Below are 57671 nucleotides of genomic sequence, written 5' to 3'. Positions count from 1 at the left end.
CATCGATTTAACAAAAGCCAGCAAGATGCGTTCTTGCCGCATGTAGAAGGTGGTTTATTCACTTTTATCGGCGCCACTACCGAGAATCCCTCATTTGAAGTTAATAGCGCATTGCTCTCACGTGCTGCGGTGTACGTCTTAAAGTCTTTATCCGAAGATGATTTGGCTTTGATGTTGGAGAAGGCCTGCGTGCAAGAGTTAGATGGCCTGACCTTCACAGTAGATGCGAAACAAAGCTTGATCGCCAGCGCTGATGGTGATGGTCGCAAGCTATTGAATAATCTCGATATAACAGCCCGCGCTGCGCAGGCAAAAAAATCGTTAGAAGTTGATAGTCAATTACTCGCAGAATGTTTAGGCGATGCGTTACGGCGATTCGATAAAGGTGGCGACGCGTTCTATGATCAGATTTCTGCCTTGCATAAATCGGTACGCGGCTCCAATCCTGATGCCGCTTTGTATTGGCTGGTCAGAATGTTGGATGGCGGCACAGATCCGCGCTATTTAGCACGGCGTATCATTCGTATGGCAAGTGAGGATATTGGTCTGGCGGACCCACGTGCTTTGCGTATTAGTCTTGATGCAGCCGAGGTATATGAGCGCTTAGGTTCTCCAGAAGGAGAGCTTGCGTTGGCAGAAGCCGTGGTTTACTTGGCTTGCGCGGCTAAATCTAACGCGATCTACCTAGCGTACAAACAAGCACGCGCTTTGGTTGCCAAGGACAAGTCGCGCGTCGTACCTGAGCATTTGCGTAATGCCCCAACTAAGTTGATGAAAGAATTAGGTTACGGAAAACTTTATCGCTATGCACATGATGAACCACATGCCTACGCTGCGGGCGAAACGTATATGCCAGATGGTTTAGAGGATGTAAGTTTTTACCAGCCTGTGCCTCGTGGCATGGAAATTAAAATTGCCGAAAAACTCGCCTATCTACGACAACTTGATAAAGACAGCGAATAAGGTGGGGGAACTACTGAAAGTATGGCTTTTCTCATCGCTAGATGAAGCAAAGAATGCGATGACGAAAACTGAAGCTGATGTTTGTGCATCAGCTTCAGTTTTTTTATAGGAGTTATATTTTGATTTGTTCCGATTAAATCTCGCTAGCGTGCTTTGCCATGCGCGCTAGTTAGCGTAATACCGACCAAAGCGATTCGACATAAAATCATTAAAACACGCTTGTTCTTGACGAACAAAACCGCGCTGCGGCAATTTCTTTGCGATTAACAAATCAAGCATCGCGCAAATCCCTGATGCAGTAGTTAATTGAATTGCCGATAGCAAGCGCCCATTCACTTCTTGTGCATAGATTTTCTTTGCATACGATTCTTGTTCTAGACGACCTGCACGCATCCCGACCACGCTGACGAAAACCAATACGACATCTTGTTTTGTCATCGGGATTGATGTCTCTAACACGTCTTTTAAAATTGGACGTCGCCCGATTTTGCCCAACTCCAAATCACGAATTAACATTTTTACGATATCGCGATGTCCAGGGTAACGAACCGTTTTATAGTTCAGATTCTCGACTTTGCCAGCAAGTGATTCGCATAAGGTGCCGAGTCCACCCGAGGTATTAAAGGCTTCGTAGTCAATTCCATCGAGCGAAAAATGTTCAATTTCTTCTAACGCAGAAGTCTCGCGCAACTGACCATCGACAATCGCCTCGCAAGGATTGCAGTATTCGTTGATCAGTCCATCGGTGCTCCAAGTCAGATTGTATTTCAAGGCGTTGTTTGGAAAAGTCGGTAGTGCCCCAACACGCATGCTGACGTCGCGTAGCGAATCAAATTTTTGTGCGACGTGATTGGCAACGATAGAAATGAATCCAGGTGCTAAACCACATTGCGGTACAAAGGCGCTATCCGAATTCACTGCTAATTGCTTAACGATGCGTGTGCTCTCAACGTCTTCTGTCAGATCGAAATAATGTGACTGCGCCATTTTCGCTGCCTTGGCGATCATTGGTGTTAAGAAATAAGGGCAAGCGGATAAGGTAACTTGATGTCCTTGAATTAAATTTTCTACTGCAGCTCGGTCATTGAGATCAGCGCATACGGTAGTGACGTTTGGGAAGTTTTCTTTATTGACATAGTCCAGTCGATTCGCATCTTTATCTGCCACGGTGATGACATAGTCATTGGTATGAGAAAGCAAATTTAAAATCGCGTCGCCAATTTTTCCTGCGCCCAATAAGATCAGTTTCGTTGCCATAATCGTCTCCAGATAAAATGAAAGATAAAACGCGTTTGCTTATCTTTGTTTGCAATAGAAATAGTATAGAGGCAAGAAATGTCAGATAATAGCGACTAAATTATCGTCATAATGCCAATTAATAATACAAATTGACGATAAAGATTTTCTTTATGTCGAAATGCATGGATAGCCAAAGGTAAATAATGAAACCAGTGCTTGATGAAATTGATAATAAGATCTTAGCTTTGTTGATGGACGATGCACGTTTGCCCGTCACGACGATCGCTAAATTGGTGGGAATTGCGCGTACTACGGTGATTGCAAGAATCGCTGCACTAGAGAAGCGTCAAGTGATTGCGGGATATGGTTTGAAACTTAATGCTTCTATGTATCAGCCTGCTGTGCGGGCTTATGTAGGATTGTCAATTGACGCTAAATTTGCCAATTCCTTAATTAAATTTTTGCAGCAATTGCCTGAAGTTGAAAGCCTAAGTGCTGTGAGTGGCGCAATTGACTACATGTTGACTTTGCGTTGCGCAAGTACAGAAGTGCTTGATAAATTGTTAGACCAGATCGGTAGTTTGGAGGGAGTAAGACAAACTTCGACTTCGATTATCCTAAGTAAGCGGATTGATCGCTCTTCGATCTAGATTCAGGAATTTAGCGTTGGAAAATAAAAAAGACCTGTGCTAACACAGGCCTTCTTGACGCTACATAAAGCGTGGATTCAATCCACCGCAACAATTAGTCTTGAGACTTATTCGGTGTCTTTTTATCGTCGTTATTGTTTTTCTTTGACGCGGAAGGTTCAATGAACTTTTGTGAAGTCTGTTGCAGAATTTGCAAATGCACAGATGCTTTGTCCATGCCACCGCGATCAATCTGCATTGCTTGCTCTGGCGGGCAATTTTCCTGACAAGTTGGCGGCGGATTTGACTGAGTTGGTACCACCACGAATTCTTGGCTTTGTGCGATCCCGACGAATGCGATGAGAGCAATACCGAGTGAAAATTGTTGTGTATTCATGATAGTCAAACTCCAATTCAATGGCAGTGAAGCGGGAAGTGTAAATCAATTTTTGCTTTAAGCGTCAAACAATTTGTAATAGATTTGTATCAGTTATTTATATTTTTGAAAATTTTTAATTGCTATTGTTGAGCTTGATTTTTGTCATAAGCAAGCTTTTCTGCGGCACTCAAGCGTTTTGCGGTGACAATGACTTGTTGTGCTTGCAGGTTCATCTGCTGTTGGTCATATGTTGTTTTTTCTTGTGCGCTAAGACGTTTCGCTTGAATGGTGACGGTTTGTGTCTGCGTACTGACTAATTGTTGAGCGAGGCAATTGCCTGATGCAAGAGTCGTTAGGATTAATGTACTAAAGAAGATGCGGGCTTTTTGTGAGTGAAGCATATTGGCTCCTAAAATAGGTGTGTTATTGAAGATGATGAAACTTTAAATGTCCTTACATCTGGTTGCCATCGCTATGCGATGAAATGCGAAAAATGCTAGCTCAAGTACCGAAACACCGGTATTAAGACTGAGTTTGTCTTTGCTGACCTTGAAGATTGGTGGTGATTTAGTCGTATGGCGATTTTTGAATTTTTTTACCGTAGGCTTTTCTATGACTGGCCTTGATAATCCATCTACCCCAAGCACTCAGCCATTCATTCCTCAAAAATGCAATTTGGTCGGAAAGCTGGAACAAGAATTGATACTTTGTTTTACAGTGACGGTGCTTTCAGATTGTTTAATTCAAGGATGAAAAATGAAAAATTCAAATAAACAGTACATGTACTCAGTTTTACGCCAAGCGTGGCAAGAGCTACGCACAGTCGGCAATAAAGCTGGACAAGCATTACTGCGTACACCATTGCCACGAATCTTAGTATTGTGCATAGGCTTAGCGCTACTGATCACCTTGATACCGTTAATTTTGAGTTTGTTCGTGATCTTTATGCTGGTGAAACTGTTTTTGATCGTGGTCACCTCGAGTAATCGTAGCCGTCAGCAAACAGCTTCAGAATTTAAGCCTAGACAATGGTCGTATAAAGAGGCGGAAGACGCACAATTGGTTCGCGTTGAGCACATCACTTATCGTCGTGAAGATCGCTAAGTCTGCACTTCCTAGGCATCAGTGCGATGCTCCTAACTAAACAAAAAAACGTCACTGCATTTATATGAGTGGCGTTTCGTTTGTTAACTGCTTCGGCGATCTCAATGTATGTTTTGATCTATCCCCGCAGGCGATTTACTTTATTGATTGTAGGAAGATGGTCTAGGAATCGGATAAATTTTCTTTTGTCGTCCATTAATATACCGCACTGTTTCGCCATCAAAAAACGCATTTTCTTCTAGCATAATGCGGATCGTTTTCTTCCATTCTGGAATCATGCTGCTCGCATTTAGTTCAATTGAGTAGGCTGTATTTTTTCGGAGCGCTTGATCGCCAGTGCCAACGACATTTCCTTGGTTATCCCACATACCAATGGCGGGTCCTGCGGCATGGCCGTGGTAGCCAATTGGATGCGAATAAATACTTGCAGCGATATCCTCTTTCTTCGCTTGTGCGAGCGCCCCAGCTAAAATTTGATTACCTGTCTTTCCCAGTTTGAATTGCGTCGTCAAAATATCTTGTAGACGATTCGCTTTGCTAAACGCTTGTTGGATGGAAGTCGGTATTTCTGTCTCGCCTGGTTTTAAAATGTAGGCATGTTGTTGTATATCGGTGTGCAGACGTAAATAGGTGATGCCGATATCAACGTGGATTAAATCACCTGGCAAAATCACATCCGCTTTTGGTTTGATTGCAAAGCTACGTTCAGCACCTTCGGTTTTAGGATCAACTCGTTGGATATCTACGGTGGGATGGAACCAAGTATCGTATCCTAAATCTCGAATTTTTTGACGGAACCACCAGACTACATCTTCGCTTGTTGTGATACCCGGTGTGATGACTTTTTCAGAGAAGCCTTCTTCAATAATTTTGTGGGTGGCGTTAATCAGTTGTGGATAGAATTGCATCTCACGTGCAGTGCGTGTTTCTAACCAACGAATCGCTAAGGGCTCCGCTGACACAGTACGCGACTTAAACTCAGTTGGTAGTTTTTGCATCAACTCTTGGTGCTCGGTGTAATCTAAGCCATCAGCATGGCCAAAATGCATTGAGGTATTAATGCCGATCTTTTGTGGATTTCTTTGCTTGATAATGTTAACTAAGGCGTCCCATTGGTCAGGATGTTTTTGTGTGTCCCATGCCGCTTTAATATTTTTTCCGAAGTCATAGCGCGCAACTGCAAGACGCTCCACTGTCCGCGTTTGTGGGTTATGGTAAAACACTAAAATTGTACGGCGCCTTGCGTTTAGCCATTCCGCAGGCAGCATGGTCTTGAGGACGGGATCTTCGTTATATTCGCGCGAGATTACGATCCACATATCGATGCCAGTTTCTTGCATCATACCTGGTAATAAGTTTTCAAAGCGGTCGGCTAAGTTTTCATCAATCACGCGCGCTTGTTCACGTATAGACAAAATTTGCGCTTGTGCTGGTATGCATTGCCACAAACTGAAGATACCTGCAAACGCACAGGCAATTAGTGTTTTTTTCATACGCTCTCCCAAGTATTTCGTAGTTTTAACGACGATCTTGTGACCGCTTGTTTATCGCCAAGTTCCATTTAGTCAATGTCCTTATTCATCGCTTAGGGCAATTTTTGCAGCTTCTTCGGGAGTTAATCCGTCATAGAATTGATCGGTTAAAAATTCAATTTCTTCTTCGATAAATTCTTGCGCTTGAGCTTGAGTAGCGCCGCCCTTTACAAGATAGCCTTCGACTTCTATGCACCATTGAATTACCGCCAGCGTCTCTTCATCTAATTCTTCGTTTTTCTTTGCCATGATTAAATTGTCCTTGGGTTGATGTGGTATTGCGTAAATAACTTTCAGCTTATTCAATGAGAAATTGAGAGACGCTCTGGAGCCAAAAATGGGGGAGTGACGCAGTTCAAGGTCTAGCCTATGCATTTTTTCCAATTTATGTTTGGCATTCGAATGTGAATAAACTCTCGAAAACGATTGCTGATTTTTTCGACGATTCATTATTCCCTATTTGGCCTAGGTTTGGTTTAATTAAATGCAAAACTTGCTCTGTTATGATGCAAATTGCAGTACTGAGGCAATTTTGTTATCGGGTATCCGTGATTAGACTTGTATCAAGTGTGTTTGATATATGCTTGTACACTTCAATAGGGCAGCAATCTAGAGTGTTAAACTAGACAGTAACTAATTCATGATAAAGAAAAAATAAGAATGGAAAAGAAACCGATGTTAAGTGTCGCACAAGCGCTGCAAACTTTATTGCAAGCAGTGCGTCCAATTCAAGAAATCGAGCAGGTTTCAACATTAGCAGCGAATGGTCGCGTGCTGGCGCAAGCGCAGCGTTCGTCCTTGTATGCGCCACCGATGGACAATACACAAATGGACGGCTACGCAGTGCGCGCGGCAGATTGTGAAAGTGGCTGCGCGCGTTTAAGAGTGTCGCAACGTATACCTGCGGGTGTGGTCGGCCAGACTTTGGAACCTGGAACAGCAGCGCGTATTTTTACTGGCGCTTTCATTCCTGCTGGCGCTGATGCGGTGGTGATGCAAGAACAATGTGAAGTTGAAAACTTCAACGATGGGCAAGATCAGCAGACTTTTGTGACTATTCGTCACCAAGTAAAACCAGGCGAGTGGATACGCAGGCAAGGTGAAGATATTCAGCAGGGGGCAGAAATTCTGCCAGCCGGTACGCGTTTGCGGCCGCAGGAACTTGGCTTGGCGGCATCGGTAGGCTTAGCAACATTGCCTGTGTTACGCGCTTTACGCGTAGCGGTTTTTTTTACTGGTGATGAGCTGACGATGCCGGGTGAGCCTTTAAAACCGGGTTCAATTTATAACTCCAATCGATTTTTACTCACTGGCTTATTGCAAAACTTAGGCTGTCAAATAACTGATTACGGTATCGTTCCAGACAACTTGGCGGCTACCCGTGCGACTTTGCGCGAGGCCGCACAACAACATGATTTGATTATTACTTCGGGCGGTGTGTCGGTCGGTGAGGAAGATCATATTCGACCTGCTGTCGAGGCTGAAGGCAATATCAATATGTGGCAGATTGCAGTGAAACCCGGTAAACCTCTCGCGTTTGGCGAGGTGCGTCGTGTTGCTCAGCTTGATCAAGTTGAACAAGTAAATCCAATAGAAATGAATCAAGTGGCAAACACAGCTTTTTTCCTCGGATTGCCTGGCAATCCAGTGTCTAGTTTCGTGACGTTTTTACTCTTTGTGCGTCCATTCATTTTACGTATGCAAGGGATACAAAACATTACGCCGATTAGTTACCTAATGCGTGCTGATTTTGAATGGAAAAAAGCAGATAAGCGAAATGAGTTTTTACGTGCGAAGATGAACGCTGAAGGTGGCCTAACACTTTTTTCAAATCAGAGTTCTGGTGTACTAACATCGACAGTGTGGGGCGATGGCTTAATTGATTTAGCTGCAGGGCAAACGGTGGCGCATGGCGACATGGTGAAATTTATTCCATTTAATGGATTGCTCTATTGAGACACATTCAGGTTATTGAAAAGAAAAACTGAAATTAAACATAGAATCAAATAGAGAATCAAACATCAAATTAGAACAGAAAAATAAAATGAAAATACAGTTGAAGTTTTTTGCCAGTGTGCGAGAAAAATTAGGATGCGGAAGCGAAGTATTAGAACTTGATGTCAATAGCGTCAGTGCGCATCAGGTTCGTGATTTACTAATATCACGCGGTGGGGTTTGGGCAGAGGTCTTAGCGCCGAACAAGGCCTTGAGAATGGCGTGCAATCAACAAATGCTGAATGGCGACGTCACGCTGCAAGATGGCGCAGAATTAGCATTTTTCCCGCCTGTTACTGGAGGCTGACTTTGATGAAAATTTCTGTTCAGACCAGTGACTTTGATGTCAGCAATGAGTTAGCGATCATGCGATCCAGTAATCCAGCGATTGGTGCGGTGGTCAATTTTGTTGGACTTGTTCGTGATCGTAATGATGGACAAACTGTTAGTGCGATGGAGTTAGAGCATTATCCAGGTATGACAGAAAAATCCTTGCAGGCAATCGCTGAGCAAGCACAACAACGATGGAATCTGCTTGATGTATTGATTATTCATCGTGTCGGTGTGTTGCAACCCAAAGATCAAATTGTGATGGTAGCAGCTGCTAGCGCGCATCGAGGTGAAGCTTTTGCTGCTTGTGAGTTCATGATGGATTACTTAAAAACTGAGGCGCCGTTTTGGAAGAAAGAAACAACTCCAGAAGGCGAACGATGGGTCGATGCACGCGAGTCCGATAGTGTCGCTAAGCACAAATGGAATGCGTCCTCATCTGAATTGCAAAAATAAACCGGGAGCATCAGAGCAATGAATGGATTGTCGGTTATTGCGGTTAGTGCTGGCGCTGCGATTGGCGCATGTTTGCGTTGGGTACTGAGTCTGACTCTGAATTCTGTGCAGGTAAATTTACCATTGGGTACCTTGCTTGCTAATTTAGGTGGTGCTTATGTGATTGGTATTTGTGTTGGTTTTTTTTCTGCCAATCCGCAACTATCGCCTGAATGGCGTCTGTTTGTCGTCACAGGATTTTTAGGTGGCTTAACCACCTTTTCTAGTTTTTCTGCCGAGGCGATGGAACTTCTGCAAAAAGGAGAATGGCTATGGGCTTTCGGGCATAGTGCTTTGCATTTACTTGGCTCTATACTCTGTTGCTTTGCAGGCTATGCTAGTTGGCGCTTGTTTCAATCGGTTTAAACCTGTTTTCTTTATTTGAAATTGAAAAAATTATGTCAGAAAATACCTTAATGTATCCACCGATTGAACCTTATCGTCAAGGGATGCTGGAAGTGGATGCGATACATACTTTGTATTGGGAAGAGTGTGGTAATCCAGCTGGACAGCCGGTTTTATTCTTACACGGTGGTCCTGGCGGCGGCACTTCGCCGATGCATCGACGATTTTTCGATCCCGCACATTATCGTATTGTATTGTTCGATCAACGCGGTGCTGGAAAATCGATCCCATTAGGTGAGTATCGAAACAACACAACCGCACTGTTAATTGAAGACATTGAAAAGATTCGCGCGATGTTGGGTATCGAACAGTGGTTGGTGTTTGGCGGATCATGGGGCTCGACGCTTGCGCTTGCTTATGGTGAAGAGCATCCAGCACGCTGTCTTGGCTTTGTTTTGCGCGGCATCTTCTTGTGTACTAAGGCGGAAGTGGATTGGTTCATTAATGGAATGAATCATTTCTATCCAGAAGTGCATCAGCGCTTTGCTGAAGCGGTGCCGCATTCTGAACGTGGCAATTTATTGCAAGCCTATGTGAAGCGTTTGTTTGATGAAGAACCTTCGATATACAAAGAAGCGGCACGCAATTGGAGTCGCTATGAAGGATCTTGTTTGTTTTTAGAGCCGCAGGCGCAAGCGATACAAGACTTTGAATCTGACGAAGTTAGTCTAGGAATCGGCCGCTTGGAAGCACACTATATGTTAAATGCAGCGTTTATGGATGAAGACCAATTGGTTAAAAATATTCATACAATTCGACATTTACCTGCGGTAATCGTACAGGGGCGTTACGATGTGATTTGTCCACCATTGTCAGCTTATCGTTTGCATCAAGCTTGGCCTGGATCGCAATTGCACATGATTAATGACGCTGGCCATGCGGCAATGGAGCCGGGAATTGCAAAGGAACTGGTGCGCGCCACCGAGCAATTTAAGTTGCATGGAAAATTTTTATAAAACTCCCTTACTTTTTTATAAGTTGCTGCAGTTTAAAGCTAGAACGTGGTCTTATAGATAATTGAAAGGTAATTTGCGTTTGTGTAGTTTCGGCATAGTCTTTACAATGCGCAGCTGTTGATTCCTCGCATGTTGTGAGGGATGTTAATTCAATAAAAGAAAATTATGATTCCATCAAAAAAATCCCGTAATGCTCGTCAACGTAAAAAATTGCACGTTGGTGAATTTCAAGAATTTGGTTTTGAGTACAAAGCTGATTTGACTAAAGAATTGTCTTCCGATGAAGAAGCGCAATTGATTCATACATTCTTGGAAGAAGTGATCGAGCCACGTGACTTGGCATTGAGTGGCTGGCTGACTTCAGGTTTCGTTTGCAGTTTTGGTCCAGGTTCCGCTACCGATGAAGATCGCGAGGCATTAAAAGCATGGATGACAGCACGTCCTGAATTTAAAGATGTGCAAGTTGGCGTATTAAAAGATGCTTGGTATTCGCCGATGGATACTGAATTTGCTGAATAATTAATGTCTACAGCGCATATAGCGCATGTAGCAAATTTTAAGCTGAGTTAGCCTGTCTGCTGCGTTCGTCTCAAGGCAACTCTTGCTTATTAGCTTATCGAACTGAAGCTGGTTTCTTAGTAATAAGAACCAGCTTTTTTTATGTCGTGAAGTGAGTTTTACTTAAACGTCTCTTACTTAAGCATGTATTACTTAAGCGTGTATCAGCAGCATTTCGATATGCGGGATATCGTCTTCTAGATACATGTCGGAGACCGTCACAAATCCGAAAGATTGATAAAATTTTTCTAGATATTGTTGCGCACCGATACGAATCGCATGTGCAGGATGCGCTTCTTTGCATGCAGCGATGCCACGAATTAGTAAAGATTTACCGATACCTGTTCCGCGTGCAAAATCGCTCGTGATGACGCGACCTAGTGAAGCTTCTGCATATTTGACAGCGGGTGGAACAACGCGCAGATAGGCTGCAACTTTTTGATCGTCGCTCCATGCAATTAAGTGTAATGAACTCTGATCAGCATCATCCATATCGAGATAGGGACAATTTTGTTCCACCACAAATACCGCTGAGCGCGCACGCAAAATCGCATAAAGTTGGTCGACTGTTAGATCGTGAAAGCGGCAGCATTGCCAGCGGATGTTTTGCATTGTGATTACCTAAAAATTGTTATTCTACATTTGCTTAAATAAGTGCGCATAGACGCGACTTACTTGTAGTTTTTGTTGACTACCTTTGAGTTGCACTGTCAGCTTTCCAGTTTCATCGCGCGTCGCATATTGTAAGTAGCGCGTATTGATGATGTAGCCGCGGTGAATTTGCCAGAATAATTGCGGATCAAGTTGCGGCAGTAATTCGCGTAAGCTCATCCGAATTAGACTTCCTTGTTCCGCTGTCACAACATTGATGTATTTGTCGGTCGCCTCAAAAAACAGCACGTCCTCAATTGGGATCATGCGAATTTGATTGCCAACCGCCGCACGTATCATGCTGAGTCGTTCATTCGATGCAGATGCTTGCGGATTTCCTAAAAGTGCAGGACTTAATTTGCTTAGCTGTGCGATCATTTTTTCTAACTCATTGGATGGCGCAGAGCGATCCGAGATTTTATTTTGTAGTCGCTGTACTGTCTTTGCAAAGCGAACGTCACTGATGGGCTTTAACACGTAGTCGCAGGCTTCGTGCTCGAATGCCTGCAGCGCAAATTCATCATACGCCGTGACGAAAACGATCATCGGGAAAGGCCTGTCACTCGGCCATTCTTCCGTCAATTCTTCGGCAACTTCGAGCCCAGTTTTGCCGGGCATTTTTATATCTAGAAAGACGATTTCAGGAAAATGCTTAAACGCTAAATTCACCGCTTCAACGCCGTTTTCTGCGATGCCGCAAATCTCCAGTTCAGGCCATAAGCGTTCTAGTGTTTTTTGTAAAGTTAAGGCTAGAATATTTTCGTCTTCAGCGATGAGTGCGCGTAGTTGAGTCATGATAATTAATTCGATTTTGATGAAACAAGAATGTTGTTAATGCTGTGTCTTTATTGATGGAGTGTCGTTAATGCACTTGCGTCGATAAGGGAATGCATAAATGAGCGATTACGCCTTGTGGTTGATTCGCACTGAGCGTCAACGACGCTCGCGGGCCATACAGCGCTAGCAGACGTTCACGCACATTCGCGTTACCGACATGGCTTTGATTTGGATGTTGCGATTGTGGTGCTGGTTTATTTTCATCATAATCTACAGGTAGTCCCATACCTGTATCAATCACATAAATGTGCAGGAATTCGCTGTCAGTCTCGGCAGAAACATGGATGCTGCCACCTTCCATTTTAGGCTCTACGCCGTGCTTAATCGCGTTCTCAACGATTGGCTGTAATAGCATGGGCGCGATCGCTTGTCTCCTTAGCTGCTCTGGTAAATTGGTTTGATATTGCAAGCGCTTTCCCATACGTATCGCCAGCAATTCTAAATATGCTTCGAGTAAATCAAACTCATGTTGTAGCGTTGTTTGTTCGATTCTTGACGAATTTAAACTCGCGCGTAAATAACGAATCAGCTGCTCCAACATGTGTTGTGCGCGTTGTGTATCGATGGCGATCAAACCTTGTAAGTTGGCGAGCGTGTTGAATAACATGTGGGGTTCGATTTGTGCTTGCAGTAGCTGCAATTGCGCTTGCATCGCTTGACGTTCGATTGCTGCTATGCGCGCTTTTTCTTTTTCTTGTTCTGCTTCTAGTTCTGCCAGTTTTGATTGGTTCCAAAAAAATACGCCACCGAATAAGCTGATGAAGATACTCATAATGACTAAGATGCCTTCACCATTTTTCATCACGGTTACAAAGCTCGGCATTTTCAGACCATAAAAGACCATACCGATCGATCCACCAATGAAATAACCGATCGGTGCTGCCGCCATACACATCAATAAAAAGGCGATGCGATGTGGCTTTTTGTCACGCCAAATGATCCACCGTGTTAATACGATGACGATGTTGATGCTATAGCCAATTAACATCGAGAACACCCAATTCACTGCAAAGCTTTGCTTGGTCGGTAATACCAAGGTAATGAATAGCGCGACACCGGTGTTAAAGCAGCTTAGCCAAATCAGCGAGCGTTTGTGTTCGTTGAGAAAATGACGAATAGTAGATAAAGACAAGAGATTTTTCATTTGAGAGAAACAAAGTTGAATTGTGCAGTAGCGTCTTGTTAAAAATTAGAATTCGCTCGATATCGAGAAGTGTAGATGAGCTGCCGACAATTCGAAAATTTCTGCGACGTAAGTGTTACTTTATAACGCGAACCGCATGAAATTTGCCGTAAATAACTTTGGACTACTAGTTTGGGTGAAATTTCACCAAAATTTTCTACAAAGTGTTGTTCATTTCGAATGTTAACCGACTGTGGCGCTTGCGACATGAATATAAACTCGCTTAGCATGACAGCTAGTGATTTGATTTTGGTCAAGGACTAGGGCCTGTTAACGTTTAAATCGGGAGATGCGTTCAAGCCAAAAGGTGGGATGGCAAGGCGTAGTTCGCCGCCGAGGCAGGTGCCTCGGCAAGAGCTACAACGCTGTCCATCGCGCGTTTTGGCTTGAACCCTTCGGGAATGGGAAAAACGGGCACATGGCGTTGTTGCAAGTCGCTTACAGTGCTCGCACTGCCGCGCGCCTTGACGCCTAGCCCTGTGCACGTTTTTCCACATTCGCACTCCCAATTTAAATGTTAACAGGCCCTAGCAAACCACATCAAAAAAATTAAAAAATCTGGAGACATTATGAGTGATTCAACAAGCGGGCGCGATGGTGACAGCGCAGCGCCCGATATTCGTATGGTAATTGATCAGAAGAGTGCGTTCCCGCCTGTTGCGCGTTTGGGTGCTTTTCGCGCATTTCATTGGCTTTATTTAGGCTGGCAAGATTTTCGTGCAGAACCGATGGCGGGCCTCTTTTATGGTGTTTGCTTTGCCGTCATGGGCGGTATTTTAAAACTCACTTTAGCCAATGCGCCGCAGTATTTGTCGGCATTAACTTGTGGTTTTTTATTGGTAGGTCCGCTGTTGGCCTTAGGTTTGTATGATGTTAGCCGTCGGATTGAGAATTTGCGCTCTGGCATGTTGGGCAGCGCATTTTCTATGCGCGGTCGTTGGAGCAATATTGGTACTTTTGCCGTGGTGCTAGCCGTGATTATGATGGTGTGGGCACGTGCGTCCTTAGTTATTTTTGCCTTGTTCTACAACAAGGGCATGCCAACGATGGAAGGATTCTTGGCGAAATTATTCTCCTTAGAGAATCTTGAATTTTTGGTGGTGTATGCCTGTATTGGTTTTATTTTTGCGAGCATTGTATTTGCGATTAGTTGGGTATCGATTCCTTTGATGTTAGACCGAGATACTGATGCGATTACTGCGATGATCATCAGTATCGTCGCATTATTTGTGAACGTACCTCTAACGATGATTTGGGGCTTAACGATTGTCGGTTTTGTCGTAGTAGGATTTATGACGTGGAATCTGGGATTTATTATTGCGATGCCGATTATTGGGCATGCCACTTGGCATGCATATCGAGAGGTGGTTGGCCCAGCGGATCAGCGCTCTTGAAAAAATATCGGGTTTGCATAAGCTAAAACTAAAATACAAGTTGCATCTTTCTCGATAGAAATCAAAATAAAAATGGCGCAGATCTAATCATCTCTGCGCCATTTTTTATGCTATTCCGATTACTTCAATGGTGGAATCGCTTGTGGTCGTAGTGGCTTAATCGGCTGTTCTTTCAGTTTCTTCTGCAGATAATTAATCGCTGCTTCTAACTGTTTGTCTTCGCCTTTGAAGCTAGCATTCGGTGGATTGTCGACTTCAATATCAGGTGCAACGCCAACACCTTCCACCATCCAGCGGCCGTCTCTCGCATCAAATTGCGCATTCTCTGCCGCGCGTACCATCCCATTGTCCGCTAGCGTATTTCTGTCTGATAACCAAACTCCAGCGCCAGCGGTTCGTTTACCGACTAGTGGGCCAAGGTTAAGTGCTTTGACGCCAGCAGCAAAAGTTTCACCATCTGAATACGTCAGCTCATCAATCAGTACGACCAAATGACCACGGAAAGTTTGTTGCATGTTGGCGTAAGCCTGTTGCCCTGGCGGCGCCCAAAATGCCCACGCTTTACGCAAGAGTTTTTCGATGATCCAGCTATCGATATTGCCACCGTTATTGCGACGCACATCGATGATTAATCCATCGCGATCATAGTTAGCATAGAAATCGCGTGCAAAACTGGAGACATCAGCAGGGGTCATTGCTCTCAGATGCAGATAGCCAATTTTGCCATTTGATGCGCGATCCACTTTGCTAGACAAACTTTGCTCCCAGTCGCTATAGCGCAGGTTCGCTTGCTTCATCATATTGATCGGCGACACCAACATTGATTTGCTGTTGGTACCACGTTTCACCTGCAGTAATACTTGTTTGTCGGCTTGATTTAATAGCAGATCAGAAATGTCGCGCACCGTGTTCACATCTTTGCCATTGATTGCAGTGATCAAGTCACCCACTTTCACGTCAAGATCTGGATTGTCGAGCGGGGCGCGTTGCGATGGTAAATCGGGCTCGCTGCGATAGATGTGATCTATACGATAGCCTTCATTAGTCTTGCTCAGCACAGCACCAAGTCCAGCCGCTACACCATCTGGAGCAGCGCGACGGATATCGCCAGGGCGCACTTGTGAGTGCAATGAACTAACTTCACTGACCATTAATCCGAGCAGATCATTTAGCTCCGCGCGATCTGTGATACGCTCAACCAAAGGCGCGTACTTCTCACGCACTTTGACCCAATCAACACCACGCATATTCGTATCGTATAAGAAGTCACGATGCATACGCCAAGCATCGGTGAACATTTGTTTCCATTCTTGCCGTGGATTGGAGCTAAAAGTCCAATCGTCGACTTTGAGCTTGGCTTTGCTCATGTCGGGTGGTGCTTTTGCTCCAGCATCGACAACGAAGAAATCACCAGTGCCGCTACCGCTGTGCAGGAATACACGTTTCTTGTCTAAAGATAAGTCAAAATTACGTACGCCAGGCGCGAACACTTCCGCTTGTGGTGCAGTTTTCGCGATTGCCAGTGTTTTTACATGACTACGACTACGATCAACTGGATCACGCTCAAGGAAATACAAGCGTTTATCGTCAGTGACTAAGCGACGATAATTGCCAGCCGCGATGGGAACCTCATATAAACGCTCAGCTAGTCCTTGATAGACAATACTGTTTGATCTTTTTGCCGTCGTATTCTCTACTTTTTTAGATTCTTTATTGGCTTCGTTCGCATCCGTTTTGTCACTAGATTTTTCAGTAGGCTTATCGTTTGCTTTATCGTTGGCTTTATCGCCAGTTTTACTCAACTCGTCATCCGGCTTAAACGGAAAACGATTTCCTGGTTGTAAGGCTAATGCGAAAATGCCAGCACGTTTGTCAAAATAAGTGCCCATGTTACGATCGCCCCATGGCGCACCGACACCAGGTTGGAAATTGCGATTCGATAAAAAATAGAGCCATTTTCCATCGCCAGAAAAAGTTGGTGACTCTGACTCATAACGATCGGTTGTTACAAAATGCGTTTGTTTGCTGTCTAAATCGTACAAACCGATTTGATTGCGTCCTTGACTGCTATTGCCACGTACCATCGCTAAGGTTTTACTATCAGGCGACCAGACAATTTCATCGTGGGTGCCGTGACCTTCTTTCGAAGCGTCATCGATGATCGTGTTTGTTTTGGTTGCGAGTTCAAGTAACCACAGTCTGCCACGCTTGTCGGTATGTGCAATAAACTTGCCATCAGGCGAGGGCGCTAATGTGAGACGATGGGTTTCGCCGTCTTTGGTTAATTGCTCTGGTTTGCCATTGCCATTGGCGGGAAAACGCCAAATTTCATTTTCGCCACTACTGTCAGCAAAAGCATAGATATAACGATCGTCGTGCGAGAATACAGCTTCGCGTGCTCTCGCACCTTCCGGTAAAACGATGTCGACACGACGTTGATTACCGGTAGTGGCGACGGTGATTTGACCGCGCGCCGTGAACACCAATTTATCGTCTTTTGCGGCAATCTGTGTATTCGTCAAAAAGTCGAGTGGGTTTTTAATATGACGTTGGCGAGATTGGTCAAAGTCGGAAACCAAGGCGAGGTTTAATGATTTATCGTCTTGTTTATTGAGATCGAGTACGTGTAAATTGGCTCCCAATTGATACGCGATTTTGCCATCGCCTAATTGTGGATTTCTCACTTCCCAATCGCGATGCTTGGTTATGGCTTTAGCGTCGCTACCATCGAGATTGGCTGCGTAAATATTGTAGGCACCATCTCGATCACTCAAAAAATATAAGCGATTTTTCCACAGCATAGGGCGGCGGTTATTGGATTTTTCAGTCGCGAATAAATTGACGGCTTCGCTCTTTGCTTGCAGATCAAACTTCCACAATTGTGCGACCGCGCCGCCACGATACAATTTTGCATTGTCATTGCGTGTATGCAAACCAAGTCGGGTAAAAAATAAAGTTTTGCCTGCGTCATCTACTGCGGCTTCATTTGCATCAGTTACCGGGAAAATCTGACGTTGTAAATTTTTAGGGTTGATCGCCGAGATCACAGTTTGTGAAGTCGGACCCACTTGGTTTTGACTGGTAACCAATACTTCACCTTGCGCGCTCCAACCTAATACCGTGACAACGGTATTGTCGAAACTAATCCGTTTCGGTACGCCGCCTTGAATTGGCATCACATAAGCTTCTTGCGCGCCTTCATAAGTAGCCGAAAAAGCCAACCATTGACCGTCTTGTGATATTGCAGCATGCGTTTCTGCACCTAGGTGCGTTGTTAAGCGTTGCGCTGCGCCGCCATTTGTACTTGTTTTCCATAAATCTCCTTCCGCCGTGAACACAACCGTGTCCGCGCGAATTGTCGGAAATCGTGCATACGCTTGGTTATCCACCGCATAAGCGGAAGAGATCATTCCTGCGAGGGAGAGACTAAGAAATAATGGCTGGAGTTTCATAATTTTTCTTATCCAAAGGTTGAAATAAAAAGGCTCGCGCTAAGTCACTGGAGCCAAGATTTGGTCAAAGAACTCGACATCACGAGATCATATCGTTGATTTTTACAGACAGCGAGAATGTTATTTAGTTCTGCACAGATTGCGTTAAATCAGTAACTATTTGGTTATTTAAGACAAAACTGATCTTATTTTTTTGTACAAATAAAGTTTTATGTTTAAATGCTTGTAGTAAATATTGAGAGCATTTTATGCACGACAGCGCTTATTTAAGTGGCTTAAAAAAGATCATCCTAATCGCTATTGGTTTCGTCATTTATATGGCGAATCTCCAAGCTGTTTACGCGGAAGAGCAAACGCAGAGCATCAGCTTGGTCGGCGAGGATGAATGGTATCCCTACGCCGCCTATAAAGACGGTAAATTGCAAGGCTGGGCAGTGGATATCATAGAAGCTGCCTTTGCTGCCGTTGACGTGAAGGTGAATTTCAAATCGGCTCCTTATGCCAGATGTTTGATGCTGGCTGAAACTGGGCAAGAGTTAGGTTGCTTTGATAGCTTAAAAGACAGCAAACTAAGTAAGGTCTTGCTGTTTCATACTGAACCTATTTTTAAAGCAGAGATCGGAATTTATGCTTTGCAGAGCTCTACCGCGAGCAATTTACAAGTGACACATTTGCGCGGAAAGCAAGTCGGTGTGACACATGGATATACCTATACGGATGAAGTCGATACTGATCAAAGTATCAGTCGTGAGGTTGCACCAACCGACTTGTCTAATCTTAGAAAATTAGTGCGCCAACGTTCTGAGTATTCCTTGATTTACACACGCGTGGTCGACTATTTGGTGAATCGTTATCCTGAAGAATTTAGTGGAAAGATTAAGCAGGTCGGTAGTATCGGACAAAATTCTTTATACGTGAGTTTTTCACGTCAGAGAGCGGATTCGACTAAATATGCTGAGTTATTAGATCGCGGTTTGCGTAGGATTAAAAAGAATGGAATCTACGCGAAATTGGAGCAGAAATGGAGCAAGCCCGTTCCTTAATTTGGTGTTTTCTAGCTTGTCTATTTCAAACTAGAAATGACTTAAATAAAAATTTAAATCACTTCTATATTTTCTAAATGCCCTAAATTTAATCCACTGATTTACTTAGCCTAGTTGCACATCAATAGCCTATCGTCTGTGCCGCTTCATGGACGAGTTGTTTGAACAAATCATGGCGCATTTGACTAATTTCACCACGCTTAAGCGCTTCGAGAACGGTACAACCTGGCTCGGTATGATGGTGGCAGTTATAGAATTTGCAGTGGCCTAGATGTGGCTGAAATTCTGGAAAAGCGCGTTCAAGCATACCTTCGCTTAAATGATGTAAACCGAATTCTTGAAAACCTGGTGAGTCAATCACATACGTTGCTTGATCTTGATACTCCGCCATTTGAAATAGGCGAGTGAAGGTGGTGGTGTGTTTTCCGGTATCTAATGCAGCGGAAATTTCGCGTGTCGCAATTTCAGCGTCGGGGATTAAGAGATTGATGAGCGACGATTTCCCCATACCCGATTGTCCAATCAAAATGGTACGTTGCCCTTGTATGAGCGACAGCATTTTTTCGCGTGTTGCTTCGGCTTGTGCGGTGACAGATACTTCGTGTACCGGATAGCCAAGTGATGCATATAGAGCGATACGTTCTCTCGCTTTTGGTAAGCTTGTAGCCACGTCGATTTTGTTCAGAACAATATGGGCTTTGATGCCAGACGATTCAGAGGCGACTAAGGCTCGTGAAATTAGATCATCGGAAAAGCTAGGTTCGGTAGCGACGACAATGATCAATTGCGTTAAGTTCGCCGCAAGCATTTTCGACTTATATTGATCCGAGCGATAAAGCAAAGTACTGCGCGGCACGATCGTTTCAATCACGCCTTGGTTGGCAGAGGTGAGTTGGTATTCAACGATGTCACCAACGGCAACATCACTCTTTTTACCACGTGTTACGCAATGTAATTTGATACCCTTGGCTTGAACTAGATAATGCCGCCCGTGAGCGGCAATTACCGTCGCTTGCTCGGTTGGACCTGATTTTTTTTGTGCGGCGATTTTTTTTGACATGCGGTGAATCAACCGAAGGTCTGCGTAAAAATTACATCGATTTTTGCTGCACAAATGAAGTCATTTTCAGAGATGCCACCTTTTCCACCATTGACAGTATGCGTATCAAATTTGACGACACAGCGATTATAGGTGACGACTAATTCAGGATGATGGTCTTCTTCATGAATGGTGTAAGCAATCGCGTTGACGAAAGCGAGTGTTTCGTAATAATTTTTGAAGTTATAGGTTTTGACAATGCGCGGACCATCTTGTGTCCAACCTGGTGTCGCTGCAAAGTAAGTCGGCAGTTCTTGTTCTTGTAAGCCGATTTCAGTGTGCGCTGATTTTTTTGCTAAGAGATCAGAAGTTTTCATATGCGAGTTTTGATTAAGTCGTTCGGAAAATAGTTTGTTTCACGCTAATTGCAGTTAGTAAATTATGCTAGTTTCGCTTGCTGGTGCAAGTGCGCGATTCTAATAGACGCGGGTGGATGCGAGTCATAGAAAGCGGAGTGTATTGGATCAGGAGTCAGTGTTGACGCATTGTCTTCATACAATTTGACAAGCGCTGAAACTAAATCGCCTGCATTAGTGTGTTTCACTGCAAAAGCGTCTGCTTCAAACTCATGTTTACGTGAACTAATCGATGTTAATGGCGACAGTACAAATGTGAACACCGGCAAGGTCAGCATAAACAAAATTAATGCCATGGCATTGTTGGAGGACGAGAACAAAATTGGATCAACGCCTAAACCTGTAAAGAACCAAACTTGTTGTTTTAAGTATCCCAGCAGAGCTAAGAATCCAAGTGAAACAAGGAACATCACTATCATTCTTTTAATAATATGTTTGAGTTTGAAATGCCCAAGCTCATGTGCTAGTACTGCTTCGACTTCTTGTGGCGCTAATCTTGCAATGAGTGTATCGAAGAAAACGATGCGCTTGGTTTTGCCAAAGCCTGAAAAGTAAGCATTGCCGTGCGCGCTACGTTTAGAACCATCCATCACAAATAAACCGCTAGAGGCAAAGCCAACACGTTGCATCAAGCCTTCTATACGTTGACGTAAACTGTCATCCGCCAAAGGTGTAAATTTATTGAACAAAGGCGCGATCCAGGTCGGGAAAATTAGCATCATTAAGAGTTGAAAACCAGTCCACACTAACCAAGCATATAACCACCACAAATCGCCCGATTTATCCATAAGGGTGATCACTACCCAGACTAAAGGCAGACCAATCGCAGCGCCGATTAAACTGCCTTTGATTAAGTCACTGATGAATAATTTTAAATTCATTTTATTGAAGCCAAATTTTTCTTCCAACACAAATTGGCGATACAGGTCAAATGGCAAATCTAATGCGCCACTGATCAGTGCAAAGGCGGCGATTAAGCCCAGTTGATAAGTCATGCCATCGCCTAGCCAGCGATAAAGACTCAATGACATTAGTTGCAGTCCGCCGAACAGGGTAAAGCCTAACAGCACGATGACACTAAAAAATAAAGATAGAAGGCCAAACTTGGTTTTTGCGATCGTATAGTCGGCAGCCTTTTGATGTGCATCTAGTGCAATCTTTTCTTTAAATTCTGCAGGAACTTCTGCGCGATGTTTGCTGACATGACGCAGCTGGCGAGACGACAACCAGAATTGCAGGCTAACCGTGATGCCAAGAAAAACAATGAATAAAACCGAAAACGTGTATGAATTCATGGGAAAATGCTGCTTTATCAGAAAAATAGTGAAGTTAGTTATCTCAAAATTAAGCTTTTGTTTATTTTGAGAAATTAAGCAAATTAGCGTCTAGGAAGAATTATGTCACAAGAGAGCAATATCGAAGTAAATGAAACCACAACAGCAAGCGCGGTGAAACCAGCTAAGCCAAACGAGATGAATCTAATTTGGGTCGATATGGAAATGACTGGCTTAGATCCCGACAACGATAAAATTATCGAAATTGCGGTGGTTGTGACCGATATGCAGTTAAACGTATTGGCTGAAGGCCCCGTATTTGCGATTCATCAATCAGATGAAGTTTTGAATAAAATGGATGCTTGGAACAAAGGTACGCATGGTCGCTCGGGACTGATTGATCGAGTTAAAGCATCGACGATTACCGAAGCAGACGCTGAAAAGGCCTTGATTAGCTTTTTGAAAGCGTATGTTCCAGCAGGAAAATCACCGATGTGCGGTAACACAATTTGCCAAGATCGTCGCTTTATGTTCCGCGGTATGCCAAAGTTGGAGGAGTTTTTCCATTATCGAAATCTCGATGTGTCGACCTTGAAAGAATTGTGTCGTCGCTGGAAGCCAGCCTTAGCAAGTGGCTTTAAAAAACATCAAAAACATACTGCCTTAGCTGACATCATCGAATCCATTGAGGAATTGAAATACTATCGCGAGCACTTTATCAAGGAGTAGTCGATCGCGTCTTGATCGTTTGTTGGTGCCGTTGCATTCGCCGTAGCCTGGTTGTCATTGTATTAAGTTAAGGAAAGTTTGTGCTGAGCGCTAATTGCTAATCATAAATTGCTATTCATTAAATGCATTTTACTTTTATTAAATAGATACACTTTCTATACGCTTTGAGAAGTATTTGTTTAATTTAAGAATAATTTGATATGTATAGTGATGATTCTTTTTTGTTATTTTTTAGGAGGAATCAATGACTAGCAAGCGCGTAAAAACCAGTGTACTGATGACAGCTTTGGTGCTGTCATTGTCAGCATGTAATACGATTGCGACAAAAACAAATATGCTCTCAGATGACGATGTAAAGACGAAGACTGCAGGTGCCTTAGGCGTGCAGCCAAATGATGTCGTGGTAGTGAATAAACACGTCGATGGCACCAATACTTATGTCGCAGTTAAAGCAAATGGCGGTGAATATAATTGCGTGATCAATGGTGGTAATTTGCTGAGTTTTGGCATGACGAATCCACCAACATGCGCCAAAAAAGGAACGCCTTTAAATAGTAGTAGTCCGTTTAAATAATCAGCGCGATTGCTCATCAAATTTAGCGATGTTTAGGCATCTTCTCTAAGTTGCACATGATTGAATCTGTAATCTTTAAGTAAAAATGGCTGCTTCTCGTAAAAGAAGCAGCCATTTTTTATGTTAGTGAGCGAGAGTTTATACGCCCAGTAATTCAACTTCAAAAATTAAAGTTGCGTTTGGTGGAATCACGCCGCCTGCACCGCGTGGTCCGTAGCCTAGGGCGGATGGAATCGTTAGTAAGCGAGTCCCGCCAACTTTCATTCCTTGTACGCCTTCATCCCAACCTTTAATTACTTGACCAGCGCCAAGTGCAAATTCAAATGGCTGGCCGCGGTCTTTGCTTGAATCAAATTTTTTGCCGGCGCTACCGTCTGGGTTTTGCAACCAGCCTGTGTAATGTACTTCGACGTTTTTACCAGCAGTGGCTTCCGCGCCGCTACCTTCGACTTTATCTTCGTATTGCAGACCGCTGACAGTAGTTATAGAAGACATAATTGATCCTTGAATAAGAGTAATGAAAAATAGGTGGCGCAATTGTAGATCAAAAGCCTAGGTCTTTGTATCTTTGTGCATGTGTCTATATTGTTAATGCAAGGTAGAATACCTGTCTGTGTTGTCCTCTGTTTATAAAGGTAATTGCATGAATTTATCCGCACTGATGCGATCTTGGGCGCAAGCTTTTGCGACGCAGTTTCGCTTCAAAATAATCTTGTTGAGCATAATTCCATTGATTATTTCTCTATTGCTGTGGGGGGGATTAATGGCTTGGCGTTTGCAAGCGGTGATTGACTTTTTTCAATCCTATTTTGCGGCAAACGAGGCCTATTCGAGTGCAGCACAGGTGTTGAATTCACTGGGTTTATTGGCATTAAAAACCGTGGTGATTCCCTTATTGGCGATGTGGGTGCTGCTACCTGTAGTGATCATTAGCAATTTACTGTTTATCGGCGTCTTGATTATGCCAGTCATTTCTAAACACGTAGGAGAAAGAGATTTTCCCTCATTAGAAAAACGATATGGTGCTTCATTTTTACGCAGCTTTGGCTTTTCATTGGGCTCGGTTTTTCTATTTGTGTTGGGCTGGGTAATCACTTTGCCACTGATTTTTATCCCACCAATTTATGTCTTTGTGCAGCCCTTACTGTGGGGATGGTTAACCTACCGTGTCATGAGCTATGATGCATTGGCGATGTTTGCCGAGCCAGAAGAACGTCAACAAATTGTGTCGAAACATCGCGGTTCGCTTTTATTAATTGGTTTGATTGCCGGGTGGTTTAGTTCTTTGCCATCCATGCTATGGCTGGGAAGTGCGATTTCTGTGGCGCATTTATTTTTCTTCCCTATCATCGCCAGCATGGCTATTTGGGTTTATCTCTTGATTTTTATTTTTACTGGCTTGTGGTACCAACATTTTTGTTTGCGTGCACTACAAGACTTACGTCAAGCATCTGCACCAGATATGAGGCTAGCGGTTGGTATTAATGCACAAAATAATTCACAGGTTTAGGAGTATGTGATGGGAATTGGTTTAATTATTATTGGCGATGAAATTCTTTCTGGCAAAAGGATAGATCAACATTTACCTAAAGTGATTGAGATTCTGAAGGAACGTGGCTTGAGCTTGGATTGGGCTGAATATGTTGGCGATGATCGCGTTCGAATCACCAATCTACTCAAGCGTAGCTTCGCCAGCGGTGATATTGTTTTTAGTACCGGTGGGATTGGTGCGACGCCTGACGATCATACTCGCCAGTGTGCGGCAGCAGCTTTGGGATTGCCGATAGTCTTGCATCCAGAAGCAAAGAAACTTATTCAAGAGCGCATTACCGAAATGCATGTAGGATCTGAACATGCGCTTGATCTCAGTAGCCCCGACAATTTGCATCGATTGAAAATGGGCGAGTTTCCTGAAGGTGCCGATATTATCCCTAATCCATTCAATAAAATTCCTGGCTTTGCCATACAGCAGCACTATTTTGTGCCAGGGTTTCCAGTAATGGCGTGGCCGATGATAGCTTGGGTGTTGGATACACACTACGCACATCTATTTCATCAACAGGCCTCTGATGAAAAAGCGGTATTAGTATTCGAAGTTGCAGAATCCTTATTAACGCCGATGATGGAAGAACTTGAATCGCGTTATCCATTAATCAAAGTGTTTAGTTTGCCCAGTGTTGGAACTGACACAATGCGACGACATATTGAGTTAGGCGTTAAAGGCGATCCAACGCAAGTGCAATTAGCATTTGCAGACATGTTGCAAGGTTTAGATCAATTTCAATCAGAGTACCAAAAACTAGGGTCGTGAAATCGCTTGGATCAATCGGATCAAATGGATCATATCAACTTGGTTTTTATAAACGATGCCTAAAATTAAATTTACGCTGATTTCTACCAAAGATGCCTTGATTGCATTTGGCCCGATTGCGCTGATGATTATTGCCGTGATACTGGCAGCATATTATGTGGTTGACCCTGCACCGGGTAGAACATTGGACTTTAGTGCGGGTCAGGAAAATAGCGCTTACGAACGCTTTGCAAAGCAGTATGCAGATGAATTAGCGCAGAACCAAATTACCTTGCGTATTCACAAATCGCAAGGATCGCAAGAAAATCTTCAACACATCGCTGACTTAGATTCAAAGATTGACATTGGCTTTGTGCAGAGTGGCTCAACCACAGAGAAAGATGCCCAAGAAAAAGGTTTGATTTCTTTAGGTAGTTTATTTTATGAACCGATCTGGATATTTTATCGAGGTAAAAAAGAAGTCACGAGCTTAGCCGAGTTCAAAGCTAAGCGTGTGAATGTTGGCCCTGATGGATTTGGCGTGCGACGTTTATTTCAACAGCTATTGTCGGTGAATAATCTGGATGAAAATCAATTAGAGATACATCAATTGGAGAGCACACCAGCGACCGTTGCATTTGTAAATGAACAGATCGATGTGTTGGTAATGAGTTCGGCATCGGATTCACAATTGATTCAAATGCTATTACAAACGCCAGGTGTCAAGTTATTTGATTTCGTACAGGCAGAAGCATATACCCGTCGATTTCCATTCTTGTCGCATGTGGTGCTGCCACGTGGCATTGTCGATATGGGAAGAGATATTCCTTCACGCGATTATCATTTGATTTCACCGACCGCGACCTTGGTCGCGCATGAAAGTTTGCATCCAGCTTTAATCAGTTTGTTTTTGCAAGCTGCCAAGAAAATTCATGGTGGCGCAAATTGGTTTAGTAAGCAGGGCGAATTTCCATCTGATCGGTACACCGAAATTACAGTAGAGCCGCAGGCTGAAAAATTTTATAAGAGTGGACCTCCATTTTTGCAGCGATATCTGAGTTTTTGGATGTCGAATTTCTTGGAGCGTATGTGGGTCTTGTTCATCGCCTTTGGAGCATTGGCGTTACCACTATCGAAAATTATTCCTCCGTTATATGTATGGCGTGTGCGCTCGCGTATCTATCGCTGGTATGGGCAATTGCGCTCGGTAGAACATGCGCTAGATGAAGCATCGCCTGAGCAAAGGCAACAAATCGCGCAACAGCAATTACAAAGGCTCAATGAAATCGAAAATAAAGTGAATCATATTTCTATTCCTTTAGCTTATGCGGAAGAGCTATATGGCTTGCGAAGCCATATACAATTTGTCCGTAAGCGCGTTCAGAATGGTGTTTGAGCGAATATTATTTGCAGCGAAAAAATTGCAAATAAGTTGGAAGTAAGTCGCAAATAAGTTGGAAGAGAGCTGTGAGGTTGCGGCGAAGGTGCTGCTAAGATGTAGCTATAAGGCTACTGTGACGCTACTATCTCGCCACGATATGCAGATTAGAAATTCTATTGATTTCTATTTAATAAACCCCATCAGTACAGAGACACACGAAATTACAAGACGGAGGGGAGTATCTTGTTTTTTCACAGGTAGGTGTGTGTCTCTGTACATCAGTGGTTCTTTATGATCAGTCAAAGAGCTATCAAAAATGGGTGCGACCTATCTTGTTACTTGTTGCAATCGTCGGCTTAAAGCTTATGCAACAAGATTCACATTCAAACATATTCGCTGAGCTAAGACTGTCGGCATTTCGTTAAGTTCTATGTAAATTGTCTTAAATTTGTAATTTACTTTTAGTGCTTATTTCTTGTGCGTATTTCTCGTGCTTATTTTTATTGCTTGCTCCTAGTGTTTAGTTACAAACTTCGGCATGAATTCATACTTGATCATGTGAAGCGCACAAAGTTTGTTACTGGAGAGGGAGTGTCTTCAGTTCAGCCTTAGAAAACCAAAAATAGTTATTAGGGATAGGCAGATGAGATTGAGGGTATTGTTAACTAATACTTTTCCTGATTTTTGAACTTTTTTACGTAGTTGGCATTTTGCTTAATAGCGGCAATGGTATTCACCTTATTCGTGGCTTCTCATTTATTGTTCCTCAGTGGTGTCAGTAATTCACGTAAATTATTGTGATCAATTTCATACATCAGTTCTAACAGCCTGCCGATTTCGCCATGCGGAAATCCTTCACGAGCAAACCATCCTAAATAGTGGCCAGGTAAGTCCGCGAGTAGGCGACCTTGAAATTTACCGTAAGGCATCGTTTTTGTGACTAAAGAAATTAAATCATCGGTTTGCATAGTTTTTGATCGACATGTGGCTGCCTTCGTTTGGTTGGATGGTCTTGATTACATGAAAAATTCTGGAGGGTCGATGCTACAATCGCAGCCCATCTCGCTCATTTTATCGAATACTCAATCTCATGAATATGCCAATACATCCTGCCAATTCATCTTATCCAACGCCTTATGAACTAGGGAATCAAAATCAAACAAGCACATGGGATGCTTGTATTGCGTTTTATGAGAAATTAGCCAAGGACTTTCCACAGGTTTTACATTTTTCGCAAATTGGCGTTTCCGATAACGGCATTCCTATGCATGCAGGCGTAATCACTGCGGATGCTGTATTTGATCGCGAAACTTTAAAAGCGGCAGGGCGTCCCATCTTTTTTAATAACAATGGCATTCATCCCGGCGAACCTGAGGGAATCGATGCTTGCATGGCCTTGGTACGTGATTTTTGTACTCAGCCTGAGCGTCTCGCTGCTTTGGGGAAAACGGTATTCTTGTTTATTCCTATTTATAACGTTGATGGATGTTTAAACCGTCAAAATACTTCGCGCGTCAATCAAGATGGACCGGAAATGTTTGGTTTCCGCGCAAACGCCCGCAATCTTGATTTGAACCGTGATTTTGTGAAGTGTGATAGCTTGGCTGCGCAAGTGTTCAATCGATTCTTTACCGTGTGGGATCCCGATGTGATGGTTGATACCCACACTTCAAATGGTGCAGACTACAGCTACACAATGACCTTGATTCAAACTCAGGCAGATAAACTCGGCGATGGTTTAGGGCCATTTTTGAGAGAAACCATGCTGCCAGAAATTTACGCGCAGATGGAACAGCGAGGTTGGCCGACTTGCCCATATGTGAATCCGGTGAAAGTGACTCCCGACGATGGGATTGAAGATTTTTTAGAAGTGCCGCGTTTCTCCACAGGATTTGCCGCATTACATCACACTATTGGTTTCATGCCAGAAACGCATATGCTAAAACCATATGCTGATCGCTATGATTCGATGCGGGCATTGGTTGAAGTGGTGTTAGATTTCACTATTGCGCGTGCCGCTCAGATTCAAAATTTGCGACTAGAAGCCAAGCAAAATGCAGCGCAGAAAAAAGAGTGGCCTGTCACATGGAGGGCGGATCATTCTCGTCCATCACGCTTCCGTTTTAAAGGCTATCAGGCAGTGTATAGCCCGAGTAAGATCGGGAATTACATGCGTTTATCCTATGACCGTAATCAAGCATGGGAAAAAGATATCGAGTACTTTGATCACTTCGTCGAAGATGTTGTGGTGAAAACACCGAAAGCGTATTTGATTTCACAAGCATGGCGTGAAGTGATTGAGCGTCTACAATGGAATGGTATCGTGTTGGAAAAGCTCAGCGAAGATCGCAGTATGCAGGTTCAGGCTTATCATATTGTGGATGTGCAATCGCGTGCAAATGCTTATGAAGGACATATGTTTCATGATGCGATGGAATTGTCGGTGACTACGCAGACAATCAATGCCAGAGCTGGAGATTATTTGTTATCGCTAAATCAGCCGAATGCGCGTTATGCGGTCGAGACTTTAGAGCCACAAGCGCATGACAGTTTTTTCCGTTGGGGATTCTTTAATAGTGTCTTAGAGAAGAAAGAAGCATTCTCTGACTACGTATTTGAAGATAGTGCCTATGAGATGTTGCAGACGGAACCTGAGTTAGCTGAGAAGTTCGCGGTTTGGAAAGCCGCTAATCCCTCATTATTAGATAATCAGGAAGCTGTATTGAGTTTTATCTTCGCCAATGGCAAGCGCTTCCACGAACCTGAGTGGCGTCGCTATCCTATTTATTCTATCCTTGAGTGAGATGACGATAGTTTTTTATGAGTTCACGCAGCAACCCAGATATTGGGTTGCGCATGATGAAGATGGTTACTGGTTAGTGCCAGCACGCGAACAGGGTTGGCACGACCGCTTACCATTTGTCGGACATGCGACGAATTTAATTCCTCTAATCGACTTTGATGGTATTGATCTTGGTTTGCCTGCGCTTAGTTAGTCCTTCGTAATAACTTAGCTAGTGCTCAGTTATTTTTTAGTTTGTGATTTGCGGTGCGACTAGCGGAAGCTCTATGACAAAGCATGCACCTTCATGCTCTTTGCTATGCACAGCGATGTTGCCGCCTAAAATCGAATGCACGATGTTATAGCTAATATGCAAACCTAGACCGCTGCCACCTTGTCCTAATCGTGTAGTGAAAAAGGGCTCAAAAATACGTTTGAGATTTTTCTGTGGGATGCCCTTACCATTGTCGCGGCACTGAATCACAACTAAGGATTTATTTGCCAATTCGGCGGTGATGACGATGCGCCCCGGCTCACCTGAATCGAATCCGTGCACTATCGCATTAATGATCAGATTACTTAAAACTTGTCCTAATGATCCGGGATAACTATCGATCAAAATACCGGGTTCGATATTGACTTCTAATTGATGTCCCTCGCGCCGAATTCGCGCAGCGAGGGTTCTCGCAAGTTCTTCACATATTTTCGCCAGATCAAATCGTCGGCGTTGATTTGAAGTCTGATCCGCCGATATTTGTTTGAAGCTTGCTACTAATTGGGCAGAGGTATCTAAATTTCTTACGATAATATCGACTGCTTCCGTCGAGTTTCGACAGAATCTTTCCATCTCTGAGCGCTTTAAATTGCCGCTCTGTATTGTTTGGATAAACTCATCATTTTTTTCTTTGAGCGCGCTCGCCACCAGTAAACTATTGCCTATCGGTGTATTTAACTCATGTGCAACACCGGCGACGATAGAACCCAAGGCCGCGAGTTTTTCCTGTTCGACCAGTTTTGATTGGGTTAATTTCACTCGCTCGTATGCACGCGCTTTATCAAGTGCCACTGCGGCATAAGCCCCCAAGGTTCGAAGCATGTCGAGATGAGTTGAATCATAAGCGTAAGGACGCGCACTTAATACTGTGATTACACCGATGACTTGTTCGTCGATCAGCATCGGTACGTATAAGCCTGAATTCGTACGCGTTACTTCTGAGTTGTCGATGCGCTGGTTGTAGACGGAATCTTGAAGTGTGTGATTGACGACGGTATTGTTGTATTCAAACTGCCCAATGTTCAATTCTTCCGCTTGCAAAATACATTGTGCTGCGGGTTGATTTACATCGTCTAAGTGTCGGTAATAGCGTTTGGTTGGTACGCCACGGTCTAGTACGTTGTCGAAGCTGACGATACGCTGATCCCAGTCGACCATGCCGATGCCATAAACATCGGCGTCCATTAATTTTGAGACATGCGTATAAAACACTTTTTGAATTGCTTCGATGTCTAGGGATGCGCTAATTTCTCTACCAATTTCACTTAATAGCGTAATGTCGTGTCGCGCTTTATCTGCGATTTCACGTTCTTGTTCGGCAATTTCCTTTTCTCTGCGTAATTGTTCTTTCTGCACTTGTACTTCTTGCGTGCGTAAATTAACTTGCTGCTCTAGTTGGTCACGCGCACGTTTTAAGAAGCCAACACGAAACCGATAGAACCAAATAAACAGGGCAGAGATACTCAGAGTTAAGAGCGAAATAAACCACCAACTTTTCCAAAATGGTGGAAAAACTTTGATCTTTAATGTCAGCGCTGTTTCGTTCCAATCACCGGTTGAACTCGCTGCTTTTACTTTGAGCGTGTAATTTCCTTGATCCAAATTGGTATAGGTCGCGAGTGCCTCGCCGGGTTTGCCGTAAATCCATTCGTTATCAAAGCCTTCTAGCTGCCAGGCATAACGATTTTGTTTGTGGTCATAAAATTGCAAAGCGGAGAATTCAAAACTAATCATGCTGTACTTGGGTGAGAGTCTAATTTCCTTAGCTTCATGTATCAGCGTGTTTACACCAATTTCTGCTAGATTATGCTGGTGGGTATCAACCAGCTTTGGCGATACATAATTGTTTTGCTGGGTTTGCTGAATTTGTTTATCCGCTACGCTTAAATTCTTGAGCGAGCGGTTGAACACCAGAATGTCGGACAACACGACTTGCACTAGCGATTGATTGTCCTGTAACTCTTGAGGATGAAATGCAATCAAGCCCCATGCTCCAAAGAATAAGCGGCCGTCCTTTGCTTTTGTGCTGGCGCCAAAATTAAAACTACCCGTCACAGGTCCATTGAAATTGCTGTAAACACGCGCACTTATCGCATTGATCGATAATTTCACTAGACCCTTTTCTGCTCCTAACCATAAATTTCCAACGGCATCCTCTTGTATGCTGATGACCCAGCCGGCAGGCATGCCCTTGATCTTGTTCCAAGGCTTTAATTGCCACTGATCTTGATGTTGGTTTAGCTGAAATAATCCAGTCGAGGTGCCAACCCAAATGCGACCTGCTGAATCTTGGTGCAAGCCGTAAATTGATAGCGAGTTTGGATTTTTTAGTTCACTATTGGAACGAATCGCCTGTATAAACTGTTGCTTCCCAGCGTCCCATAATTGCAGGCCTCCTTTGGTGCCGATCCAGATTCTTCCTTCTTTGTCTTCCAATAAGCAATCGACGGTGTCATGACTCAAAGCTCCAGTTTGATTTGGATTGGCTTTGTAGGTCGTCACTTGTAGACTAGGCGAAATTCGATACAAACCATTACCACTGCCGGCCCATGTATCACCATGTCGATCGATGATGATGGAACTGATTGATCCTGCACTAGGACTACTTGGCGACAATGGAATTTTTTGTGAACGTTTGATCAGCGGATCAAATAGAGTTAAGCCGTCATCACCACCAAGCCACAGTCGACGCTCAGTTTCTAAGTGTAAGGCCTTCATAAAGCGCAGGCCTGTTTGTGTGCTAGTGAAATGCTGCGCCTCGCCGGTCTCAAGATCTAAATAGTTGAGTGCTCCACCATAACTGGCGACCCAAGCCTTGCCAGTGCGGTCCACATCAATCGACATCACATTATTATTGCTTAGACTGTTTTTTTCTTCGTCAAGATGGAAATAATGAGTGAAGCTTTTGCTTCGTAAATTGACTAAACTGATACCGTAACCCCAAGTGCCTACCCACAAAGTACCAGTGCGATCTTGAAATAGTGAGGCGATGGAGTTGTTGATGATGCTTGAGCTTAAGGTTGGATAGTTTTTGTACTGTTCTATCTTGATTGGTTGCTCGGTTTGATCTGAACGAATACGATAGAGGCCAATGCTGCCACCAAATCCTATCCACATTGATTTTGCTTCATCCATGAGGATCGCAAATATACGTTCTTTCGGTAAGTTGATTTGCTTGTCAATAATGTCGAGTTTCGGTTCTGGCTTGGCGATATTCCAAACTTGTAAACCTGTTTGGGTTCCCAACCACAAACGTCCCTGATTATCTAGTTGCATGAAACGTATCGATGCATCGACTCGCGCTTTGTTAGGTGTAACACTTGCCGCATCAAATTGCACATCAAGTTGTGCAGACTCGTTCAGATGAAACACTCGTGACCCCAAGGCTGCCCAAACGCCACCGCGGCCGTCACTCGCTAGCGAGCGTAGGAGGGCACCAGAATCTCCAGTCAGTTTGATGGCTGTGAATCCTTGCTGATTGGTCGCATGCGGATCAAATAAATATAGTTGATGCTGGGTCGCAATCCAAATTCTGTCATTGATATTTGAAGCCAAAGACCAAATACGTTTTTGCTGAAAAGATAGCTCGCTAGGCATTGCCACACGTTCAATTTTTTCGGTTTTTGTATCAAGTCTATCGAGACCACCAGAGGTGCCTATCCATAAATAGTTTTGATGTCCTTTTAAGATGGCCGACACCAATGGACCACTCAAACTATTTTCATCTTCAGGATTGGCTTTCCATTCGCGTGCGTGCCGACCATCAAAGCGAACTAAGCCAGTTGAGGTGCCTAACCACATCAATCCTTGTTCATCTTGAAAAATGCTTGGGACGGAGCCGTCAGATAATCCTTGTTCTTGTGAAATATGGGTGAAGCGCAAGGTTTGTTTGGAATTGGCATAGGCTTGATCTGCGCCAGTGCAGGCTAGCCAAATAGTTAGGCAGCAGATGGTGTGGAATACTCTTTGAAATCCAAGGCATTGCATGGCGATCACGACCTTTAAGATTGTGTTTCAACGCAGAGTTTGGTGAGATATTCTGATTACTAGTGATTCACTGTATTCCTGCTGTTCTGGTGCGTCAATCAAAACACATTGATGTGAAGAAAATTTTGCAACGCTTAGCGCCGCTGCATAGATAAACCAGCCAGCTTGGACTATTGCTGAAACCCTAAGGCTTATCTTTGTCTAAAAAATATCGAGGGCAATTGATGATTGTTAGTAACGACACATTTATTGATGCAGAGAAAGCTGCATAAAACGCACAATAATTGATTTTTGTCGTAAATCGAGAACAGAGTATTTGTCTGAATTTTAACTTCGAAATCTTTTTCCGAGATTTTTCTAATTAATTCTTTGCAGTGTCGTAAAAACTCACTAGAATCAAGTCGTTAGGCAAAATTGTTTGTCGAATTTAGGAGACTACTATGAAGAAAATGATTATTGGCGCGTGTTTGGGATTGGCTGTTGCAGGAAGCGCTTGCGCGATTGAAGCAGCGAAACCAGTTGATACCTCTGTAGATGGTATTTTTACTGCTTTGTCTACTAGCCGTAATTTACAAAAAACAGTTGATCAACTGATTGCAAACGGTGCGAATCATCACTCAGTAGTATCCATTGCTGCTGCAGCTGGCATTCCACAAAGCAAGATCATGAAATTGCAAGTCTGCGTGAACTCTGTATCCGCTGACTCCACAACGTTGGGCGCAACTTGCATGCGTCCAAAAACAGTCATGACAGCATACGAAAGTGGTTTGAATGATCCACTCGCTTATTTGCCAGCAACAGCAGCGGGTAAGAAAGCTAAAAAATAATTTTTCATCAGAAAAATAAACAAAAAAGCAGCTTCGGCTGCTTTTTTGTTTTTGTCCTTTAATTTTGATTTCAGTCTGCATCGTGATCAGGGCTTGACCAAAAGTCGGCACTGCGATCGCTGACGTCATGGTAATAAACTAGCATAGTCGCTCATCAGCCTATCAGTTACAATCATGCGCATTATTTCAAAATATTCTTTGCATGTTTAAAACGATCCGTATTTTCATTTTGTTGTTTATCTTAGCTGCCGTTAGCTATTCTGGTTATCGGGCTAAAACACAGTCCGTCGAGTGGAAATACACTTTGATGGTCAATCTGTACCCGATCAATGGAGATGGCAGCGAGATCGCAGAGGATTATATTTCTCGCTTAACGCATGATGAATTTGCGTCTATTGAACAGTTTATGCTGACCGAAGCCGAGAAGTATGGGCGTACTCAGCATGCTTCTATCCAAATTCGTCTACAAAGAAAGCTGGCAAAACGTCCTCCCGCGCCACCAGAAAACGCCAATGTATTGGAGGTGATGTGGTGGAGTTTGCAGTTTCGTTGGTGGGCTTATCGCAATGCGAAGGTGCAGGGGCCGGGAACCCAAGTACGTTTGTTTGTTCAATATTTCGATCCGCAAAGACAGCAGGTACATCATTCAACTGCCTTGCAAGAGGGCTTGATCGGTCAGGTGAATGTGTTTGCTAGTACGGAAATGCGTGAAAAAAATAATGTTGTGATTGCACACGAGTTTCTTCATACCTTGGGTGCCACGGATAAGTACGATATGAGCACCGATTTTCCGATGTTCCCAGATGGTTATGCTGAACCAGATAAGACTCCCTTACATCCGCAGCGCTTTGCTGAGATCATGGGCGGACGTTTGGCTTTAAATCAGTTTGATGCTGTCATTCCTAGCCATCTGAATCGTGTTGTGATCGGCACTAAAACCGCGCAGGAAATTCGGTTTCTCGCCAAACCAGACAGCAATTAGTGGAAGAAAATAATCTTCGTTGGTAGATTTTAGGAGCAATAAATGAGTTCCCCAGAAATGCTATTAGATGTGTTGCGAAAAGAATTGCGTCGAGTCGGCATGACTTATAAACAGTTGGCGCGTTTGATTGATATGAGTGAATCGAGTATCAAACGTATGTTTGGGCAAAAAGATATGACTTTGTCGCGCATGGCGCAAATTTGCAAGGTATCGGAGATTTCATTAGAGGATGTATTGCGTCAAGCCGCTGATGTGACGCCACAAGCTGATCATCTGACTTTATCGCAAGAGCGTGCCTTGATGGAGAATCCGAAATTGTTATTAGTCGCGATCTCTTGCCTTGGTCATTGGACATTTGAGCAAATCGTTGAGACCTATACTTTAACCGAAGCCGAATGCATACTTTGTATGATTGAATTGGATAAGCATGAGTTGATTGAACTCAAGCCGATGAACCGATATCGTCTGCGTGTTTCACCAGCTTTTCGTTGGCGCGCAGATGGTCCGATACAAGCATTTTTCAAAGAAGTGGTTGTTGCGGATTACTTCAATGGTCGATTTGACGGTACTGGAGAAACTTTGATGTGCGTACCAGCGCGCCTATCCAAAAATAGCGCGCAAGAGATACAACAAAAGATACAGCAATTGACGGCGGAAATTGCACGTCTTCAGCATGAAGATCGACGTCTGCCTGCTGAAGATCGTGATGGTTATACCTTGATGTTGGGATTCCGATCTTGGGAATTTTCTGCGTTCACCGCACTACGTCGTCCCGCTACCATGGCAAACACCAAAGGGCGTGTGGTTCACCAGATCGGCCCTAAGAATAGATAAAAACTGGAACCGCTGCCTTGCGTAGCACCCGCACCAAAATAAAGCGGGCCAAACCGCGTATCGAAGGCAACGAAGCTGCTAACAGCACGTTTAATTTTGCTGAATTTAACAGCTTCGTTCTCTTTAAAGCCGCCACCCAATTCAGCAGAAAATCCGAGACGAACTGCACCACCTAAAGCGGCTGGCATACTGCCGATGCGATGCGCCATGACAACGCGACCCAAGGCAACTGTCTTATTCGAGAGTGACTCCGCTGGCGTCCCTGATAAACGCAAGAAACCTCCTAAAGACAAAGGTGCAATATCACCTTGTGAGCGTGACCACTCGCCATAAATATGACCCGCCCATTCACCGCGTTTAAACGCAGTCATTCCCAATATCGACGAGTTTAAAATTGCCTTCTTATTGCCATCTCGATCGAGCGCACGATCCCATTCGACCGTTAAATAATTGCCGCGTGTTGGATAGGCTAATGAATCTAAAGTATCAACGCGATAGCGTAGAAATTCGGTGGTTTGAAATACACGCACATCTGGTCCGAGTTCTTCCGGCAATAATTTTTTGACTTCAACGCGTTCGCGCCGCACACCTAGTTGAATATCACCCCAATTGCCGATTTGGCGACCAATTGGCAAAATCACGCTATTCGCTTTGTAACCATAGCGAATCAGTTTGCGGCCTTCGGAAAACAGATCGGTAGACGAGGCATTGCTTTGCAACGAAGGAGCAATAAACCATTCACTGCCCACACCCAATGGTTGAAAAAATTGTGCACCTAAAATGCGATCCGAACCAATTTTGGCGATAATTCGCGCTTCGCCGCCCCATTTATTTTGAGAAGCGGCAACGTGCATCGCTCCGAGTGAAAATTTGTGTGTGTCATTGAAATCGCTCGACAATTCCAAACCTAGGCGTAGACGATTTTTACTCCATACAGCTTCATGCGTTTTGATGACGACATCACGTTCATCTTCGCGATCATCAATCTCCACCTCAACGTGATCGAGATCTCCGCGGCCATAGAGCTTGCCGGTGACTTGGCGGATTTTTTCTTCGCTCGTCACTTCGTTTAACTGAAGCCCAGACTGCTTGAGAAGAATGTCGGGATTGATGTTTTGTGTGCCCTGGATTTCGATACTAGCAATCTTTAATGCTTTATCGGGTGAGCTGCTTTCAGCGGTACGCAATTGTTCATAACGGCGATATTCTTCTGGCGTCGCTCTTAATTGTTGTAGGCGATTTTCTAGTTGGCGTGTAGCGATATCACCAGCGAGCATCGCATTATGATGTTCATCGAAATCCAGAAAATCGATTCCACTTAAATTTGGCGCGATTAAAATGTCTTTGGGACGTAGCTCTTTGAGTGAGCGCTGTACATTTTGCTCGGTCAAAATTTGTAGCATTTGTTGCGCTACGCTGATCGCACTACCCAATTCTTTTTCTTGCGCTAAAGGCGTACCTACGTTGACTGCAATAACGATATCCGCGCCCATTTTTTTTGCCATATCAATCGGCAAATTGCGAACTAAACCACCGTCAACCACTAGGCGCTTATTAATGTGCACTGGTGCGAACATGCCAGGAACTGCAAGTGACGCGCGTAAGGTGATAAAAAGCGGCGTGTCTGTTAGTTCGACCATTTCACCTGTGACGAGATCCGAGGCAACTGAGCGAAACGGAATCGGTAAATGATTGATGTGTTCACTCTTCATGCCATTCGGTAACAAGCGAGTCAGCGCCTGTTCTAGCGCCGAATTTCCAGCGGCTGATGGTGGAAATGTGATACCTGATTTAGTGACCGCAAATTCAATACGCGAGGGAAGGTTTACGTCTTCCTCACGACGTCTAAAATCCAAAGCATCGCGCGCTGGGCGATCAGCTAGTACCGTATCCCATGAGGTATTACGCACAATATCTTCGATTTCTTCGACTGAGCGACCTGCAGCATAAGCGCCACCGACGACTGCTCCCATGCTAGTGCCGACCACGAAATCAATCGGAATACGCATCTCTTTTAAAACACGCAGTACACCAACGTGGGCGAATCCACGCGCACCACCACCTGACAACACCAAAGCTACCTTTGGGCGCTCTTTTATCGATGTAATGTTTTCTTCTAAATGTGGTTTAACTTGTGCATGAGCACTTGTTAGGACAAACATGCCACTAACAAATACAAGAGTCGCTGACAGTTTTTTTAAGCGCTGATGAAATAACATACTTACCTGCTTAGAATAACAATGCATAGTTGAGGGGAGCGTTGCTTCGTTTGTACCGCACAAGTTTTGTTTCTCTTTTTCGTTCACAGCGACGCTATGAATTAATTCACTAACACGCTTTATTTGTGATCTAAAAGCGCAACTTAATATCGTGATTTAAAAGCTACCAGTAAATTGATAACGATTTCCTGGATGCCACATTGTAACAATGGTTGCGATCTGATTTTGTGAACGGGTTTTCCGATGCAATACTAAGCAAGCATCTTTGCTTGAGATGTGTAACATCTCGGCGATTAATTTGGGAGGCATCACCGCTTCGATACTGTAATCCACGCCTTGCAAAGGTGCGACTTCCATCAAGTATTCGTTCGGCGTCTTACTAGTAAAATTTTGCGCAAGATAATCTTGTGCAAGTGCTGAATTGACCCAGCGATCTTCCACTTGTATTGCAACTTCATTTTCAAAATGCACGATGACTGAATGAAATAAGCTGTGACCAACATCGACTTGAAATTGTTCAGCCAGCGCATCATTGGCCTCAACTGCGCTTAACTCATGTAATTCGCTGCGGTGTTCATGCCCGCGCGCGCGAACTTCTTCGGCAATGCTTTTAATCGCGACTAAGGTCGCTTGATATTTTTGTTGTGCCACATAAGTGCCTGAGCCTTGAATTCGGGTCAGAATTTGTTCACTCGTCAGTTCGCGAACAGCACGATTAACGGTCATGCGCGAGACATTAAATTGCTGTGCCAATGCCGCTTCCGACGGAACCGCATCACCTTCTTTCCAAGTTCCAGCTTGAATTTCTTTTAACAAGAAGTCTTTAATGATTTGAAAAGCGGGAACTGCAGCAGGCGTTGTGGACATAGTCGTAATCGATGGGTGAATTGATATTTACTAGCTAACAGTAAATGCCATCTATTTTCGCACAGAATACAAAAAAATCGCTTGCATAAGTTGTATATACAACTTAAACTGTGCCGCAGAATACCTACTATGTCCTTGCCACATCCTATGCGTATGCGCAGCAGTTGGTGTCGTTGGGAGTTTTCGATGTCTTTATTTTTAGGAGATAACTATGAACAATGATCCACGCTGGGATGCAAGTCGTGAAATCCGCGCACCACGCGGCGCTGAAAAAGTCTGTAAGACCTGGGTAGCCGAAGCGGCTTACCGCATGATTCAAAATAATCTCGACAAAGAAGTCGCAGAAAATCCTAAGCACTTAGTCGTGTATGGCGGCATCGGTCGTGCGGCACGTAACTGGGAATGCTATGACCAGATTTTGGTGAGCTTGAAAGACTTGGGCGAAGACGAAACCTTGTTGATTCAATCCGGTAAGCCCGTCGGTATTTTTAAAACCACGGAAGATTCACCACGCGTCTTGATCGCTAATTCTAATCTGGTGCCAAAATGGGCCAATTGGGAACACTTCAATGAACTCGACCGTAACGGCTTGTTCATGTATGGTCAAATGACCGCGGGTAGTTGGATTTACATTGGCACCCAAGGCATCGTGCAAGGTACTTATGAGACTTTCGCTGAAGCAGGTCGTCAGCATTTTGGTGGCGAGTGGGGCGGTCGTTGGATTTTGACTGCAGGCTTGGGCGGCATGGGTGGCGCGCAACCTTTGGCAGCGACATTTGCCGGTGCAGTTTCTTTGAATATTGAATGCCAGCAATCGAGTATTGATTTCCGTTTGCGCACACGCTATGTCGATAAACAAGCAAAAGACATCGACGACGCTATCGAATTGATTAAATATCACACCGCACGTAAAGATGCGATTTCAATCGCTTTGCTGGGCAACGCTGCGGAGATTTTGCCAGAATTGGTAAAACGCGCGAAGGCTGGCGGCATCAAGCCAGATTTGGTAACAGACCAAACTTCCGCCCATGATTTGATTAATGGTTATTTGCCGATTGGTTGGACAGTTGATCAATGGAAGGCTGCGCAACAAGATGCCAGCCAACACGCGAAATTAACAGCGGATGCGGCGCAAGCTTGTGCGGTCCACGTGCAAGCGATGTTGGATTTTCATGAGATGGGCATTCCAACGGTGGATTACGGCAATAATATCCGTCAGGTTGCCTTCGATACGGGCGTGAAAAACGCTTTCGACTTCCCAGGTTTTGTGCCTGCGTATATTCGCCCTTTGTTCTGTGATGGCAAAGGTCCATTCCGTTGGGTAGCGTTGTCGGGCGATCCTGAAGACATTCGTAAAACCGATGCTAAGATCAAAGAATTATTTCCAGAAAATAAAGGCGTGCATAAATGGTTGGATATGGCGGGTGAGCGTATCGCCTTCCAAGGTTTGCCAGCGCGTATTTGCTGGTTAGGTTTGGGCGAGCGCCACATCGCTGGTTTAGCATTTAATGAGATGGTGAAAAACGGTGAACTGAAAGCGCCGATCGTGATTGGTCGTGATCATCTCGATACAGGTTCTGTATCCAGCCCGAATCGTGAAACTGAAAGTATGAAAGACGGTACCGATGCAGTGTCGGATTGGCCTTTGCTGAATGCCTTGTTGAACACCGCAGGTGGCGCAAGCTGGGTCTCTTTGCATCATGGTGGCGGTGTGGGGATGGGCTACTCACAGCATTCCGGCATGGTGATTGTGGCGGATGGTACCGACGCAGCTGCGAAACGTTTAGCGCGCGTCTTAGTCAACGATTGCGGATCTGGCGTAATGCGTCATGCCGATGCAGGATATGAACAAGCCGTGGCATGTGCTAAGCGTAATGGCATGCAATTGCCGATGATTAAATAATTAAATAATTGAAGTAATTTGTTTTTTCGCCGCAGAGCCACAGAGCACACTGAGCAACCAGAGAAACAGGTTTGTTTGTTGGTGTCATTCCCGTGTAGGCGGGAATCCAGCGACTTCGGTGGCTCAATTGAAGACACTGGACTCCTGCCTAAGCAGGAGTGACAAACAAAAAATTCTATGCCGTTGCGGCAAAAAAATGACAAGATAAAGGACAAGAATATGAGCACAACATTTACGATACAACCAGGCCAATTCAAACTCGCAGACTTGCGCGCGATCTGGCAAAAGCCTTTTAAGTTAGCCTTAGCAGAGCCTGCTTATGCGGCTATCCATGAATCTTCTGCGACCATCGACCGCATTGTCGCCAAAGGTGATGCGGCTTACGGTATCAATACCGGTTTTGGTAAATTGGCGAAAACCCGTATTCCAGATGAAGACTTGGAATTACTGCAAAAGAATTTGATCTTGTCGCACTCTGTTGGTTCTGGTGAATTGATTGCTGATGAAGTGGTGCGTTTGATTATTGCGATGAAGATTGCGAGTCTTGCGCGTGGTTTCTCGGGTATTCGCGCCTCTGTGATTGACACCATGATTGCCGCTTACAACGCGGGCATCATGCCTGCGATTCCGGTCAAAGGTTCAGTTGGAGCTTCCGGCGATTTAGCGCCTTTATCGCACATGACTTTAGCGATCATGGGCGAAGGTCAAGTGCGCGTTGACGGCAAATTGGTTGATGCCAAAGAGGCCTTAGCGAAAGCGGGAATTACGCCAGTTGTGTTGGCAGCCAAAGAAGGTTTGGCGCTGATTAATGGTACGCAAGTGTCGACGGCCCTGGCATTGAATGGACTATTCCTCGCTGAGCGTTTATTAGAAGCGGCAACGATTACAGGTGCTTTGTCTGTCGACGCGGCGAAAGGCAGCGATGCACCATTTGATCCACGTATTCATGCTGTGCGTGGTCAGCCTGGTCAAATTGCGACTGCGAATATTTATCGTACTTTGTTGAATGGCAGTGAAATTCGTCAATCCCATTTGGTGAATGACGAACGCGTGCAAGATCCATACTGCTTACGTTGCCAGCCGCAAGTAATGGGCGCATGTCTGGACATCATTAATAATGCAGCGCGTACTTTGCTGACCGAAGCGAACGCCGTCACGGATAATCCTTTGGTGTTTGTTGATACGAATGAAGTGATTTCTGGCGGTAACTTCCACGCTGAGCCAGTGGCTTTTGCCGCTGATACTTTGGCTTTGGCAATTGCAGAAATCGGTTCGATTTCTGAACGCCGTATTGCTTTATTGATTGATGCTTCGATTTCTGGTTTGCCACCATTCTTGGTACCATCTTCAGGCTTGAATTCTGGCTTTATGATCGCCCACGTGACAGCTGCCGCATTGGCATCTGAAAATAAATCGCATGCACATCCAGCTAGCGTCGATACCATTCCAACCTCAGCGAATCAAGAAGATCACGTGAGTATGGCAACGTATGCCGGTCGTCGTTTGCATGAGATGGCACATAACACTGCAACCATCGTTGGCATTGAGTTGTTGGCCGCAGCACAGGGCGTGGATTTCCATCAGCCGTTAAAAACCTCAGATAAGTTGACGATGGTACATCAATTGTTGCGTTCTAAAGTGGCGTTCTATGACAAAGATCGTTTCTTTGCTCCTGATATTGAGGCTGCCAAGTCTTTGGTGGTTGAAGGCGCTTTGAGCGCACAATGTGCCGATTTGTATTCACATTTATATCTGGCTTAAGTTAATCTTTCACATTAGTTTTTTTGCCGCAGAGGTGCAGAGATCGCAGAGAAAAATTAAAAAACTCCGCGATCTTTACGCCTCTGCGGCTTGCTTTTGAATATGATCTAAAACTTCATCAATATTTAGAAAATAGACATGCGTAAATGGACCACAAGAGATTACCGCACGATGCCGTGGAAAAACGGTGGTGGCAGTACGACTGAATTAGCGATCTTTCCAGAAGGAGCGGGAATGGATCACTTTGTTTGGCGATTAAGTACGGCGACAGTAGCGCAAGATGGACCGTTTTCTCATTTCGCACAAATTGATCGTAGCTTGGCGATTTTGACCGGAGCTGGTTTGGTATTGAAAACCGATGCGGATAGCTTAGCGGAGAAGATGATTAGTCTGACGCAAGAAAGTTTGCCGCATCGTTTTGCTGGTGAGGATAATATTTTTGCAGAATTGATCGATGGCACTGTAGTCGATTTGAATTTGATGACGCGACGCGATGTTTGTCAGCACTATATGCAGCGCTTGAGTGCGGGTCAGCATTTGATCCATGCGGAGGATGCACAGCAGATTTTGGTATTCTGCGAAAAAGGTCGTGCGCAGTTGTTAAACCAAACCAGCTTGGAAGCGGGCGAGTTGGTGTTGCTCGAAGAAGAGCAGGAAGCGAGTGGCATACGTTGTCATATTGAAGCGGAAGAAGCCAGTCTTTTGTATATCATGCGGATTAGTTTTTTGAATTATCCAGCGCAACACGGAGGCATGCATGCAGTCAGCTAATTGGGATAGCTTATGGCTTAACGTTCATTTGGCCACGATGGACGCTGCGCTTGATTACGGCATCATTCGCGATGCTGCGATTGCCGTGAAAGATGGTAAGATCGCCTGGATAGGTGCTGCACAGGATTTACCGGCAGATTACAAGGTAAAGGTGCTGCACGATGGACAGGGCTGTTGGCTAACGCCAGGTTTGATCGATTGCCACACGCATATGGTGTACGCGGGTAATCGTAGCAATGAGTTTGAGGCGCGCTTAAATGGCGTCACGTATGAAGAAATTGCACGGCAAGGCGGGGGCATAGTCTCGACCGTTAAAGCGACGCGTGCTGCAACGGAACAAGAATTGATGCAAGCCAGTTTGCCGCGCGTACTGAGCAGTTTGCGTGAGGGTGTCACCACACTAGAAATTAAATCCGGCTACGGACTTGATACCGAAACCGAGGCGAAAATATTGCGTGTTGCACGCCAGATTCAGCGCGATTTACCTGTGACGGTTACCACGACTTTCTTAGGCGCACATGCCTTGCCGCCCGAATTTGCTGGTCGCGCTGATGATTATATTGATGAGGTATGTGAACGCATGTTGCCAGCAATTGTCGCGGAAGGTTTAGCAGATGCGGTTGATGTGTTTTGCGAAAAGATAGGCTTCACACCCGCGCAAACCGAGCGGGTTTTTCAAGTTGCACAAAAGTATGGCTTACCAGTCAAGTTGCATGCAGAGCAGCTTTCAGATCAAGGTGGTGCGTCATTGACAGCGCAATACCAAGGTCTATCAGCAGACCATCTTGAATACTTAAGCGACGCTGGGATCGCAGCTATGAAGTCACATGGCACCGTTGCTGTTTTATTGCCTGGTGCTTTCTATTATTTACGTGAGACAAAACTGCCACCAATCGCTGCATTACGCGCGGCGAATGTGCCGATTGCCTTGGCGACGGATTGCAATCCAGGTACATCCCCGATGACATCACCTTTGCTGACGATGAACATGGCGTGTACGCTGTTTCGGATGACACCTTTAGAAGCATTGCAAGGACTTACCGTAAATGCGGCAAAAGCACTTGGTTTACAGCAGACAATTGGTAGTTTAGCCTTGGGAAAACAAGCCGATTTTGCCTTATGGCAGATTGAGCGACCTGCAGACTTAGCTTATATGATAGGCGTAAATCCCTGTCGATTCAGCGTCTATGCAGGTGAGCCACGAACATATAATTAAGAATTGACGATGTCACTTTTTCTGGGATTAAATTACTTTTTGGTAACAATTGGATGTTTCTTGTTGGAAAAATTTCTTCATGACGTAAAATTGCTTTGATAACATATGTCATAGAGCTATGATGATGACACACGTGAGCCAGTTACAATTTCTCGATGAATCTTGTTGAACATAAAGCTCAATATCATTATCGTTTTTACTAAAGGATGGGTATGACAGCAAAGTCATTAAGCACAATTTTATACGTAGAAGACGACTTAGATATTCAAGCTGTCGCGCAAATTGCCTTAGAGGTGGTTGGCGGATTTACCTTAAAAACTTGTAGCTCCGGTGCAGAAGCAATTGCGGCAATTGAACAAGGATTTGTTCCTGATCTTTTGCTGCTCGATGTCATGATGCCTAATATGGACGGCCCGACTACCTTGTCGCATTTGCGCAAGTTACCAGCGACCAGTGCTACTCCTGTGATTTTTATGACGGCGAAAGTACAGTCCAGCGAGCAGGATTACTATTACACGCTGGGAGCAATTGGTGTTATCGCCAAACCATTTGACCCTATGGCCTTGGCAGATCAAGCGCGTGCGCTTTGGAATAAGGTTGCATAAGTGAGCGAGCGGGATCAAGAGCTGAATGATGCCTTACAGGCACTTGCTCAGCTGTATATCGCCAAACTTCCTGCAAAGCTGGAAGAAATGCGCCTGACTTGTCAGCGATTCGAATCCGATCCTACCAATCGTGAAAACTATACCTCGTTACATCGTCAATTACATACGATGGCCGGTTCTGCTGGAACTTTTGGCTTCCCTGAGATGGGCGATAATGCACGACAACTCGAGATCAAACTGAAAGCCTATGTTAGTGGTGAGGCTTGGGATAGCAACAAAATTCAGACCTTTGTGGCTGAGGTGCTTAATTACCTTGCTGCAGCAAAGGGCATACATGCATCGGTTATTGAAGCTCAGGCTGAGGTAACAAGTCAAACGACGAATATTGCGCCAGCACCGACTCATGATTCAGTCCGATTAATCTTGTGGGCAGATGATGTCGACGAGAAGAATCAAGAAATTACTCAAGTCTTGGAGCAATTTGCATTTGAAGTGCAGCACGTAAATCAAGTTCATGAACTTGAACATGCGATCCAACATAAACAGCCAGCATTACTGATTATTGATGCTGATTTTCATCATTCACATTTTGCTGGAAGCGATGAAATTAAACGTCTCAGGGCACATGGTATCAATTTGCCGCCAGTGTTATTCACCTCAAAAACAAATAGTTTTGAGACTCGTTTGCGGGCGGTTCGTGCGGGTGGCGAAGCATTTTTTCTCAAACCTATAGATATTCTTGCATTGACCGAAAGTGTCGAAGACATCTTAAGTCGTATTAACCCCAAGCACTATCGCATCATGATTATCGATGATGATGTTGATTTGGCTGAGTATTACAGTCGCGTTTTGCAAGGTGCGGGAATGATTGTCGAGGTGCTCAATAATCCTGCCTTAGTTTTGGAGAAAATGGCGACTTTTAGACCAGAATTGGTTTTAATGGACGTTTATATGCCTGACTGTGATGGGGTGGAATTGTCCAAAGTGATTCGTCAGGATCTTTCTTATCTGGATGTGCCTATCGTTTTTCTATCTAGCGAAAATAATTTGCAAAAACAACTCGCTGCAGTGAAGGTTGGTGCGGATGATTTTTTGGTAAAACCAATTTCGCCTGAATTGTTAATTTCTTCGCTATCGACACGTGCTGAGCGTTATCGTGCGCTACGTACTTTAGTTATGCGCGATGGTTTAACGGGCTTGTATAACCATTCTGCGATTAAAGAAGATTTAATCGCGAAGATGTCGAGCGCAAGTCGCAATGTCACTTGTGTTTCTGTCGCGATGCTCGATCTTGATAATTTCAAGAAAGTAAATGACACCTATGGGCATCAAATTGGTGACCAAGTATTACGCACCTTGTCACATTTGTTGAGACAACGTTTGCGCAAGAGCGATGTTGTTGGGCGCTATGGTGGCGAAGAGTTCATCGTTATTTTCCCGAACACGACGGCAGATGTCGCTTATGCCGTATTGGAAAAGGTACGATTAGCTTTTAATCATTTACACCATAGCTCAGAGCAAGGCGAGTTTTGCGTTGGTTTTTCAGCTGGCATTGCTGACTCAAGACAAACTACAAGCCCTGATGACTTATTGGCGATTGCGGATGCTGCACTATATCGCGCAAAGCACAGTGGAAAGAATAAAATCGTATTAGGGGATCAAGAGATTTAGCCTGTCAATTTGATTGGCTTCTGTTCTTGCATAGTTGACTTGAAACGATCAAAAAACGCCCTAGCAAACTAAATTGCTAGGGCTTTTTTATTGCGACTACTTGAATCTGCTTTTAGATCTGCTTTTAAGCGTATTAGTTCTTCGTTAAATGTGTGGCTTTGATTTTCGATTCCAAGGCCTTGCCTTTGCGTGCGCGTTTGCCGATATGGATCGCTAGGCCACTTGCACTCAAGCTGACTTCCTGTGGTTTTGCAGCACGACCAATACCACTGACTTTCACGCCTTTTTGGCTAATCGCAGTCGCTGCGAGCAGTTTTTCTTTGGGTTCTAATTCCATCAAAATCACTCCGCGTCCACCGCTGGATAATTGCTTGATTTCGTTTAAGCCAAATACCAGTAAGCGTCCTTTTTCTGATAAACAAGCGATGGCGCTAGCGTCGTCAGCGACAGCGCTTGGTGCTAATGGTTCGTCGCCATCGTCCAGTGTCATGAAGGCCTTACCAGCTTTCATACGACCAACCATGTCACCGAGTTTGGCGGTAAAGCCGTAACCGGCGGTAGATGCTAATAAAAGCGCCGTTTCAGCTTTGCCAGCGAAATAATGCAGGATACGTGTGCCAGTCGCTAAATCAATTAAGGTGGTGACTGGTACGCCGTCACCACGTGCGCCCGGTAGTGCGGAAACAGGTACGGAATAAACGCGACCATTCGAGCCGAACACTAGCATGTGATCGACCGTGCGGCATTCAAAGGTGCCATATAAACTATCGCCCGCTTTAAAGCTAAACTGCGCCGGATCGTGGTCATGTCCCGTACGTGCTCTGACCCAGCCTTTTTCAGAAATCACCACGGTGACAGGTTCATCAATGACTTTCTGTTCTACCGAGGCGCGTTGTGCTTCTTCGATTACCGTACGACGTGCATCGCCATACTGTTTTGCATCAGCTTCGATCTCTTTGATGATGCATTTCTTCATCGCCGAAGGATCATCTAAGAGGTTTTGCAAATTGGTTTTTTCGTTGCGTAATTCTGCTAATTCTTGCTGAATCTTGATCGCTTCTAAGCGCGCCAATTGACGCAGGCGAATCTCTAAAATGTCTTCCGCCTGACGATCAGACAAGCGGAAAGCTTCAATCAAAGCTGGCTTAGGTTCATCCGATTCACGAATGATCTTAATGACTTTGTCGATGTTCAATAGAACTGCCTCACGGCCTTCTAAAATATGGATACGGTCATTGACTTTTTTCAGCTTAAATTGGGTGCGGCGTGTCACTGTCTCAAAGCGGAAGCTAATCCATTCGGTCAAAATTTCACTTAAAGATTTTTGACGTGGGCGACCATCGCCACCGATCATCACCAAGTTCAGCGAAGCAGAGGTTTCGAGCGATGTGTGTGCTAATAACATTTGCATGAATTCAGCTTGATCTTGATTCTTGGATTTGGGCTCCAAGACCAAGCGTACGGCAGCATCTTTGCCTGATTCATCGCGTACCGCGTCGAGTACCGATAACATCACTTGCTTTAAGCTGACTTGTTCTGGCGACAGAGATTTTTTACCGATCTTGATTTTCGGATTGGTAATCTCTTCGATTTCTTCTAAGACTTTCTGTGAAGATGTACCAGGCGGCAATTCAGTGATGACTGCTTGCCATTGACCGCGCGCTAGTTCTTCGATCTTCCAACGTGCGCGTACTTTGACGCTGCCACGACCGCTCGAATAAATTTCACTAATCGCCGCAGCCGGCGTAATGATTTGACCGCCACCCGGAAAATCAGGACCGGGGATCAATTCCATCAATTCGGCATGCGTCGTTTTCGGATTGCGAATTAAAGCAACCGCGGCTTTGGCGACTTCGGTCAAGTTGTGTGAAGGAATTTCTGTTGCCATACCGACTGCAATCCCGGAAGCACCATTCAACAGAACAAATGGCAAACGTCCTGGAAGCAGGGTCGGTTCTTCATAAGAACCATCGTAGTTAGGCTGGAAATCAACGGTGCCAAGATCAATTTCGTCGAGCAATAATTTGGAGATTGGTGTTAAACGAGCTTCGGTATACCGCATCGCCGCCGCACCATCACCATCGCGTGAACCGAAGTTACCTTGTCCGTCGATTAATGGGTAGCGCAAGGAAAAATCTTGCGCCATCCGTACCATCGCGTCGTACACCGATTGATCACCATGCGGATGAAGCTTACCGAGTACATCACCGACTACCGTTGCCGATTTACGCGGTTTCGCCGTCGAGTTCAATCCTAATTCATTCATTGAATACAGGATGCGGCGTTGTACCGGTTTTTGTCCGTCGCTAACATCCGGCAGCGCACGACCTTTGACGACAGAAATCGCATAATCGAGATAGGCGCGTTCGGCGAAAGTCGCTAGCGTCAGTGTCTCACCATCTCCACCATTGCCACCGTTATTGTCAGGGGCCTCATCAAATAAATTTGCTTGTTCGCTCATAGTCTTATAATCTAATTTTGGTCGGGTGTGACCCGCGTTTTATTCTGTCTTTGTTGCTAACTAAATTTTTTAACAATAGTTAAACCGTAGGGAGGCTCAGAAATTCGATTTCGCGGATGCAGTACAAGGCGCAAACCAAAGCAATACGTCGGTATTGCGAGGATTTGCAACGCCGGAATGCGCCGCGCAATCGGATTTATGTGTTTCTCTAAATGTCGGCCTCTACTTCATTCCCATGCTCTTCCAGCCAAGCCTTACGTGCCGACGCTTCTCCTTTGCCCATCAGCATATTGAAGCGGCCTTCAGAAAATTCTTGATCGAACTCGCCTAAGGAAACTGGCAGCAAACGACGTGTATCAGGATTCATTGTTGTTTCCCAGAGTTGGTTGGCATTCATCTCGCCCAAACCTTTAAAGCGGGAAATCGCCCAAGCACCATCTTTGACGCCGTCTTTGCGTAACTTATCTTCGATCGCGGTGAGTTCACCTTGATCCAGTGCATAAATTTTCTGCGCAGGTTTTTTGCCGCGCGCCGGTGCATCAACGCGGAATAGAGGAGGGCGGGCGATGCAAATGTGACCGCGTGCAATGAGCTGTGGAAAGTGCTTGAAGAACAGTGTCAACAATAAGACTTGAATATGCGAACCATCCACATCCGCATCTGAGAGTATGCAGATCTTGCCGTAACGTAGATTGCTCAGATCTATATTGTCATTGATGCTGTGTGGATCGACACCAATCGCGACGGCGATATCGTGAATCTCATTGTTGGCGAACAGACGATCGCGTTCCGATTCCCACGAGTTCAACACTTTACCGCGCAATGGCAGAATCGCTTGAAATTCTTTATCGCGGCCCATTTTGGCTGAGCCACCAGCGGAATCCCCTTCAACTAAAAACAATTCATTGCGAGTGATGTCGTTCGATTCGCAATCAGTTAATTTGCCCGGTAAAACGGCGACGCCAGACGATTTTTTCTTTTCGACTTTTTGCAGTGAACGTAAGCGCGATTGCGCTTGTTTGATCACTAGTTCAGCCAATTTCTTGCCGAGCTCTACGTGCGAATTGAGCCACAGTTCCAACGGTGGTTTGGCGAAGCTCGATACCAAGCGAACCGCATCACGGGAATTTAAACGCTCTTTAATTTGCCCTTGGAATTGTGGATCTAATACTTTTGCAGACAGCACAAAGGAGGCGCGCGCGAACACGTCTTCTGGTAAAAGTTTGACGCCTTTGGGTAATAAAGAATGCATTTCGGCGAAGCTTTTTACCGCGCCGAATAAACCTTCGCGTAAGCCCGATTCATGGGTGCCGCCAGCTGGCGTTGGAATTAAGTTGACATAGGATTCGCGTACGACGCCACCATCTTCTGTCCACGCAACCACCCATGATGCGCCTTCACCTTCGGCAAAGCCATCGGCCTCGGCATTGGCAAATTGTTCGCCTTCAAACATGGGAATGACGAGCTCGCCGTGCGAGGCTTGTGTTAGTGCTTCGGTCAAATAACCGCGCAAGCCTTGATCGTACTGCCAGGTTTGACTTTCTCCGGTTTTTGCATTGGTAAAGGTAACTTTGACACCTGGCAGTAGCACGGCTTTCGAACGCAATAAACGTTGCATTTCGGGGATGGAGATATTCGGTGAGTCAAAATATTTTCCATCGGGCCAGACTGAGACGCGTGTACCGTTTTTCTTATCGCCACGACCTAGTGGTTGAGTACTCAACGGCTGAATGACTTCACCGTCTGCAAAGACGAGATTGTGTAATCCACCTTCGCGCCATACGGTAATTTCTAAGCGTTTAGACAGCGCATTGGTGACAGAGACACCCACCCCGTGCAAACCGCCAGAGAAGGCATAAGCACCGCCTGAACCTTTGTCGAATTTACCGCCGGCATGCAAACGGGTGAAGACGATTTCGACGGTAGGGACGCCTTCTTCCGGATGTAAACCGACAGGAATGCCGCGTCCATCGTCTTCTACGCTGATGCTGCCATCTGTGTTTAGGGTGACTTGGATGTTTTTGCAATGTCCACCTAAAGCTTCGTCAGAGGCATTGTCGATGACTTCTTGAATAATATGTAGCGGATTCTCGGTGCGGGTGTACATCCCAGGTCTTTGTTTGACCGGTTCCAGTCCTTTTAGGACGCGGATGGATGATTCGCTGTAGTCGGATGGAGTTGTGGTTTTTTTAGTTGCCATGCGATGAAATGGGTGAAAAGTTTATTAATCTATTAATTTATTGGCTTGTTTATTTGCTTTTGCCCGAACTCGAGCGACGCTGTTCTTTTTTTATCCTACACGGAAAACCGCCAATTTGACGAATTATTGTAAAGGGAAATACTGGTTTTATGTACAGTTAAATTTTTAATTGCGTGGGAAAAGACAAATGCCTCAAGGGTAAAGGCTAGTTATTAACTCAATAGACGCATCCCTTGTTCCAAACCTGACAAAGTAATCGGGAACATTCGATTGCTAAGCAATTTACGCATGATGTCGATGGATTGGCGATATTGCCAAATTCCTTCTGGTTCGGGATTGAGCCACAAATACTTGGGGAAGTGGGCGGTAAATCGTTGTATCCAAACCGCACCTGCTTCTTCATTGTTATATTCCACCGAGCCGCCAGCCTGCAAAATCTCATATGGACTCATGGTGGCATCGCCGACAAAAATTAATTTTGTGTCTGGCGTGTATTTACGTAAGACATCCCATGTCGCGAATTTTTCCGAATGGCGTCGATGGTTGTTTTTCCATAAATAGTCGTACACACAATTATGAAAATAGTAGAACTCCATATTTTTGAATTCTGTTTTTGCCGCGGAAAATAACTCTTCAATCTGTGCGATGTGATCATCCATGGTACCGCCCACGTCGAATAACATGAGTACCTTGATATTGTTTTTGCGTTCTGGCTGCATTTTGATATCGAGGTAGCCCGCATTATTGGCGGTCGCTTTGATCGTTGCATCTAAGGCTAATTCTTCTTCCGCACCTTGTCTGGCGAATTTACGCAGGCGACGCAATGCGACTTTGATATTGCGAGTGCCAAGTTCACGCTCGGTGTCGTAATCTTTGAACGCGCGCGCCTCCCAGACTTTGACTGCGGAACGGCGTTCGCTTTTGCCGCCTATGCGTATGCCTTCAGGATTATCGCCTCCATTGCCGAAAGGGGAGGTGCCACCCGTGCCTATCCAGCGATTGCCGCCTTCGTGTCGCTCTTTTTGTTCTTCGAGTAATTGCTTGAGCCTGTCCATTAATTTGTCGTAGCCAAATTTTTCTAATGCGGCGCGTTGCTCATCTGTGAGTTCACGTTGGAGTCGTTTCTTTAACCAATCCAAGGGAATTTCAGGATGCTTTTCGAATATTGTCTGTATGCCTTTGAAATATAAACCAAAAGCGCGATCAAACTTGTCGTAATTGGCTTCGTCTTTCACGAGCATGGTGCGCGACAAAAAATAGAATTCGTCGATTGATGTGCCAACGATGCCTTGCTGCATCGCTTCCAGTAAGGTCAAAAATTCTTTGATCGATACAGGGATTTTGGCGTCTTTTAAAATGAAGAAAAAATCAATTAACACGCTGTTTGCCTATGATTTGGAAAGGTTGGTAGAGCTTGACGGATCTCGGGAAAGTTTAAATTGTAGGTTAGCTTTGACGCCGGGCCATTCGTGTTTCAGTATGCTGTACACCACCGTATCGCGTACACGTCCGTCGGGCAAGACCATGTGGCTACGGAGTACGCCATCGCGTTTTGCTCCTAAGCGTTCTATAGCCTTTTGCGAACGCTGATTAAACCAGTCAGTTCGAAATTCAACTGCATTGCAGTCGAGTACCTCAAAAGCATGGGTTAGTAGCAAAAGCTTACATTCGGTGTTAATCGGACTGCATTGGTGGGATAGGGCATACCAGGTGTAACCGATTTCCAAACGTTTATTCGCACGATCAATATTGCAGTAGCGAGTAGAGCCAAGAATGTTCTTGCGTGATTGATCAAAGACCGTGAAAGGAATGGCTAAGCCTTTTTCTTGTTGCTCCATTGCTTTATCAAACCAACTCGTCATCGTCCCTGGCGCTGGAACCGAGGTGAAGAATAGCTCCCAAAGTTTTCCATCATTGGCTGCGGCGGCGAGCTCGCTCAAATGCTCGCGTTGCAGCGGCATGAGTGCGACAAATTTGCCAGTCAGTTGGTGATTGTGAGTCGACATAGTGCTTCCAAAAGTGATAGGGGGGGGCTAGGAGATGCGGCTATTGTAATGCCTCAAGCTGCACGTATCATTGGTGGATTGCATCGGTTTTATTGTGAATTTTGCAGCACTGCCACAGTTTTCATCAGTAAAAGCATGAAGCGACTTGCACATGGTTTTAAAACCCGTTATACTGCAAAGCTGTACAGAATTTTGCGGCGCGGCCATGTGAGTAATTAAATTCACATCTTGAACCCGTCGCGTTGACCACGTTTAGGAAATCTCATGGCAAATACCGCACAAGCACGCAAACGTGCTCGTCAAGCAGTTAAACAAAATGCACACAACTCTAGTCAACGTTCTGCATTACGCACAGCGATCAAAGCTGTACGTAAAGCAATTGAAGCTGGTGACAAGGCTGCTGCTGCAGTGATCTTTCAGAACTCTGTTTCTAAGATCGATAGCATTGCTGACAAAAAAATCATCCACAAAAACAAAGCAGCTCGTCATAAGAGCCGTTTAGCTTCTGCTTTGAAAGCATTGGCTTAATTGTTTTTGATTTGCACTGATGTCGGTGCATTAAAGCAAAAGATAGGAAAGCTACTTAGTAGTTGGTTTATCAAATAAAAAAACCGCAATTTTTATTGCGGTTTTTGTCTTTTCTGAAGCGTTAAGCACGTATTTTTGTATTTATCCCTGTGCTCTATGCTACTGCTTATTGCTATCTAATGGTAAGCCGTGAATATGCTGCCCGGGTTCGATTTGTCGCTGCTGATACCAACCAGTGTTCATTTCTAAAGCATAGCGCGCTTTGTTTTTTGCGCAGGTGGTTTCTTCGCTATGGGCCTTCATTTCCTCGATGTTAATGATTTTGCCTTGCTCATCAATGAACGCAATTGACAGTGGAATTAAAGTGTTTTTCATCCACATACAGTAATGGTCTGCATGCGCAAACTGGAACATCATTCCTTGATTTTCACCTAGTGATTCTCTAAACATTAAGCCGCGTTGACGCTCTTCGGCAGTGAGCGCCAACTCAGCATCGATTATGTTTGTTCCAATTTGAAATTGCTGACGTTTTAGGCTTGGTTCGGTCGCGATCGCGATGTGTGCATAGATTGCAGAGCAAGATAAAACCAATAACTTGGTAAAGAGGTGATTGGGCATGGATAGTTTGATTGCATGGTAAAAATGACTTGCAGTCTGACTATTAGTTTTGAAATTCGTTCACTTTATTTGTTCCCTGGTGCAACGCTGATGCAATCTCAGGTCGAAATTTCCATCGCTTCGCCAGGTAGCAATGGATGTGTGGCGAGGTTGTAATCGCCTATGCCACTACGAATTAGACGTAAAGTGGGCAATCCCACCGCAGCGGTCATGCGCCTAACTTGACGGTTTTTTCCTTCTGATAAGACGATGCAGAGCCAGCTGGTAGGAATGTTAGCTCGTTCACGAATGGGAGGTGTGCGTGGCCAAATCCATTCTGGTTCAGCAATTTTTATTGCTTTGCAGGGTAGTGTGATGAAGTCGCCTAAGTCGAGTGGGTTTGCTAGACGAGTAAGTTGCTCTGAGTTCGCATTGCCCTCAACTTGAACTAGGTAGGTTTTGGCCTCTTTCCAGTTGGGGTGGCTAATCTTATGTTGTAGTTTGCCGTCGTCTGTTAATAAGACTAACCCCTCGCTATCGGCATCGAGGCGTCCAGCGGGATAGATGTTTGGGGTTTTGATGTAGTTCGCCAGAGTTGCACGTGTCGGGTGTGGAGAAAACTGACACATTACGTCAAACGGTTTGTTAAATAAGATAAGTTTCATTGATCTAATCGGTAAAACGGTAAAAATGCACGCCAAAAGCGGCTTTGCGAGTGTCGCAAAATTATGGCATCAAGTAAAATAGTAGTGCATAATACGAAATGGTGGTCTTCTGTCTTATATAAGAGTTTAAGTTTTGGCTTGTTTGTACCAGAAAAATCTTTTATGTACGACATCGAGACATGTTAACAGCAAAGCGTGATTCTATATTCGCAAAGTGTAGTGTAGCGCTTGATCGCACGTATCCACGGAGAAAACGATGTATCAACATATTAAAGTACCGGCAGAAGGCCAAAAAATTACCGTCAATGCTGACTTCTCATTGAATGTTCCAGAAAATCCAATTATTCCTTACATCGAAGGTGACGGTACTGGCGTTGATATTAGCCCAGTCATGATCAAGGTGGTGGATGCAGCGGTTGAAAAAGCTTACGGCGGCAAACGTAAAATCAGTTGGATGGAAATTTTTGCAGGTGAAAAATCCACAAAAGTATATGGCCCAGACGTATGGTTGCCAGAAGAGACTTTGGCTGCGTTGAAAGACTACGTTGTTTCCATCAAAGGTCCATTGACCACGCCAGTTGGCGGCGGTATCCGTTCTTTGAACGTGGCTTTGCGCCAAGAGTTAGATTTGTATGTTTGCTTGCGCCCAGTGCGTTATTTTAAAGGCGTGCCATCCCCAGTACGTGAGCCAGAAAAAACCGATATGGTGATCTTCCGCGAAAACTCAGAAGACATTTACGCAGGTGTTGAATTTGCGCAAGGTACAGATCAAGTTAAGAAATTGATTAAATTCTTGCAAGAAGAAATGGGCGTCAAGAAAATCCGCTTCCCAGAAACTTCTGGTATTGGCGTAAAACCAGTTTCTATCGAAGGTACAGAGCGTTTGGTACGCAAAGCAATCCAATACGCAATCGACAATGACAAGCCATCCGTGACCATCGTTCACAAAGGTAACATCATGAAGTACACCGAAGGTGGCTTCCGTGATTGGGCATATGCATTGGCACAAAAAGAATTTGGCGCAGAATTGATCGACGGCGGCCCATGGTGCAAATTCAAGAATCCAAAAACAGGTAAAGAAATTATCGTTAAGGATTCCATCGCTGACGCATTCTTGCAGCAAATCTTGTTGCGTCCAGCAGAATACAGCGTTATCGCGACATTGAACTTGAACGGCGACTACATCTCTGATGCTTTGGCTGCGCAAGTGGGTGGCATCGGTATCGCTCCAGGTGCAAACTTGTCTGACTCTATCGCGATGTTCGAAGCGACTCACGGTACAGCACCGAAGTATGCAGGTAAAGATTACGTGAACCCAGGTTCATTGATTTTGTCCGCAGAAATGATGTTGCGTCACATGGGCTGGTTCGAAGCTGCTGACTTGTTGATTTCATCTACAGAAAAAGCGATCACAGCGAAGAAAGTGACTTATGACTTCGCCCGTTTGATGGAAGGCGCTACGCAAGTGTCTTGCTCAGGCTTTGGTGATGTAATGATCGAAAACATGTAACCAAATCCAATTCTGGGGCGCAGCTTGTTGTGAAGTGACCCCAAATAGTTGGACAGTTTGTTAGTTATGCATAGGAGGGCTGATTTCTGTATTGAACAGGACTCAGCCCTTTTAGTTTTAGTTTGATTCGCTCATGATTATAGTAGTGAATGTATTC

The 57671-nt window shown here is 44.6% G+C and carries 53 protein-coding genes (1 of these 53 running past the window's edge); 29 read left to right on the top strand and 24 right to left on the bottom strand.

The features are described 5' to 3' along the window. Positions 1-963, top strand: partial view of a replication-associated recombination protein A gene (locus tag KDM92_RS07865; RefSeq protein ID WP_212683837.1) — the 3' portion only. It extends 345 nt beyond the left edge of the window; only the last 963 of its 1308 coding nucleotides appear in the window; its start codon lies beyond the left edge, outside the window; the stop codon is at positions 961-963. Between the two features lie 165 nt (positions 964-1128). On the opposite strand, the gene KDM92_RS07860 is transcribed toward KDM92_RS07865, so the two are convergent. Continuing rightward, the gene (locus KDM92_RS07860) at positions 1129-2220 is read right to left on the bottom strand and encodes a saccharopine dehydrogenase family protein (RefSeq protein ID WP_212683836.1); all 1092 of its coding nucleotides are present in this window, start codon (positions 2218-2220) and stop codon (positions 1129-1131) included. 185 nt (positions 2221-2405) lie between these two features. On the opposite strand from KDM92_RS07860, the gene KDM92_RS07855 reads away from it, so the two are divergent. Then, on the top strand, positions 2406-2852 hold the full coding sequence (locus KDM92_RS07855) for an Lrp/AsnC family transcriptional regulator (RefSeq protein ID WP_212683835.1): 447 nt from the start codon (positions 2406-2408) through the stop codon (positions 2850-2852). Positions 2853-2946: 94 nt separating this feature from the next. Here the strand turns inward: KDM92_RS07855 and KDM92_RS07850 are convergent, their stop codons facing one another. Together KDM92_RS07850 and KDM92_RS07845 are read right to left on the bottom strand one after the other, a co-directional pair. Next, complete coding sequence (locus KDM92_RS07850) at positions 2947-3228, bottom strand: hypothetical protein (protein WP_189344754.1); 282 nt, start codon at positions 3226-3228, stop codon at positions 2947-2949. Between the two features lie 122 nt (positions 3229-3350). Next, positions 3351-3611: a hypothetical protein gene (locus tag KDM92_RS07845; RefSeq protein WP_212683834.1), complete on the bottom strand. Its 261-nt coding sequence runs from the start codon at positions 3609-3611 to the stop codon at positions 3351-3353. A 355-nt stretch (positions 3612-3966) separates the two neighbouring features. On the opposite strand from KDM92_RS07845, the gene KDM92_RS07840 reads away from it, so the two are divergent. Beyond that, positions 3967-4314, top strand: a complete 348-nt coding sequence (locus tag KDM92_RS07840) for a hypothetical protein (protein ID WP_212683833.1) — start codon at positions 3967-3969, stop codon at positions 4312-4314. A gap of 140 nt (positions 4315-4454) precedes the next feature. Here the strand turns inward: KDM92_RS07840 and KDM92_RS07835 are convergent, their stop codons facing one another. Then, positions 4455-5807, bottom strand: coding sequence for a M24 family metallopeptidase (locus tag KDM92_RS07835; RefSeq protein WP_212683832.1), 1353 nt, complete (start codon positions 5805-5807; stop codon positions 4455-4457). An 81-nt stretch (positions 5808-5888) separates the two neighbouring features. After that, positions 5889-6095, bottom strand: coding sequence for a hypothetical protein (locus tag KDM92_RS07830; protein WP_212683831.1), 207 nt, complete (start codon positions 6093-6095; stop codon positions 5889-5891). A 411-nt stretch (positions 6096-6506) separates the two neighbouring features. Here KDM92_RS07830 and KDM92_RS07825 point away from each other — a divergent pair, with 411 nt between their 5' ends. The 6 genes from KDM92_RS07825 (at position 6507) to KDM92_RS07800 (ending at position 10546) form a co-directional block, all read left to right on the top strand. Beyond that, the gene (locus KDM92_RS07825; RefSeq protein WP_230408236.1) at positions 6507-7802 is read left to right on the top strand and encodes a molybdopterin molybdotransferase MoeA; all 1296 of its coding nucleotides are present in this window, start codon (positions 6507-6509) and stop codon (positions 7800-7802) included. An 88-nt stretch (positions 7803-7890) separates the two neighbouring features. Continuing rightward, positions 7891-8148: a MoaD/ThiS family protein gene (locus KDM92_RS07820; protein ID WP_212683830.1), complete on the top strand. Its 258-nt coding sequence runs from the start codon at positions 7891-7893 to the stop codon at positions 8146-8148. A gap of 5 nt (positions 8149-8153) precedes the next feature. Next, the gene (gene moaE, locus KDM92_RS07815) at positions 8154-8627 is read left to right on the top strand and encodes a molybdopterin synthase catalytic subunit MoaE (protein WP_212683829.1); all 474 of its coding nucleotides are present in this window, start codon (positions 8154-8156) and stop codon (positions 8625-8627) included. An 18-nt stretch (positions 8628-8645) separates the two neighbouring features. Then, on the top strand, positions 8646-9032 hold the full coding sequence (gene crcB, locus KDM92_RS07810; protein ID WP_212683828.1) for a fluoride efflux transporter CrcB: 387 nt from the start codon (positions 8646-8648) through the stop codon (positions 9030-9032). A 32-nt stretch (positions 9033-9064) separates the two neighbouring features. Next, positions 9065-10027, top strand: coding sequence for a prolyl aminopeptidase (pip, locus tag KDM92_RS07805; protein ID WP_212683827.1), 963 nt, complete (start codon positions 9065-9067; stop codon positions 10025-10027). A 165-nt stretch (positions 10028-10192) separates the two neighbouring features. Beyond that, positions 10193-10546, top strand: a complete 354-nt coding sequence (locus KDM92_RS07800; RefSeq protein WP_229827063.1) for a YggL 50S ribosome-binding family protein — start codon at positions 10193-10195, stop codon at positions 10544-10546. A gap of 192 nt (positions 10547-10738) precedes the next feature. Here KDM92_RS07800 and KDM92_RS07795 read toward each other — a convergent pair whose 3' ends face one another. The 3 genes from KDM92_RS07795 to KDM92_RS07785 all read right to left on the bottom strand — a co-directional run bounded on the left by KDM92_RS07795 (position 10739) and on the right by KDM92_RS07785 (position 13217). Then, positions 10739-11197, bottom strand: coding sequence for a GNAT family N-acetyltransferase (locus tag KDM92_RS07795; protein WP_212683826.1), 459 nt, complete (start codon positions 11195-11197; stop codon positions 10739-10741). A gap of 24 nt (positions 11198-11221) precedes the next feature. Beyond that, the gene (locus KDM92_RS07790; protein ID WP_212683825.1) at positions 11222-12031 is read right to left on the bottom strand and encodes a LytR/AlgR family response regulator transcription factor; all 810 of its coding nucleotides are present in this window, start codon (positions 12029-12031) and stop codon (positions 11222-11224) included. 67 nt (positions 12032-12098) lie between these two features. Beyond that, a complete protein-coding gene (locus KDM92_RS07785; RefSeq protein ID WP_212683824.1) occupies positions 12099-13217 on the bottom strand; it encodes a sensor histidine kinase in 1119 nt (372 codons plus the stop codon). A gap of 608 nt (positions 13218-13825) precedes the next feature. Here KDM92_RS07785 and KDM92_RS07780 point away from each other — a divergent pair. Next, positions 13826-14650 (top strand): DUF2189 domain-containing protein, encoded by an 825-nt coding sequence (locus KDM92_RS07780; RefSeq protein ID WP_212683823.1) that lies wholly within the window; start codon positions 13826-13828, stop codon positions 14648-14650. Between the two features lie 119 nt (positions 14651-14769). On the opposite strand, the gene KDM92_RS07775 is transcribed toward KDM92_RS07780, so the two are convergent. Next, the gene (locus tag KDM92_RS07775; RefSeq protein WP_212683822.1) at positions 14770-18102 is read right to left on the bottom strand and encodes a S41 family peptidase; all 3333 of its coding nucleotides are present in this window, start codon (positions 18100-18102) and stop codon (positions 14770-14772) included. A 248-nt stretch (positions 18103-18350) separates the two neighbouring features. Here KDM92_RS07775 and KDM92_RS07770 point away from each other — a divergent pair, with 248 nt between their 5' ends. Continuing rightward, positions 18351-19145 (top strand): substrate-binding periplasmic protein, encoded by a 795-nt coding sequence (locus KDM92_RS07770; RefSeq protein WP_212683821.1) that lies wholly within the window; start codon positions 18351-18353, stop codon positions 19143-19145. A gap of 121 nt (positions 19146-19266) precedes the next feature. Here the strand turns inward: KDM92_RS07770 and rsgA are convergent, their stop codons facing one another. From rsgA to KDM92_RS07755, 3 genes are all read right to left on the bottom strand, one after another. Then, positions 19267-20205: a ribosome small subunit-dependent GTPase A gene (rsgA, locus tag KDM92_RS07765; protein ID WP_212683820.1), complete on the bottom strand. Its 939-nt coding sequence runs from the start codon at positions 20203-20205 to the stop codon at positions 19267-19269. Positions 20206-20213: 8 nt separating this feature from the next. After that, complete coding sequence (locus tag KDM92_RS07760; RefSeq protein WP_212683819.1) at positions 20214-20561, bottom strand: 4a-hydroxytetrahydrobiopterin dehydratase; 348 nt, start codon at positions 20559-20561, stop codon at positions 20214-20216. A 62-nt stretch (positions 20562-20623) separates the two neighbouring features. After that, a complete protein-coding gene (locus KDM92_RS07755; RefSeq protein WP_212683818.1) occupies positions 20624-21895 on the bottom strand; it encodes a M48 family metallopeptidase in 1272 nt (423 codons plus the stop codon). 102 nt (positions 21896-21997) lie between these two features. Here KDM92_RS07755 and orn point away from each other — a divergent pair, with 102 nt between their 5' ends. After that, on the top strand, positions 21998-22603 hold the full coding sequence (gene orn, locus KDM92_RS07750) for an oligoribonuclease (RefSeq protein ID WP_189344737.1): 606 nt from the start codon (positions 21998-22000) through the stop codon (positions 22601-22603). Between the two features lie 244 nt (positions 22604-22847). Beyond that, the gene (locus tag KDM92_RS07745) at positions 22848-23177 is read left to right on the top strand and encodes a hypothetical protein (protein WP_212683817.1); all 330 of its coding nucleotides are present in this window, start codon (positions 22848-22850) and stop codon (positions 23175-23177) included. 138 nt (positions 23178-23315) lie between these two features. Here KDM92_RS07745 and KDM92_RS07740 read toward each other — a convergent pair whose 3' ends face one another. Then, the gene (locus KDM92_RS07740) at positions 23316-23672 is read right to left on the bottom strand and encodes an FKBP-type peptidyl-prolyl cis-trans isomerase (protein ID WP_189344736.1); all 357 of its coding nucleotides are present in this window, start codon (positions 23670-23672) and stop codon (positions 23316-23318) included. Positions 23673-23820: 148 nt separating this feature from the next. On the opposite strand from KDM92_RS07740, the gene KDM92_RS07735 reads away from it, so the two are divergent. Genes KDM92_RS07735 through KDM92_RS07725 form a run of 3 tightly spaced genes read left to right on the top strand, consistent with a single transcriptional unit; the run spans position 23821 to position 26863 of the window. After that, positions 23821-24687 (top strand): EI24 domain-containing protein, encoded by an 867-nt coding sequence (locus KDM92_RS07735; RefSeq protein ID WP_212683816.1) that lies wholly within the window; start codon positions 23821-23823, stop codon positions 24685-24687. 9 nt (positions 24688-24696) lie between these two features. Next, the gene (locus tag KDM92_RS07730) at positions 24697-25488 is read left to right on the top strand and encodes a competence/damage-inducible protein A (protein WP_212683815.1); all 792 of its coding nucleotides are present in this window, start codon (positions 24697-24699) and stop codon (positions 25486-25488) included. Positions 25489-25543: 55 nt separating this feature from the next. After that, a complete protein-coding gene (locus tag KDM92_RS07725) occupies positions 25544-26863 on the top strand; it encodes a TAXI family TRAP transporter solute-binding subunit (RefSeq protein WP_212683814.1) in 1320 nt (439 codons plus the stop codon). 737 nt (positions 26864-27600) lie between these two features. Here the strand turns inward: KDM92_RS07725 and KDM92_RS07720 are convergent. Further along, the gene (locus tag KDM92_RS07720) at positions 27601-27816 is read right to left on the bottom strand and encodes a DUF3820 family protein (protein WP_212683813.1); all 216 of its coding nucleotides are present in this window, start codon (positions 27814-27816) and stop codon (positions 27601-27603) included. A gap of 122 nt (positions 27817-27938) precedes the next feature. Here KDM92_RS07720 and KDM92_RS07715 point away from each other — a divergent pair, with 122 nt between their 5' ends. Beyond that, positions 27939-29651, top strand: a complete 1713-nt coding sequence (locus tag KDM92_RS07715) for a M14 family zinc carboxypeptidase (protein ID WP_230408235.1) — start codon at positions 27939-27941, stop codon at positions 29649-29651. A gap of 1 nt (position 29652) precedes the next feature. Then, positions 29653-29844, top strand: coding sequence for a hypothetical protein (locus tag KDM92_RS07710; RefSeq protein WP_212683812.1), 192 nt, complete (start codon positions 29653-29655; stop codon positions 29842-29844). 36 nt (positions 29845-29880) lie between these two features. On the opposite strand, the gene KDM92_RS07705 is transcribed toward KDM92_RS07710, so the two are convergent. Beyond that, positions 29881-33891 (bottom strand): two-component regulator propeller domain-containing protein, encoded by a 4011-nt coding sequence (locus tag KDM92_RS07705; protein ID WP_212683811.1) that lies wholly within the window; start codon positions 33889-33891, stop codon positions 29881-29883. A 440-nt stretch (positions 33892-34331) separates the two neighbouring features. Here KDM92_RS07705 and KDM92_RS07700 point away from each other — a divergent pair, with 440 nt between their 5' ends. The 3 genes from KDM92_RS07700 (at position 34332) to KDM92_RS07690 (ending at position 36534) form a co-directional block, all read left to right on the top strand. Next, entirely contained in the window at positions 34332-34718 is a 387-nt protein-coding gene (locus KDM92_RS07700; protein ID WP_189344729.1) for a hypothetical protein, read from the top strand. 202 nt (positions 34719-34920) lie between these two features. Then, entirely contained in the window at positions 34921-35700 is a 780-nt protein-coding gene (locus KDM92_RS07695) for a metallopeptidase domain-containing protein (RefSeq protein WP_212683810.1), read from the top strand. Between the two features lie 42 nt (positions 35701-35742). Further along, entirely contained in the window at positions 35743-36534 is a 792-nt protein-coding gene (locus tag KDM92_RS07690; protein ID WP_229827059.1) for a helix-turn-helix domain-containing protein, read from the top strand. Here KDM92_RS07690 and KDM92_RS07685 read toward each other — a convergent pair. Next, the gene (locus KDM92_RS07685) at positions 36507-38753 is read right to left on the bottom strand and encodes a patatin-like phospholipase family protein (RefSeq protein WP_212683809.1); all 2247 of its coding nucleotides are present in this window, start codon (positions 38751-38753) and stop codon (positions 36507-36509) included. The two genes, KDM92_RS07690 and KDM92_RS07685, sit on opposite strands and share 28 nt — an antisense overlap. A gap of 156 nt (positions 38754-38909) precedes the next feature. After that, a complete protein-coding gene (gene hutC, locus KDM92_RS07680; RefSeq protein ID WP_212683808.1) occupies positions 38910-39620 on the bottom strand; it encodes a histidine utilization repressor in 711 nt (236 codons plus the stop codon). 211 nt (positions 39621-39831) lie between these two features. On the opposite strand from hutC, the gene hutU reads away from it, so the two are divergent. The 6 genes from hutU (at position 39832) to KDM92_RS07650 (ending at position 47547) form a co-directional block, all read left to right on the top strand. After that, complete coding sequence (hutU, locus tag KDM92_RS07675) at positions 39832-41523, top strand: urocanate hydratase (protein ID WP_212683807.1); 1692 nt, start codon at positions 39832-39834, stop codon at positions 41521-41523. A 219-nt stretch (positions 41524-41742) separates the two neighbouring features. Continuing rightward, positions 41743-43284: a histidine ammonia-lyase gene (hutH, locus tag KDM92_RS07670; protein ID WP_212683806.1), complete on the top strand. Its 1542-nt coding sequence runs from the start codon at positions 41743-41745 to the stop codon at positions 43282-43284. 138 nt (positions 43285-43422) lie between these two features. Further along, positions 43423-44055, top strand: coding sequence for a HutD/Ves family protein (locus KDM92_RS07665; RefSeq protein ID WP_212683805.1), 633 nt, complete (start codon positions 43423-43425; stop codon positions 44053-44055). Then, on the top strand, positions 44042-45271 hold the full coding sequence (gene hutI / locus KDM92_RS07660; RefSeq protein WP_212683804.1) for an imidazolonepropionase: 1230 nt from the start codon (positions 44042-44044) through the stop codon (positions 45269-45271). Before KDM92_RS07665 ends, hutI begins: the two co-directional genes overlap by 14 nt. Before the next feature lie 212 nt (positions 45272-45483). Next, on the top strand, positions 45484-45876 hold the full coding sequence (locus KDM92_RS07655) for a response regulator (RefSeq protein ID WP_189344721.1): 393 nt from the start codon (positions 45484-45486) through the stop codon (positions 45874-45876). Then, the gene (locus KDM92_RS07650) at positions 45877-47547 is read left to right on the top strand and encodes a diguanylate cyclase (protein WP_212683803.1); all 1671 of its coding nucleotides are present in this window, start codon (positions 45877-45879) and stop codon (positions 47545-47547) included. 133 nt (positions 47548-47680) lie between these two features. Here KDM92_RS07650 and parC read toward each other — a convergent pair whose 3' ends face one another. From parC to KDM92_RS07630, 4 genes are all read right to left on the bottom strand, one after another. After that, a complete protein-coding gene (parC, locus tag KDM92_RS07645) occupies positions 47681-50008 on the bottom strand; it encodes a DNA topoisomerase IV subunit A (protein WP_212683802.1) in 2328 nt (775 codons plus the stop codon). A 208-nt stretch (positions 50009-50216) separates the two neighbouring features. Further along, entirely contained in the window at positions 50217-52208 is a 1992-nt protein-coding gene (locus KDM92_RS07640) for a DNA topoisomerase IV subunit B (protein ID WP_212683801.1), read from the bottom strand. A 212-nt stretch (positions 52209-52420) separates the two neighbouring features. Next, positions 52421-53587 carry a vWA domain-containing protein gene (locus KDM92_RS07635; protein WP_212683800.1) on the bottom strand — a complete coding sequence of 389 codons (1167 nt, stop codon included), beginning with the start codon at positions 53585-53587 and terminating at the stop codon, positions 52421-52423. Between the two features lie 9 nt (positions 53588-53596). Further along, on the bottom strand, positions 53597-54214 hold the full coding sequence (locus KDM92_RS07630) for a GNAT family N-acetyltransferase (protein WP_212683799.1): 618 nt from the start codon (positions 54212-54214) through the stop codon (positions 53597-53599). A gap of 264 nt (positions 54215-54478) precedes the next feature. On the opposite strand from KDM92_RS07630, the gene rpsT reads away from it, so the two are divergent. After that, positions 54479-54742, top strand: a complete 264-nt coding sequence (rpsT, locus tag KDM92_RS07625; protein WP_189344715.1) for a 30S ribosomal protein S20 — start codon at positions 54479-54481, stop codon at positions 54740-54742. A gap of 159 nt (positions 54743-54901) precedes the next feature. Here rpsT and KDM92_RS07620 read toward each other — a convergent pair whose 3' ends face one another. Next, positions 54902-55360 (bottom strand): DUF192 domain-containing protein, encoded by a 459-nt coding sequence (locus KDM92_RS07620; RefSeq protein ID WP_212683798.1) that lies wholly within the window; start codon positions 55358-55360, stop codon positions 54902-54904. A gap of 98 nt (positions 55361-55458) precedes the next feature. Continuing rightward, complete coding sequence (locus KDM92_RS07615; protein ID WP_212683797.1) at positions 55459-56004, bottom strand: pseudouridine synthase; 546 nt, start codon at positions 56002-56004, stop codon at positions 55459-55461. A 256-nt stretch (positions 56005-56260) separates the two neighbouring features. Here KDM92_RS07615 and icd point away from each other — a divergent pair, with 256 nt between their 5' ends. After that, the gene (gene icd, locus KDM92_RS07610) at positions 56261-57514 is read left to right on the top strand and encodes an NADP-dependent isocitrate dehydrogenase (RefSeq protein WP_212683796.1); all 1254 of its coding nucleotides are present in this window, start codon (positions 56261-56263) and stop codon (positions 57512-57514) included. Between the two features lie 64 nt (positions 57515-57578). On the opposite strand, the gene KDM92_RS07605 is transcribed toward icd, so the two are convergent. Then, the coding region (locus KDM92_RS07605; protein ID WP_212683771.1) for an IS3 family transposase at positions 57579-57671 on the bottom strand (93 nt) is incomplete at its 5' end.

The organism is Affinundibacterium baiyunense (assembly GCF_018139645.1).
Lineage (GTDB): Bacteria > Pseudomonadota > Gammaproteobacteria > Burkholderiales > Burkholderiaceae_D > Undibacterium > Undibacterium baiyunense.
The sequence above is the reverse complement of the archived record's forward strand: the minus strand, read 5'-3'. Positions and strand labels throughout refer to the sequence as shown.

Coding starts and splice junctions, on each gene's coding strand:
- KDM92_RS07860 (WP_212683836.1), bottom strand. CDS start 2,220: ATGGCAACGAAACTGATCTTATTGGGCGCAGGAAAAATTGGCGACGCG.
- KDM92_RS07855 (WP_212683835.1), top strand. CDS start 2,406: ATGAAACCAGTGCTTGATGAAATTGATAATAAGATCTTAGCTTTGTTG.
- KDM92_RS07850 (WP_189344754.1), bottom strand. CDS start 3,228: ATGAATACACAACAATTTTCACTCGGTATTGCTCTCATCGCATTCGTC.
- KDM92_RS07845 (WP_212683834.1), bottom strand. CDS start 3,611: ATGCTTCACTCACAAAAAGCCCGCATCTTCTTTAGTACATTAATCCTA.
- KDM92_RS07840 (WP_212683833.1), top strand. CDS start 3,967: ATGAAAAATTCAAATAAACAGTACATGTACTCAGTTTTACGCCAAGCG.
- KDM92_RS07835 (WP_212683832.1), bottom strand. CDS start 5,807: ATGAAAAAAACACTAATTGCCTGTGCGTTTGCAGGTATCTTCAGTTTG.
- KDM92_RS07830 (WP_212683831.1), bottom strand. CDS start 6,095: ATGGCAAAGAAAAACGAAGAATTAGATGAAGAGACGCTGGCGGTAATT.
- KDM92_RS07825 (WP_230408236.1), top strand. CDS start 6,507: ATGGAAAAGAAACCGATGTTAAGTGTCGCACAAGCGCTGCAAACTTTA.
- KDM92_RS07820 (WP_212683830.1), top strand. CDS start 7,891: ATGAAAATACAGTTGAAGTTTTTTGCCAGTGTGCGAGAAAAATTAGGA.
- moaE (WP_212683829.1), top strand. CDS start 8,154: ATGAAAATTTCTGTTCAGACCAGTGACTTTGATGTCAGCAATGAGTTA.
- crcB (WP_212683828.1), top strand. CDS start 8,646: ATGAATGGATTGTCGGTTATTGCGGTTAGTGCTGGCGCTGCGATTGGC.
- pip (WP_212683827.1), top strand. CDS start 9,065: ATGTCAGAAAATACCTTAATGTATCCACCGATTGAACCTTATCGTCAA.
- KDM92_RS07800 (WP_229827063.1), top strand. CDS start 10,193: ATGATTCCATCAAAAAAATCCCGTAATGCTCGTCAACGTAAAAAATTG.
- KDM92_RS07795 (WP_212683826.1), bottom strand. CDS start 11,197: ATGCAAAACATCCGCTGGCAATGCTGCCGCTTTCACGATCTAACAGTC.
- KDM92_RS07790 (WP_212683825.1), bottom strand. CDS start 12,031: ATGACTCAACTACGCGCACTCATCGCTGAAGACGAAAATATTCTAGCC.
- KDM92_RS07785 (WP_212683824.1), bottom strand. CDS start 13,217: ATGAAAAATCTCTTGTCTTTATCTACTATTCGTCATTTTCTCAACGAA.
- KDM92_RS07780 (WP_212683823.1), top strand. CDS start 13,826: ATGAGTGATTCAACAAGCGGGCGCGATGGTGACAGCGCAGCGCCCGAT.
- KDM92_RS07775 (WP_212683822.1), bottom strand. CDS start 18,102: ATGAAACTCCAGCCATTATTTCTTAGTCTCTCCCTCGCAGGAATGATC.
- KDM92_RS07770 (WP_212683821.1), top strand. CDS start 18,351: ATGCACGACAGCGCTTATTTAAGTGGCTTAAAAAAGATCATCCTAATC.
- rsgA (WP_212683820.1), bottom strand. CDS start 20,205: ATGTCAAAAAAAATCGCCGCACAAAAAAAATCAGGTCCAACCGAGCAA.
- KDM92_RS07760 (WP_212683819.1), bottom strand. CDS start 20,561: ATGAAAACTTCTGATCTCTTAGCAAAAAAATCAGCGCACACTGAAATC.
- KDM92_RS07755 (WP_212683818.1), bottom strand. CDS start 21,895: ATGAATTCATACACGTTTTCGGTTTTATTCATTGTTTTTCTTGGCATC.
- orn (WP_189344737.1), top strand. CDS start 21,998: ATGTCACAAGAGAGCAATATCGAAGTAAATGAAACCACAACAGCAAGC.
- KDM92_RS07745 (WP_212683817.1), top strand. CDS start 22,848: ATGACTAGCAAGCGCGTAAAAACCAGTGTACTGATGACAGCTTTGGTG.
- KDM92_RS07740 (WP_189344736.1), bottom strand. CDS start 23,672: ATGTCTTCTATAACTACTGTCAGCGGTCTGCAATACGAAGATAAAGTC.
- KDM92_RS07735 (WP_212683816.1), top strand. CDS start 23,821: ATGAATTTATCCGCACTGATGCGATCTTGGGCGCAAGCTTTTGCGACG.
- KDM92_RS07730 (WP_212683815.1), top strand. CDS start 24,697: ATGGGAATTGGTTTAATTATTATTGGCGATGAAATTCTTTCTGGCAAA.
- KDM92_RS07725 (WP_212683814.1), top strand. CDS start 25,544: ATGCCTAAAATTAAATTTACGCTGATTTCTACCAAAGATGCCTTGATT.
- KDM92_RS07720 (WP_212683813.1), bottom strand. CDS start 27,816: ATGCAAACCGATGATTTAATTTCTTTAGTCACAAAAACGATGCCTTAC.
- KDM92_RS07715 (WP_230408235.1), top strand. CDS start 27,939: ATGAATATGCCAATACATCCTGCCAATTCATCTTATCCAACGCCTTAT.
- KDM92_RS07710 (WP_212683812.1), top strand. CDS start 29,653: ATGACGATAGTTTTTTATGAGTTCACGCAGCAACCCAGATATTGGGTT.
- KDM92_RS07705 (WP_212683811.1), bottom strand. CDS start 33,891: ATGCAATGCCTTGGATTTCAAAGAGTATTCCACACCATCTGCTGCCTA.
- KDM92_RS07700 (WP_189344729.1), top strand. CDS start 34,332: ATGAAGAAAATGATTATTGGCGCGTGTTTGGGATTGGCTGTTGCAGGA.
- KDM92_RS07695 (WP_212683810.1), top strand. CDS start 34,921: ATGTTTAAAACGATCCGTATTTTCATTTTGTTGTTTATCTTAGCTGCC.
- KDM92_RS07690 (WP_229827059.1), top strand. CDS start 35,743: ATGAGTTCCCCAGAAATGCTATTAGATGTGTTGCGAAAAGAATTGCGT.
- KDM92_RS07685 (WP_212683809.1), bottom strand. CDS start 38,753: ATGTTATTTCATCAGCGCTTAAAAAAACTGTCAGCGACTCTTGTATTT.
- hutC (WP_212683808.1), bottom strand. CDS start 39,620: ATGTCCACAACGCCTGCTGCAGTTCCCGCTTTTCAAATCATTAAAGAC.
- hutU (WP_212683807.1), top strand. CDS start 39,832: ATGAACAATGATCCACGCTGGGATGCAAGTCGTGAAATCCGCGCACCA.
- hutH (WP_212683806.1), top strand. CDS start 41,743: ATGAGCACAACATTTACGATACAACCAGGCCAATTCAAACTCGCAGAC.
- KDM92_RS07665 (WP_212683805.1), top strand. CDS start 43,423: ATGCGTAAATGGACCACAAGAGATTACCGCACGATGCCGTGGAAAAAC.
- hutI (WP_212683804.1), top strand. CDS start 44,042: ATGCAGTCAGCTAATTGGGATAGCTTATGGCTTAACGTTCATTTGGCC.
- KDM92_RS07655 (WP_189344721.1), top strand. CDS start 45,484: ATGACAGCAAAGTCATTAAGCACAATTTTATACGTAGAAGACGACTTA.
- parC (WP_212683802.1), bottom strand. CDS start 50,008: ATGAGCGAACAAGCAAATTTATTTGATGAGGCCCCTGACAATAACGGT.
- KDM92_RS07640 (WP_212683801.1), bottom strand. CDS start 52,208: ATGGCAACTAAAAAAACCACAACTCCATCCGACTACAGCGAATCATCC.
- KDM92_RS07630 (WP_212683799.1), bottom strand. CDS start 54,214: ATGTCGACTCACAATCACCAACTGACTGGCAAATTTGTCGCACTCATG.
- rpsT (WP_189344715.1), top strand. CDS start 54,479: ATGGCAAATACCGCACAAGCACGCAAACGTGCTCGTCAAGCAGTTAAA.
- KDM92_RS07620 (WP_212683798.1), bottom strand. CDS start 55,360: ATGCCCAATCACCTCTTTACCAAGTTATTGGTTTTATCTTGCTCTGCA.
- KDM92_RS07615 (WP_212683797.1), bottom strand. CDS start 56,004: ATGAAACTTATCTTATTTAACAAACCGTTTGACGTAATGTGTCAGTTT.
- icd (WP_212683796.1), top strand. CDS start 56,261: ATGTATCAACATATTAAAGTACCGGCAGAAGGCCAAAAAATTACCGTC.